Genomic DNA, 55,909 nt, shown 5'->3' with positions numbered 1-55,909 from the left:
CGCTGTTCAATCTCGCCGAAGCGCGCGGTATGGGTGCCGGCATCGCCACCCTCGCTGTCCGGGAAATGCACGGCTTCTTCCAGTGCCTTGAAGCTGGTCTGGCGCAACAGGATCGGGCAGGCACGGCGCGGCGGACCTTCGATCACCGCCTTGGCGGCCATGCCATGCTCGATCATCGCCGCCTGCGCCGCGTCGATATCCAGCGTACGCGGGGTCAGATGGTTGATGTGCGGGCCACGGAAGCTGACCACGTCGGCCACCAGGCGATGCGCGTTGTGCAGCGCGTGGTAGGTCGGCAGATCGACGGTGGCATCGCCATGCCAGCGGAAGGTTTCCAGTGCTTCATCGACGAAGCGCTCGGCATCGGCCTGCGACAGCCCGCCGTCACGCTCGGCCTGCTCGATCAGCGCCAGCGCGCCCTCGGTGAAGATGCGGCGACGTGCAAGGATCTTCGCCGATTCGGCGCGCAGCGCTTCGTCTTCGATCAGCTCCAGGCGCAGCAGCGAGGTGAACACGCGGAACGGGTTCTGCGCCAGTGCGGCACCAGTCAGCGGGCGGAACGCAGTGGAGTGCACCGGCACACCGGCCACGGACAGGTCGTAGTAGCCGACCGGGTACATGCCCATCACCGCGAACAGGCGGCGCAGCGTGGCCAGTTCCTGCACGGTGCCGACGCGAATCGCACCGTGGCGCTCTTCATCCAGGCGCGCACGCTCGTCGTTGCGCTGCAGCTGCGCAGCCAGCGCCGGGTCCTGGTCAAGCACCTGCGCGTTGATCCGCTCCACCAGTTCCACCAGCGTGCCGTACAGCGGCACTTCGGTGCGGTACATGCGGGACATGGCCTGCGCGAACAGGCGGCGGATCACATCAGGCGAAACGAAAGAGGCGCTCATCAGTCACTCGATTACGGGAACGGGGAACAGCTCGAACCCGTATTGTCGCCGGAGCGCGCGGCGGCGGCGATATGCAGAGCAACATGGCGGAAATCGGTAGTGCCGGCCGCTGGCCGGCAACCTCGGGATGCCTGGAATGATGCAGTTGCCGGCCAGCGGCCGGCACTACCGCTTGAGCTGGCGCCTCAGGGTGGCATCCAGGGTGATCGGCCGGTCCCAGTGCTGGTAACTGGCCACGATGGCATGGCGCACGGCGCGGTAGTGCAGGTTGTCCGGCTTGGTCGGCATGCGCTTCACCACCGCCTCCCAGCCGCCCGCCGGGTCCTGGCTGAAGGCGCGCACGCTGTCGCGGCAGGTCTGGCCGCTGGCCTTGGCCCAGAAGCAGGCGAAGTAGATATCCCCGGCCTGCCAGCCATGGGTGGTGAACAGCGCGCTGATGTAACCGCGCGGCACCTCGGCATAGCGCGACACTTCGTCGAGGAAGGCGTCGGGGTAGCGTTCGGCGTAGTGGTTGATGTCCTGCAGCTGGGCATCGACCCAGCTGTCACCGGTTTCCACCGTGTAGGCCGCCGAGCGCTCGGCGCTCTGCTGGGCCAGCACGGTGGCCGGCACCAGCAGCAGGGACAACAACAGCGCGCGCAGTCGGACGTTCATGCCCCGATTCTGCCGCAGCCGCCGCGCCCTGTCAGGCCGCCGCCGCGGCCTTGGCCTCGATCGCCGCCAGTGCAGCCGGCCAGTCGTGGGCGGTATCGGCGGTGACCATGCGCGGTTCATCGTCAGCCACGCCGTGCTGGGTCTCGTGGGCCCAGGTCACCGCATACGGGGTATGCACGCCCCAGCCACCGAGGGTCACCACCGGCTCGATGTCCGAACGCAGCGAGTTGCCGACCATCACGAAGCGCTGCATCGGCAGGTCAAACTCGGCCAGCACGCGGGCGTAGGTCTCCGGGTCCTTCTCGGAGACGATCTCGATGCGCGGGAACAGCTCGGCCAGGTTCGCGACCTTGATCTTCGCTTCCTGGTGGAACAGGTCGCCCTTGGTGATCAGCACCACCGGGTAGTGCTCGGCGATGGCCGCCACCGCTTCGCGCACACCGTCGATCAGCTCGACCGGGTGGCGCAGGGTGTCGTGGCCGATATCCAGGATGCGCTGGATGTCCTTGGCCTCGATGCGCTGGCCGGTGATGTCGATGGCCGCTTCGATCATCGACAGCGTCATGCTCTTCACGCCATAGCCGAAGGTGCCCAGGTGGCGCTGCTGCACTTCCAGCAGGTGGCGCGCGGTCTGCGTGTCATGCACGTCGACGTAGCGCGACAGCAGGTCAAGATAATCCTGCTCGGCCTTGCGGTAGTAGTCCTCGCTCTTCCACAGCGTATCGTCACCGTCAAAACCGACCAGGCCGATGGCGCGCGACGGCGCAGGCGTGGGGGTAGTCATCGCACAAGGATACCGCCGTCCCGGCACGTGGGACACCGGGCACGCTCAGTCGCCGTGCTGGCGCTGGTAGACCAGCAGGTCCAGTGCCGGGGCCTGGCCGGTCAGTTGGGTCAGCAGGGTATGTACCTGGCCGCGGTGATGGGTCTGGTGGTTGAACCAGTGCGCCAGCCCGGCGTCCACCCGCTGCAGCTGCGGTTCGGGCGTGGACACGCGTCGATAGGCGACACGGGTCGCCAAGGCTGCGTCGGACAGCCCGAGCACGAACGCGACGATGCCGGCATCCTCCTCGATCCGCGCCTGACGCAGCGCGGTGAAATCGGTGAACAGCAGCGTATCGAGCGCATAGCCGGTATCGCCCTGCCCGGCCAACCGGCGCAGCCAGATGCGATCCGTCACCAACAGGTGGTTGAGCGTACCTTCGACGGAGCCGAAGAACGCGCCGCACGGCCTGCGGTAGTCCTCCTCGGGCAACGCCTCCACGGCGGCGTACAGGCGCTGGTTGGCCCAGGCGTTGTAGCGTGCCATGGCCTCGAAATGGGTTTTGAGGGTTGCCATGTGCGGATGGTCGAGCCCGCTGCGGGCGCCGTCAATACAGCAAAAACCCGGGCGGCTGCAGCCGCCCGGGTCCCCATGCACCGGTCTTCCCGAATCAGGCGTGGATCAGCGGCCCTGCGCCGCCCCGGCACCTGCACCGGCCTGCTGGGCGGCCACGTAGGCCTTGTACTCGTCGGCGCTCAACTCGCCGTCCTTGTTGGTATCGGCCTGGTCGAACACCTGGGCGAGCCCGGCATTCACCTGCGCCTCGGTCTTGCTGATGGTGCCGTTGCCATCGGTATCGATGCTGGCCCAGGTCTGGCCACCGCCATTGGCCTGTGCCGAGGCCGCTGCGGCCGCATTGGTCGCCTGGTCAGCCGCCTGCCCTGCCTGTGCCGCCGACTGCTGCGCCTGCGCGGCCTCGTTCTGTGCCTGCGCGGCCTGCTGCTTGGCCGACTGGGCCATCGCCGGAATGGCCAGCACGCTGCCGGCGGCGACGATCAGGGCGATCAGGGGCTTGCGGTTGCGAATAGTCATCAGGGGTGTCTCCTACCGATTGGGTGGTGTTGCGCGGCGTGTTGTCTCCGCACGGCACCTACCCTGCCACTGCCTTTCTGAATCGATTTTGCCCCGCGACCGGCGTCAACACGCACGATTAACCACTCACCTCCACGCATGCTTTAGCGCGGTGGTTAGCAGCAAGTGAGCAGCTCATAAGATGCGCATTCAGCGCTGCCGGATTTAACCGGCAGCGAACGAAAAACCTGCGTCAGTCGACGTTCTGCGCCGATGACCGCGAACTGAACACCACCCAGCCGAGGGCAACACCAGCGAGCGCGCCGGCGATTTCCAGCACCACGCGACTGCCAAGTTCGTTCGGATCGTGGATGGTGGCGAGGAACAGGCGCGCGTACAGCGGCGACTCCAGGCGCACGATGCCCATGTAGAACAGCTTCCATGCATCGATGCCGGCGGAAATGATCACGGCGATGACACACGACCAGCCGATCGCGTGGCCGACCGTCCAGTGCAGCAACCGGCACAACTGCGACCACAGGAAGTACACCAGCAGGCCGACCAGCAGCGCGATGGCGCCGGCCTCCAGGGTGCCGAGCAGGCCGAAGTGCAGGGGAAGGTTCATCGGGTGGGCAGGGATGAAGAGGCGGCCAGTGTAAGGGATCTGCCCCGGACCCGATCTGGTGGCCACGGTAGATCCCCACCATGCGTGGATGAATCTCCATCGAAATCGAATATCGCGGGAATTGAACGAAAGGCACCCACGCGTGGCGTGGATCTACCGTGTCGACCAAGGTCGACACCTACCAGGAGCAGCGGGAAATTGTCGAGGGTGCCCCCTGCCGGTAACCCCTACCGCACCGGGACGTCGTACGCGGTGCCGGGATCCGGCTCGGGCTGCAGGGTGTAGTGCCACCACTCCTGCGGATAGTTGACGAAACCACGGCGCGCCATCGCGCGCACCAGCTGCTGGCGGTTCGCCTGCTGCGTAGCGCTCAGTCCGCTCGTCTGCGTATGCGCGCGAGGCCCAAAGAAATCAAAGTCGGTCCCCATGTCCAGTGGCGAGCAGCGGCCGCTACGGCAATCCAGCAGGCCGAGATCGACCGTGGCACCGCGACTGTGGCCGGAGCGCTCGGCGATGTAGCCGTCGGCCAGCAGCCGCGGCTTGTCCAGATCCGGGTACTGCAAAGCCTTGCGCGAGCGCTCGCGCGGGTCGTTCACCCAGGCCATGAAGGCCTGCACCGAGCGCACCGGGCGATAGCAGTCGTAGATCCGCAGGCCAAGCCCATCCGCGCGCAGGTCCTGTTCCACCTGCGCCAGCGCCTTGGCCACCGGCGCCAGCAGGAAGCACGAGGGCGCCTCGTAACCCGGTACGCGCGCGCCGGTGAAGTTGTTGGCGCTGGCGTAGCGGATGTCCATGTCGATGTGCGGTGCCAGCGACCGGATTTCGACCAGGCCGGCGCTGGCGGCATCGGTGGCCGGCGAAACGCGCGGCGGCTCAGCGGCGCTGGCGCTCGCTGCCAGCGCAGTCGCCAGTACGAGTGAAATGCAGGTCCTGGAAGTCATAGCTGAAGTCGATGTCCGGGTCGATGGCACGCAGGTCCAGTGTGGGCGGCGCACCGTTACCGGGTTGCAGCCAGGCCTGTGCGTCTTCGCCCAGCGTATCCCAGCGCAGCAGCCAACGCCCCTGCAACTGCAGCACCGTGGCCTGCAGCCGGGGCGACTTGTCCACGCTGAAGCGCAGGCCGTCCGCGCCCGGGCACAATGAGGCCGGGCCCAGCCACGGATCGCGGTAATGGCCCTGCCAGCGTGGCAGATCCGTGCGGCTCGTCTCCTGCGCCGCAACGGTGGACGGCCGCGAATGGCCGGTCGCCGCCCGCGTTGCCTGGTCAGCCCTCAGCTCGGCCAGGTACGCCATCGCCGGGCGCGCATCGTCGGGTGTGGTGAATCGCTTCAGCGTGGCCTGCATCAGGGCCGTGCGCGCGTCCTCGCCTTCGCCGTTGATCAGCATCACCACGCCCACCTTCCGGTCGGGCAGCAGCGCCAGCGACGAGTACATGCCCGACAGCGTGCCGGTGTGCGCTACTTTCCACTGCCCGTCCATGTCGGACACGCGCCAGCCATAGCCGTAGCCGTAGAAATGCGCGTTGTCCCAGCGCCGCTGGCGCTCACCCAGCGGCATCGGCATGTGCAATGTCCACAACGTGCGGCGCTGTTCACTGTCCAACCAGTCCGGCACCACGGCAGGATCCAGCAGTACCTGCATCCAGCGCGTCATGTCACGCAGCGAACAGCGGATGCCTCCGGCCGCCATCGACGGCAGGTCCGGGCTGATGGCACCGTCGGCGTTCACCACCGCATTGCGATCACCATGCCAGGCATGTGGCTGGGCGACGTTGCCCACGCGTTTCAGCGACCAGGCCCCCAGCTGGCAGCGCGTCATGCCGAGTGGTTCGAACACCTGCTCGCGCATCAGCTGGTCATAGGGTTTGCCAGCGGCCGCGGCGGCTACTTCGCCGGCCACCACGTACATCAGGTTGTCGTAGGCATAGTGGCTGCGGAAGCTGCTGACCGGCTTCAGGTGCGCCAGCCCGGCGATGATGTCGGCACGGGAGAACGTGTTCGGTTCCGGCCACAGCATCAGGTCACCGGCACCCAGGCCGAGACCGCTGTTGTGGATCAGCAGGTCGCGCACCTGCATCTGCTGCCCCACCCATGCATCGTGCATGCGGAAGCCCGGCAGATGGCGCTGCACCGGATCGTCCCAGCGCAGCCTGCCCTGCTGCACCAGCCGCGCCAGCAGTGCGGCGGTCATCGCCTTGCTGTTGGAGGCGATCTTGAACAGCGTGTCCTCGTCGATGCGGCCGCCATCACCGCGCGCGCCTTCGGCATGGCGATAGACCACCTGTCCGTTCTCGACCACCGCCATCGCCAGCCCGGGGAGATGCTCGGCCCGGACCACGGCGGCGACATCGGCATCGATGGATGCGGTATCGACCGCCGAAGCGGAGGGTGCGGCCAGTGCCGCTGCGAGGATCAGCAGGGGGTGCATGGGCGTTCCTCACGGGGTGTGACCCAGCCCCCGCGCCACCCATCGGGATGGCGCGGGAGGGTGCCTCAGTAGCTCAGGCTTACGGTCAGCTGTGCATAGCGCGGCGACTGGAAGCTGGTCGGCCACAGGAAGGTGTCGCTGATGTGCCCAATGGCGTTCTCCTTCTCCTGGTCCACCGACATCTTCTTCTGCTGGTTGGTCAGGTTGTAGATGGACAGCTTCACCTTCAGGTCGGCCTCGCCGAACTGCTTGTTCCAGGTGATGTTCGCTCCCAGTTCGTAGGTCCACGGCATGCGCCCGTAGCCTCCGCGCGGGGAATGCTCGTAGACGCGCTCGGAAGGAACACTGGAGGTGCAGTTCTGCACGCAGATGTAGTAGCTGTGGAAGGGCTTGGTATTGCCGCTGGGGTTACCCACGCCAAACCCCGTGATCGGACCGCCGGAGCGGGCGTCAAGGGTGGCGCCGACCAGCAGGTTCTCGGTAATCGCGTAGCTGCCGCGCAGCTTCAACTGATGGCGACGATCATTGGCCAGGTAGCCGTAGCCCCCGCGGTTGACCCACGGATCATCGAAGTTCTCGGTGCGGCCGGTATCGGCAAAGTCGGTATCGGAGTTGACCGGGCCTTCGGCGTTGCCGCGCCCGTAGGCCAGCGTGTACGAGGCATTCATCGCCCACGTGCCGTCCCAGCCACGGTCCAGCTGCAGTTCCAGCGCCTTGTAGTCGCGACGCGGCTTGTCCCAGCCGATCTGGCCGATGTAGTTGCCCTTGTCGTCGTACTGGGCGAAGCCCTCCTTGCTGGTGTCCACGGTCAACCAGCCATCGGAGACACCGTCACAGTTGGTATCACCCCACACGGTGACCTTCCTGCCCGGGTTGGCCATCACCCAGCCCACTTCGGCATTGCCGCACTGCGCGCTGGCCGTGATGTGCATGTCATCGATGGCGTTGTGCAGCTTGCGGTAGATGCCACGCACCCCATAGGACCAGCGCTCGTTGAGCATCTGCTGGAAGCCCAGGATCAGTTCATCCTGGTAGACCGGGTCCATGTCGCGGTCCACTTCCGAGCGCAGGTCACCGACCGTGCCATCGCCCTGCGAGTTGTCCACCGGCCCGATCTGCGCACCGGTGCGCGGCACGGCGTAGCGGCTGCCGTTGATCTCGCGGATGTCCCAGCCGTTGAAAGCGTAATAGGCGCGCTCATCAAGCAGCCCACCGGCCTGCTTGATGTTGATCACGTTGGCCACCGGCAGGTAGTAACGACCGATGTTGCCGAACAGCTTCATCGCGCCATCGCCCTTGATGTCCCAGGCGAAGCCGGCGCGCGGCGCCCACATGTTGTCCATCTTGATGTAGCTGCGGCCTTCAGCGTCCTTGTTGTCGAAGGTCTCCATGCGGATGCCGAGATTCAGCAGCAGGTTGTCGGTGACCGACCAGTTGTCTTCCAGGTAGTACGCCGCGTTGGTGCTCTCGAACTCGCCCCCCACTTCATTGCGCCGCGCGCGCACGTAGGCGGTGGTGCCCGCCGGCACCACGCCACCGTTTTCCAGGATCGAACCCGGCGTGGTCTTGTAGACGTTGTAGTAGAACGCGCCCGGGCCGGGATAGTAGCGATCATAGGTGGATACGTTCTTCTCGTGATCCACACCGAAGCGCAGCAGATGAGTACCCAGCTGCCACTCGAAATCCAGCCGCGCCTGCTCGCGATCATCCACGCGCGACTGCACGGTGGAGTTGGTGGTGCAGCCCAGTGGTACGCCTGCCGGAGCCAGTCCGCTCTCGGCCACCACGCGGTTGCACTCCAGGTCGGTCATGCTGCGCTGCGAGGCATAGCGCTGGTTCTTGCCGTACATCGCACGCACCGACAGCCCTTCGGTGAGTTGGCCGTTGTAGGAGGCGGCCCAGTTCTTGCCGCCATTGGTGGTGTAGATCTCGTTGGTCTTGGCAGTGGGCTCGCCCTTGGCCAGGTCGAAGCCGTAGACGTCGTAGGCCCAGTTGTCCTTGTCCGAGAACCCCATCAGCGACAGGCGGTGGTTGTCGTTGATCTGCCAGTCCAGCTTGCCGCCCCAGAACGGATCGTTGGTGCTGCCCTGGTTGAAGACGTTGCCATCGTTGTTGGTGTACTGGGCGCGGTTGTCACGGATCTCGTACATGCCAAAGAAGAAAAGGCGGTCCTGTACCAGTGCACCCGAACCCCACACGTTGAGCCGGTTGGTGGTGTGCTTGTCCTGGCTGCCGATGATGTACGGCGTGCCGTCAGCGGTGTAGTGATCGTTCTTGCTGGACTGCCAGGCACGCGGCTCGAAGGTGTACTCGACGCCAGCGTGGAAATCGTTGCTGCCCGAGCGCGTCGCAGCGTTGATCACGCCGCCGGTGGTACGGCCGAACTCCACCGAGTAGCCGCCGGTCTTCACCTGGAATTCCTGGAAGAACGCGAACGGCGCCGATGAGAAGCCGACGCGGTTGTAGAAGTCGGTCACGTTAAGGCCATCGATGTAGACCGCGTTCTCGGCCACCGACGAACCACCGAAGGAGATGCCCTGCGCACCCAGCGAGCCTTTGCCCGAGACCACGCCCGGGGCCAGCATCGCCACTGATTTCAGGTCCTGGTCGACCGGCAGCCGCTCGATGTCCTGGCGGCTGAGGTTCATGGACGAATCGGTGGAGGTCACGTCGACCATCGAGATGACCTGTGGCGCGCGCACCTGCACGGCACCCAGCGTGCTGATGCCAGAGACGGGCACATTGACCGTGGTGGCGTTGCCAAGCGACACCGTCACTTCACCCACCTGCGCCGGCGTACCGCCAGCCACCGCGACCTCCAGCGTGTAGGTGCCTACCGGCAACTGTGGAATGCGGTAGCTGCCGTTGGCGTCGGCCTTCACCGAACGCGAGAAACCGGTGGCCGGATTGCGCACGGTCACCGTAGCGGCGTCCAGGCGCTGGCCCGAATCGGTGACCAACCGGCCAACCACCGAACCATCCTGTGCGAATGCGCTGGGCGCGATCATGCCCAGACACGCCCCAAGGGCGACGCACAACGCCGCCCGCTTGATGCTGTAAGCCTTCATCCCCTGCTCTCTCCTGCAAGAATTGAATGGTGTGGAGTGCGATGTGTCGCGCTAGCGTTGCCCGGCTGGCAGTACCCGCCACTGGAAGTCGTAGCTCCATTGGTCGAAGTACAGGTTGCCGCCTACCCACTCGGCCTCGCCGCGCTGCGAGTCGACCGTTTCCGAGCGAAAGTGCTGCTTGGCCGGCACCAGGGCCTGGCCGAAATCGTCGTTGAAGGCGATGCGGTAGCCGTCGAGGCCACCCAGGTAGAAATCGCGCAGGGCCGGCACGTCGCTGGCCAGTGCGCCGGTGGTCACGTCCATCGGCAGCCATCCATACGGCGCCAGGTAGACCTGCCCCCAGTCATGCAGGTTGTTGTAACCGCTGCCATCGCCGGAGAACACCATGCCCGACTGCCAGCGTGCGGGAATGCCGTTCATACGCAGCAGCGCGATCAGCAGCAGGGTCTGCTGCCCACAGTCGGCATGCCCGGCATGCAGCGCGTAATCGCTGATGTTGCTGATCGTGGAGTATTCGCGCGCACCGGCCCATGGAATGCGATCCACGGCAGCAAACAGCTTGCGCACCACTTCATACGGGCGGGTTTCCCCCTGCAGCACCTGGTCGGAGAACAGCTTCAGCGCCGGCGTGAAGCGCACGTGCGGCAGCTGCTCGGCCAGGTAGGGTTTCAGTGCCGGATCGGCCGGTGTCGGCTGCACCTTGGCCGGATCGATCGCGGTATGCCGGGCCAGGATCGTGACCGCATAGCGGACCTCGAAGCGGGTCGGCTGCCCGGCCACCGCTTTGGCTTCCAGATAGGCGGTACGCTGCAGGGTGCTGGCTGGTGCCACGCGCGCCTTGCCCGGGGTGCTGCCCAGCCACTGCACTTGCTCCTGCTGGCCCGGGATCTCGCGCGGGTACGGAATCCAGGCGCGTACGGTCTCGCCGGCCGGCACCGCATCGGCTTTCACCGTGAGCGACTGGGTGAATTCAATGCGCTGCGGCAGTACCGACGCCCGGCCACTTTGTTCCGCTGCGGCAAGCACGCGTGCGTGGTGCGCGTTGAGCACCTCGTTTGGGCCCGGCGCCGGCATCGGTGCATCCGCGCGGCGGCGCGCACGTGCCTCGTCGCTGAGCAGGAACAGGTTCGACGGTGCGCGCTTGAAGTACCAGCGCGTGCCATCGATGTCGAGGTGTTCGATCAGTCCAAGCTGGTCCCAGCGTGCGAATTCCTCCTCGGTCAGGTCGGGAATCCAGCGGCGCACGGCAGACTTGGCGGCGGCTTCGTCGAGGGAAAAATCCAGGCGGATGCGGCGCATGCGCTCTTCCTGGAACGCGATGTCGTCGAAACTGACGCCAGGCTCCGCCGCGTCCGCAGCCGACCAGGTGTTCAGTTCGCTGCCGGCTTCGGAGAACCGTCCCGCGTCGATCATCTGCACGACCCGCGCAAACTGGATGGCCGAGGGTGGCGGCTCCGCTCCCGCCGACCACGCCCACAGCAGCAGCGCGGCACACAGGCCCGCAGTGGCAGGCAGACGTGGTTTGCGAACGGCAGGATCCACAGCGACACTTCCCCAGCGCGGGTGGTAACGGCTGTGTAACACGGGCCGGGATGTCGGTCAATAATTTATTCTTGCTTTCGATGCTAAAAGGAATAAATATTCCAACAGGCATTCGAGGAGGGTGTGCAGCGCATGATCCTGGCTTCCCGCGAACGGCATCGGCATTGGCCACGCCGCTTGACCCTGGCCCTGTGCCTGCTGGCCGCACCGGCCTTTGCACAGGCGGCCCCGCCGCCCGACCCGGGCGCGCCGCTGCCCTATGTGATCGGCCTGCACGAGGCCTACCTCACCCCCCAGTACTGGGCCGCGCGCCTGGACAACGCCGATGTGCCGATCCTGGACCGCAGCCAGATCGAGGCACAGAACGCACGGATGCGGTCACAGGACAGCCACATCCAGGACATCGCCGCATTGCCAGCCCAGCTGGATGCGGCGGCGGTGCGCGCCAGCATCACCGCGCTGTCGAGCTGGCCCACGCGTGCCCTCTACAATGACAAGGGCCAGGCCATCACGCCGGCACTGCGCAGCACGATCGAAGCCAACCTCGGCCTGGATGCGATTCCCACGCAGGTGGCACCGCAATACGGGCTGGTGGTAAAGCGCGCCGCACTGCGCACCTTCCCCACCCGCGAACGCGTCTTCAGCAGCGTCGGCGACACCGACATCGACCGCTTCCAGGAGTCGGCGCTGTTCCCCGGCGACAAGGTTGCCGTGGTCCATCGCAGCGCCGACGGCCGCTGGTTGTTCGTGCACAGTGAGCGCTACAGCGCATGGATCGAGGCCGATGCCATCGCCAGCGACGACAAAGCCACGGTGCTCGGCTACGGCGCGCAGGGACCTTACCGGATCATCACCGGCGCCACCGCGCAGACTGCCTACACCCCGGAAGAACCGCGCGTCTCGCGCCTGCAGCTGGACATGGGCGTGCGCTTGCCGGTGCTGGCCGACTGGCCGGCGTCAGAGCCGGTGAACGGCCAGCAGGCGCACGCATCGTGGGTGGTGCAGCTGCCGGTACGCGAGGCCGATGGTCGATTGAAGCTGATACCGGCGCTGCTGCCGCGCTCTCAGGACACCGCCGCCGACTACCTGCCGCTGACCCCACGCCTGCTGCTGCAGCAGGCCTTCAAGTTCCTCGGTGAACGCTACGGCTGGGGCCACGACTACGACACCCGCGACTGCAGCGGTTTCGTATCCGAGATCTACCGCAGCTTCGGCGTGCTGCTGCCACGCAATACCAGCGCGCAGGCGGTCAGTCCGGCGCTGGATCGCCTGCCGTTCACCGGCAAGGACGGCAAGGCCGTGCGCGACCGCGCCGTCACCGCCCTGCAGGTGGGCGACCTGGTCTACATCCCCGGCCACGTGATGATGGCCATCGGCCACGTCGACGGCCGCACCTGGGTCATCCACGATACGGCGGGCGGCAGCTGGTTCGGTGCTGACGGCAAGCGCGTGCAGGCCCACCTCAATGGTGTTTCGGTCACCCCGCTGGAGCCGATGATGGCCAGCGACAGCGTCCGCTACATCGACCGCATCACCAACATCCAACGCCTGCGTGCCAAGACCCCCTGAATGAAGATCACTGCCATCGAACTGGGCATGCTGCGCGTGCCGCTGAAAACACCGTTCAAGACTGCCCTGCGCACAGTGGAAACCGTGGAAGACGTGGTGGTGCTGATCCGCACCGACACCGGCAACACCGGCTACGGTGAAGCCCCGGCCACGGCGGTGATCACCGGCGATACGCACGGCTCGATCATCGAAGCGATCCGCCACTTCATTGCGCCGCGCCTGATCGGCCAGGACGTGGCCAACCTCAATCGCCTGTGCGGTCTGGTGCAGACCGCGATGGAGCGCAACACCAGCGCCAAGGCCGCGGTGGAGATCGCGCTGTACGACCTGTGGGCGCAGCTGCACGGTGCACCGCTGTACCAGATGCTGGGCGGCGGCGACCCGGTGATCACCACCGACATCACCATCAGCGTGGACTACATCGACAAGATGGTGGCCGATTCGCTGTCGGCGATCGAGCGCGGCTTCGAGTCGCTGAAGATCAAGGTCGGCAAGGACATCGGCCTGGACATCGAACGGGTCAAGGCGATTCATGCTGCGGTGGAGGGCCGCGCCCTGCTGCGGCTGGATGCCAACCAGGGCTGGACCGCCAAGCAGGCGGTGCATGCGATGCGCACACTGGAGGAAGCGGGCGTGGTACTGGAGCTGCTGGAGCAGCCGGTGAAGGCGGCCGACATCAGCGGCCTGAAGTACGTCACCGACCGCGTCAACACGCCGGTGATGGCCGACGAAAGCGTGTTCAGCCCGAGCCAGGTGATGGACCTGATCCAGCAGCGCGCGGCCGACATCATCAACATCAAGCTGATGAAGACCGGCGGCCTGTCCAACGCGATCCGCATTGCCGACATCGCCGGCATCTACGGCGTGCCGTGCATGATCGGCTGCATGATCGAATCCAGCATCAGCGTGGCTGCCGCCGTGCATCTGGCGGTGGCCAAGAGCGATGTGATCACCAAGGTCGACCTGGATGGCCCCTCGCTGGGCCAGTTCGACCCGGTCAGCGGGGGCGTGCATTTCAACGAATCGGAGATCAGCATCAGCGACGTACCGGGGCTGGGCATCACCGAAGTGCGTGGGCTGGAGATGCTGGGGTGACCCGCGCAGTCGAGCATGGCTCGACTCTACAAGGGCCGTCCTTACCTGATGCCTGGTCGGGCGTTACTTTTCTTTCTGCGGAAAGAAAAGTAACCAAAAGAAACGCTCCGCCGGCCGCGAGCCGACGTGCTGCGCACGTCGGTGCCCTGCGCTCCTCGGCCCGCCGAGGGACGGCGCGGAACTCGCTGCGCTCAGACACCCGCGCCTCTTCGCCCTCGCCGGACCTGCGGTGCTCGGCTCGCTACAAGGCGGACTCAACGTCCAAAGCAACAGCTGCACCCAGTAAATCCATGCCACGCGTGGATGCACCTGCTCTTGCTTCTGCCCTACCCCGTAACCCCTTCGCGGCTGGCACGCGCGCGATGTGTCCGAGGTCGGGCGGGTGGGGTTTGCAGGGGTGTCCGCCGCATGGATGCGGCGGCCAAGCCTCCATGGACGGATTCACGGCGTCCCCTGCAAACCCCACCCGCCCGACCCACTCCATGACACGCTCTACGCGACCAACCGCAATGCGCCTACACATGCCCGGACTCCCCGCATGCCGCCCCTGCTGAAGATCCGTTCCGAGCGCGGGCAGATGTCGGCCATCGAGCGCCGCATCGCCGACTTCATCCTCGACAACGCCCACCTGCTGCGCGACTACTCGTCCCAGCAGCTGGCCAGCGCGCTGGGCATCAGCCAGTCCAGCGTGGTGAAATTCAGCCAGAAGCTCGGCTTCAAGGGCTACCCGGACCTGAAGTACTCCATCGGCCAGGACGTCGCCCGCGCCGGTGCCGACCCGCAGCAGGCGCCCAGCGAACCCGACAGCGGCGATGACTACCTGCGCCTGGGCGAGGCCCTGCGCCGCAGCAAGGCACAAGCCGAAGAGGAAACCCGCCAGGCCAATCCACGCGGGGAAATCGAGCGCATCGTGCAGCTGCTCGACGGCGCGCCGAAGCTGTTCGTGTACGGCCTGGGTGACGACGGCCTGTTCGCCCGCGAGTTCGCCATGCGGCTGTCGCTGCTCGGCCTGCTGGTGGTGCCGCATACCGACCCGATCCTGATGCTGGCCAACCTGTCGGCCGCACGTCCCGGCGATGCGCTGCTGGTCTTCTCCGAATTCGGCAACCTGCCGCAGCTTTCACAGTTGTCGCGGCAGTTCCAGGACATGGGTGGCAAGGTGATTTCCATCACCCGCCACACCGCCAACCCGCTGCGCGCGCATGCTGATGCAACACTGGTGGTGTGTGCGCACGACCGCACGCCGCAGGTCGCGCAGCTGCTGTACCGTAGCGCCATGCACGCGCTGCTCGATTTCCTGTTCGTGCTGCTCTGCCACGCCAATCCGGATCGCCAGCAGCAGCTCGCGGTGAACCTGGAGCGGATCGACCACCTGCTGGATTCCTGACCGGAGCGCACGTTGATGAAATCGCTGGTCCGCCTCGCTACTGCCGTGCTGCTTTCTGCGGCGATGTCCGCCCACGCCGCGCCACTGGATGGCGCGCGCCAGCTGATCGTGGTCACCAGCGAAAGCTGGGACAGCACCGAGGGACAACTGCAGGCCTATGTGCGTGATGGCAAGGGCTGGCATGCACATGGGCAGGCGTTCCCGGTGGCGCTCGGCCGTACCGGCAGCGCCTGGGGGCTGGGCCTGCATCCGGCGCAGACCGACGGTCCGCAGAAACAGGAAGGCGATGGCCGCAGCCCGGCCGGCGTGTTCGCGCTGGGCAGCGCGTTCGGCTATGCCGTTACACGCCCCGGCACCGCCATGCCCTACCAGCCGATGCTGGACAGCAGCTACTGCATGGATGTGCCCGGCTCGCCGTTCTACAACCGCATCGTGGATGAAAAGAAGGTCGGCAGTGCAGCGGTCAAGGGCTCCACCGAGCCGATGCGGCTGGACCTGCACAACAAGGGCGACGTGCGCTATCAACAGGGCTTCGTGATTGCCCACAACCCGGGCAACCAGCCCGGCAAGGGCAGCTGCATCTTCGCCCATCTGTGGCGCCAGCCGGGTGAGGCCACAGCCGGCTGCACCGCCATGCCGCAGGCGCGCATGCAGGCCCTGCTGGACTGGCTGCGGCCGCAGGATGCGCCGCGCTTCGTGCTGCTGCCGCGCACCGAGTACAAGCGCCTGCAGGCCCAGTGGCAGCTGCCCGCACTGCGCGGAGACGCCCGTTGAGCGCGCAGGACGAACCGCAGCTGCAGCGCGCGGTCAGCCGCTGGCAGATCGTCGGCCTGTCGATCAACGATGTGATCGGCAGCGGCATCTACCTGCTGCCGGCCGCCACCGTCGCCCTGCTCGGTCCCTTCAGCCTGTGGGGCGTGGTCGCCGCCGGCATCGTCGTCGCGCTGCTGGTGCTCTGCTACGCGCAGGCCGCCAGTTACTTCGATGAACCCGGAGGCAGCTACCTGTATGCCCGCGAAGCCTTCGGCCGCTTCGCCGGTTTCGAGATCGGCTGGATGATCTGGCTGACCCGCATCAGTTCGGCGGCCGCATTGAGCAACGCGCTGGCCGATGCCGTAGCGCGCTTCTGGCCGTGGGCCGGCGCCGGCATGGGCCGCATCGCGGTGATCGTGGTGTCGCTGGGCTTCCTGACCGGCGTCAACATCATCGGCGTACGCTCGGCCGCGCGTACCGGCGTGGTGCTGGTGATCGGCAAGATGCTGCCGCTGCTGCTGTTCGTGGCCATCGGTGCGTTCTACATCGATCCGCAGCTGGCTTTCTCCGGCCAGCGCCCGGACCCGCATGACCTGCAGCGCATGGGCGAAGCCGCCTTGCTGCTGCTGTACGCCTACGCCGGCTTCGAGAACATCCCGGCCGCCGCGGGCGAGTACCGCAATCCGCGCCGCGATATTCCATTCGCCCTGATCACCATGATCATCACCGTCACCGTCATCTACGGCGCAGTGCAGGTGGTGGCGCAGGGCACGCTGGCCGGCCTGGCCAGCTCGGCCACACCGCTGGCCGATGCCGCCGCCGGCTTCGGTGGCGAGGCACTGGCGCTGATCCTGACCATCGGCGCGACCATCTCCATCCTCGGCACCAACAGCAACACGATGATGATGGGCCCGCGCTTCCTGTTCGCGCTGGCCCGCGATGGCTACGGGCCGAAGATCCTGGCGCAGGTGCATCCGCGCTTCCACACGCCGGCCGCGTCGATCCTGTGTCAGGGCCTGATCGCACTCGGCCTGGCCCTGTCCGGTTCGTTCGTGCAGCTGGCGCTGCTGTCGATGACCACGCGCCTGTTCGCCTACATCGGTACTGCCGCTGCAGTACTGGTGCTGGCCAAGCGCTACGCCGACCGCCCCGGTGCATTGAAGCTGCCCGGTGGCCCGCTGATTCCGGTGCTGGCGCTGCTGCTGTGCGTTGCGCTGTTCGCCAGTGCCAGCTGGCAGAACATCGCCGCGGCGCTGGTGGCGTTCGCCATCGGCGCGGTGATCTACAAGCTGCCGCGCAAGGATGCCGACGCCGGGTGAGCGTAGCGCCGGGCGATGCCCGGCGGATTGATCTGGCGATCACGCTGCCAGACCGGGCGGTTAACCGCCACGCGGGCACGATCAGGCTTCGTCCACAACGGAGCCTTCCATGACCGAGTACCAGATTCCCGGCCGCGTACCGGGCGACAGCACGCCGCGCGATGCGGTCAGCAACTACTGGCGCGAACGCTACACGGCCGAGCCGTACTACGACGACCAGCTGTTCTTCGAGGACTATGAGCCGGCCTACCGCATCGGCCACGCCGCACGTGCGCAGGACATGATCCGCGCCTACGAGGAAGTGGAACGCGAGCTGGAATCACGCTGGGCCAGCGAACGCGGCCGCAGCCGCCTGGACTGGGCGCAGGCACGCAATGCGGCGCGTCGTGGCTGGGAGGAAGCGCAGCGGGCGGATCCGCGTCTAACGCGGTAGCGCAAGCCCCCTGTAGAGCCGAGCCTACGCTCGGCTCTCGCACCTCGTCTGTAGAAGTCGAGCCATGCTCGACTGAGCCGGGCATGGCTCAGCTCTACACCGGATCGATCACTCCTGTTCCGGCAGCGGCGGCACGGTCGCGCTGCGCTTGCTTTCACCGCCGCCGGCGGCGATCAGGTCGCGGGTGTTCTTCTGCACCGCCACCGCACCGAACAGCGACAGCGCGTACGCCATGCCGTAGAAGCCCTTCTCGCTCGACGCCAGGGTGGCATTCCACAGCCCAACCAGCAGCAGCATCAGCGCCGACAGCAGCGCGAACCAGCACAGTGCGTAATACAGCGCGCTCACCGGAATGCCCTCGACGCGGTCACGCACGCTCTTCTGCAGCGACACCGCCGCGAACAGGCCGAACAGCAGCAGGGTCAGGTAGTAGCCCTTCTCGTTGAGCGCCATCGTGGCGGCATTGAACAGGCCGATCAGGTAGGCCGCCGCACCCAGCAGCAGGGCCACCCACGAGGCGGCGATGAAGGCGGTGGACGGCTTGTGGGGCATGGCAGTGTTCATTGCAGGTCCTTGGCAGGCAGGCGGGCACGCTTTGCCCGGGCGTGCCCACCCTAGACGATCCCACGGCCGCCGCACAGGGGGCGCAGGACCTTCGGGCCACGACGGTCACCGCTGCAGTGGTATACAAGGGACAGCCCGGCCATCCGCATCCCCGCACTGGAGATACCCATGACCCGCACGCCCCTGCTGCTCGCCCTCGGCCTGGTGCCGATCCTCGCCACCTCCGCCTGCAATGCTGCCGGTCCGGAGACGACACCGGCCGCCAAGGCCGCTCCGGCCACCGCCGCCGACCAACGTCCGTTCACCGCCACCGAAGTCAGCCGTTTCGACCAACCGTGGGCGATGACCTTCCTGCCCGACGGCAGCCTGCTGGTTACCGAGAAGCGTGGAAAGCTGCAGCATCTGGACCTGGCCACCGGCCAGAAGCACGAAATCACCGGCGTTCCCAAGGTCGCCTATGGCGGCCAGGGCGGCTTCGGTGACGTGATCCTGCATCCGCAGTTCGCCCGCAACCACGTGATCTACCTCAGCTACGCCGAGGAAGGCACGCTGGATACCCGTGGTGCCGCCGTGGCCCGGGCCACGCTGGCGCTGGACGCCAATGGTGCCGGCCAGCTGAAGGACCTGAAGGTGATCTGGCGGCAAAGCCCCAAGGTCAGCGGTGAGGGCCACTACGGCCATCGCCTCGCCTTCGGTCCGGACGGCAAGCTGTGGATCAGCTCCAGCGAGCGCCAGAAATTCGATCCGGCGCAGGACATGGGCAGCAACCTCGGCAAGATCATCCGCCTCAACGACGATGGCAGCCTGCCCGCCGACAACCCGTTCGCCTCGCAGGGCGGGGTTGCCGCGCAGGTGTGGTCGCTGGGTCACCGCAACATCCTCGGCATGGCCTTCGATGCCAACGGCAAGCTGTGGGCGCACGAGATGGGCCCGGCTGGCGGCGACGAACTGAACCTGATCGTGCGCGGCGCCAACTACGGCTACCCGATCGTCTCCAATGGCAACCACTACGACGGCCGCCCGATTCCCGATCACGATACCCGGCCGGAATTCGCCGCCCCGAAGGTGACCTGGACGCCGGTGATTTCGCCGGCCGGCTTCGTGATCTACAGCGGTACCCTGTTCCCGCAGTGGAAGGGCAGCGGCTTCATCGGCGGCCTGTCGTCCACCTCGCTGGTGCGTGTGGCCTTCGATGGTGACAGCGCGCGCGAAGCCGAGCGCTTCAACATGGGCGAGCGCATCCGCGAAGTGGAACAGGGCCCGGATGGCGCGCTGTGGCTGCTGGAAGATGGCAGCAAGGCGCGCCTGCTGAAGCTCACGCCGAAGACCTGATGCCCCGATAGTGCCGGCCGCTGGCCGGCACGTTTGCCCGCAACGGCCCCGCACGCGGGGCCGTCTGCATTCACTGGATGGTGATGACCTTCACCTCGGTCTGCGCACAGGCCTGGTCCAGGCACTGCCCGTTCAACCACACCTGCCCGTCACCGATCATCACGCCCTGCTGGTTGACGAACACCTTGCCGAAGTCCTGCCCGGACACCGCCTTGACCACCGCCGGGGTGATGATCTTCTCGTAGTTGCGCTGGAACTCACCGGGGCCGGTGATCTTCTTTCCGCCGCTGATGTTCAACGGAAAGCGCACTTCCTCCACCACCGCAGCACGATCACCGCCGACCACGGCGGTCTTGAACGCGTTGAACACCTTCTCGTACTGCGCGGCATCACCAAGCAGGGTCTCGATGCGTGCACGCGCGTCTTCCGCGGGCACATCCGCCGGTGCGGCGCCGGCCGGCTCAGCAGCAACCTTCGCCGATTCAGCCGCGGGCGTCGCCGCAGCACTGGCCTCCATCGGCGGCGGTGCATCCACCGCAGGCTCGGCCGGCGGCGCCGGCTGCGAACAGGCCGCCAACAACAGGGCGGGAATCAACACAGCGATCGTGCGCATGCGCGGGCATCCATCGGTTCAAGAACACCGATGGTAGCGCCGTGCCAGTGAGGACAACAAAAAAGGGGACGGAGGGGATTAAGTCGTTTGTGCCACTAACGACTTAATCCCCTCCGTCCCCTTTTTCTCGATCAGGCCTTCAGCAGTTCGAACTGCACGGCTTCACCTGCCGCCGACGAGGCGCAGACCCACAGGTCGAACTGGCCCGGCTCGGCACGCAGCACGCCGTCGCGGCCGGTGAACGCCAGCTGCTCGCGGGTCAGGGTGAACACCACTTCGGCCGACTCGCCCGGCTGCAGTGCCACCTTGCGGAAGTCCTTCAGTTCGCGCACCGGACGCACGCGGCTGGCCACGCGGTCGTGGATGTACAGCTGCACCACTTCTTCACCGGCCACGTCACCGCTGTTGGTCAGCGTGGTGGTGATGGTCAGGCTGTCGTCCCAGCCGAGCTGGCCCGCGCTCAGCTGCGGCACGCCGTAGGCGAAGGTGGTGTAGCCGATGCCATGCCCGAACGGGTACAGCGGCTCGTTCGGAATCTCGCGCCAGCGGGCCTTGAACTCCGACATCGTCGGCAGTTCCGGGCGGCCGGTGCGCGGGTGGTTGTAGAAATACGGCTGCTGGCCGGACACCTGCGGGAAGCTGACCGGCAGCCGCCCGGACGGGCTGTAGTCACCGAACAGCACATCGGCCACCGCGTGGCCGGTCTGCGTGCCCAGGTACCAGGTCACCGCCACCGCCTGTGCATTGCGCACGGCGCCCTGCAGCGCCAGCGCGCGGCCATTGCGCAGCAGCACCACCAGCGGCTTGCCGGTCATCGCCACCGCCTCGGCCAGCGCCTGCTGTGCCGGCGGCAGGGTGATCTCCACGCGCGACTGCGCTTCACCGCTGTAGCGCTGCGGCTCGCCCAGCGCCAGCACCACCACATCGGCGCGCAGCGCGGCGGCCACGGCCGCTTCGGTGCCGCCCGGAATCGCGGTTTCCAGTTCGCAGCCCGGCACGATCTCCAGCAACGCCTCGTCGCCGATGGCGGCACGCACGCCGGTTTCCAGGTCCACGTAGCGCTGCTTGTCGCCGAACAGGGTCCAGCAGCCTTCGATGTTCTCGCGGTCCTGCACGAACGGGCCGATCAGCGCGATCTTCTGCCCGCGCTTCTGCAGCGGCAGCACGTTGTCGCGGTTGTTCAGCAGCACGATCGAACGGCGCGCGGCATCGCGCGACAGTGCGTCATGCGCGGCGAGGTGCGACGTATCGGCTTCGCGCGCCGGGTCCAGCGAACGGTACGGGTCGTCGAACAGGCCGATGGTTTCCTTCAGCCACAGGATGCGGCGCACGCCTTCATCCAGCACCGCCATCGGCACCTCGCCGCTCTCGACCAGGCCCGGCAGGTGCTCGGCGTAGAAACCGCTCTGCATGCTCAGGTCCAGACCGGCGGTGAACGCCTTGGCGGTGGCATCGCGATCATCGGCCGCATAGCCGTGCGCGACCAGTTCCATGTCGGCGGTGTAGTCGGAGATCACCACGCCCGGGAACTTCCACTCACCGCGCAGGATGTCGGTCAGCAGCTCGGCATTGGCGCTGGCCGGCACGCCGTTGATGTCGTTGAACGAGGACATCACGGTGATCGCGCCGGCGTCGAAGGCGGCCTTGAACGGCGGCAGGTGCACGTCGCGCAGGGTCTGCGGCGAGATGTCCACCATGTTGTATTCCATGCCGGCCATCACCGCACCGTAGGCGGCGAAGTGCTTCGGCGTGGCCAGCAACGAATCGTCGGCGCGCAGGTCGCTGCCCTGGAAGCCGCGCACGCGGGCGGCGGCGAACGCACAGCCCAGCACCACGTCCTCACCGGCACCCTCGGCGCCACGGCCCCAGCGCTGGTCGCGGGCGATGTCCACCGCCGGCGCATAGGTCCAGTGCAGGCCGGCAGCGGTGGCTTCAATGGCGGTGGCGCGTGCGGTGCGCTCGGCCAGCTCCGGCTCGAAACTGGCCGCCTCGCCCAGCGGGATCGGGAACACGGTGCGCATGCCGTGGATGACGTCGGCGGCCAGGATCACCGGGATGCCCAGGCGGCTTTCTTCGGTGGCGACCTGCTGGATCCGGCGGCCCAGCTCGGCGCCCACGCCATTGAACAGGGAACCGACCTTGCCCTCGCGTACCTGCTGCAGCACCTGGTCGGCATTGCGCACGTTGGCTTCCGGGTTCACGTCCGGGGCGAACGGGCGGACCATGTCCGCGAAGACACCCAGCTGGCCGACCTTTTCCTCGACGGTCATCTGGGCAATGAGGGATTCGATGCGATCGGAGGCCACCAGCAGTCCTTGATGAAAACGTTTACAAGCCCGGCATTCTAGCGATCCCGAGCCATTTGGCGAGAGGTTTCGTCATTCAGTTTCAGGCTCCAGCCGGATCCGTACGGTCCGGCCGGAGGCATCGCAGCTTACTCCGAGCCGGCCAATTGGCGCTGCCCGGCCATCAACATGGCGTCGCTGGAGGCCTGGAACACCCGCAGGCCGAAGGCCGGCAGGATCGCCAGCAGGTGGTCGAAGATGTCCGACTGCACCGCCTCGTACTCGCCCCAGGCGGTGCTGCGGGTGAAGCAGTACAGCTCCAGCGGCAGGCCCTCGGTGGTCGGCTGCAGCTGTCGCACCAGCAGGGTCATGTCGGTATGGATGCCCGGGTGACTGCGCAGATAGCGCTCCACATACGCACGGAAGGTGCCCAGGTTGGTCACCCGGCGGCTGTTGACCTCGGCCACGCCCTGCTCGCGCAGGCGCCCGTTCCACTGGCCGAGCTCCTGCTCCTTCTCCTGCAGGTAGTCACGCAGCAATGCGAATTCGCCGAGGAAGGCCAGGTCGCCCTTGTCCAGGAATCCCACGCTGTGCTGGTCCAGGTACAGCGCGCGCTTGATGCGGCGGCCACCGGCCTCCTGCATGCCGCGCCAGTTCTTGAACGACTCGGTCACCAGCTTCTTGGTCGGGATGGTGGTGATGGTCTTGTCGAAGTTCTGCACCGTGACGGTATGCAGCGCGATATCGATGACGTCACCGTCGGCATTCTGGCTGGGCATCTCGATCCAGTCGCCGATGCGCACGCGGCCATCGCCACTGATCTGCACACTGGCCACCAGCGACAGGATGGTGTCCTGGAAGATCAGCATCAGCACCGCTGTGGCCGCGCCCAGGCCGGTCACCAGCGGGCCCAGCTTCACCCCCAGCAGGGTGGCGATGATGGACAGGCCGGCGGCCACGAACACCACGATCTTGACCACCTGCAGGTAGCCCTTGATCGGCTTGTTGCGCGCATCGGGCTTGCGTTCGTACAGGCTGTTGGCCGCGTCCAGCGCATGCGAGAACGCCATCGACACCGTCAGTACGGCCCATACGATGCACAGCTTGATGATGACGTTGACCAGGCCTGGCGGCAGATCGGGAATGAGGGTGATGCCCGAGGCGATCACCTGGCTGGGCACCACGTTGGACAGGCGCGAGATCACCCGCATCAGGTGGCTGCCGCGCCCGGACTCGGCGCCGGGCAGGCGCTGCAGCAGGCGCCGCAGGCCGCGCACGAGAATGCGCTTGGTCACCCAGTTGGCCAGGCCCGCGGCGATCAGCAGGGCTGAGATCATCAACGCCAGGTAGGCGCCGGGATAGGGTTCCAGTGTGTTCTGCAGCCGTTCCAGCCACTGTACCGCCACCACCGCGTCCACCATCAGTTGTCTCCTTGCGTTGTCGTTGTTGTTGGGGGTGCCGGCCAGCGGCCGGCACTACCGGATCAGTCCCGCGAGCGCTCGATGATCACGCCCACCGCGCGCGCGCCACGCACCGCGCCGGGCTTGCTCAGTTTCAGGCGCAGCCACTTCACGTCGAATTCGTCCAGCACGATCCGTGCGCAGCGCTCGGCCAGGGTTTCCACCAGGCCGAATTCCGACTCGCGCACGAACTGCTCCAGGCGCTTGCTCACCGCCTTGTAGTTCAGGGTGTGGGCGATGTCGTCGGAGGCCGCGGGACGACGGTTGTCGAAGCCCATTTCCAGGTCGAACACCAGGTCCTGGCGGATCCGTCGTTCCCAATCGTAGATACCGATCAGGGCGTCGATCGTCAGCCCCTCGATGAAAACCTTGTCCATTGCGCTTACCAGCCCGAGTACAGGGGGCCATGGTAACGGCACGGCGGTGAGCCTGCCCGGAACGGGCGATGAGCAGCCGGCAGGGACACGGCTTCAGAAAAGACAAAGGGCCCTGCTAGCGGGGCCCTTTGCTACCTCTCAACGTCCCCAGGGGAAGCTGGAATCCAGCCGCGAGTCCCGGAGCACACGCCGCAAGGTTAGGAGTGCCTCCCAGACCAGTCAATTGGCAAATGCGTCACGGCAGACTACCGGGTGAAAAACCGAGCCGATCCACGAAAAAACACCGACGATCATGATGCCGTTTTCTGATGTTCCTGCCTCGTTCCCAGGGTCAAGGTGAAACCACGTTCCCTGGGAGTGAGTTGATGAAGGAAAGCAGGATCCTGCAGGCAGCGCTATCCCGGCAGAGATGGTCGACCTACGAGCGCATCGCTTCTCGTTGCGCAGCCGATCCAGCCACGCTCTATGCCTGGAACATGCAGATGTGTGCTGCTCTCCTGCCACCGTTGCATATCTGTGAAGTCGTGATCCGCAATGCAGCCGCTACGGCGCTGGTGCATCGCTATGGTCGATGCTGGCCCTGGCATCCAGCGCTGCTGCGCAGCCTTCCTGCCGAAGGCGCCCTTGCCTCGCTATGCGATGTCCGCGGCAGCGCCGGAGCTCCGCGGGATGTACCGGAGGTCATCGCCAAACTGCGATTCGGCTTCTGGCAGCAATTGTTCGCTCGACGGTTCGAGCATTCGATCTGGGCCGGGACCATGGGCCTGGCGCTGCCACACGCACCCTCGGTGCCGCTGTCCGTCCTGCGTCGGTCCATCCATGCCGACCTCGACCGCATCCGCCTCCTGCGCAATCGGATCGCCCACCACGAACCCATCCTGGAACGCGACATCGGTGCCGACCTGGCGGCGATCGGACGGCTGATCCACGCCCGCTGCCCGCATACGCTGGGCTGGCTGCAACGCCATGAGCGGGCGACGAGCGTGTTGGCGGCGTCACCGTTGGGAGTGCGTGCGTAGCGTCGATCACGCGCAGGCGAGCATGGCTCGACGCTACAGGGAGCGGCCGTTGGAACTCAGACCGCCGGCAGGGTCGCCATATCCCAGCGGGGGGTGACGTCCACCTTCGGCGGGCTGTGCTGGCCGGCCTGCAGCCGCAGCGCGCCGGCGAAGGCGATCATCGCGCCGTTGTCGGTGCACAACGCCGGCCGCGGGAAACAGGCCCGTCCGCCGAGGCGCTCGGCCATCTGCTGCAGGCGGGCGCGCAGGCGCTTGTTGGCACCGACACCGCCGGCCACCACGATCACATTGGTCCCGGCCGCTTCCAGCGCGCGCTCGCACTTGATCGACAGGGTCTCGACCACGGCGTCTTCGAAGCCCCGGGCGATGTCGGCGCGGGTCTGCTCGCTCTGGTCGCTGTCGCGCCAGGCCATCAGGACCTGGGTCTTCAGGCCGGAGAAGCTGAAATCCAGCCCCGGGCGGTCGGTCATCGGCCGCGCGAAGCGGTAGACCCCCGGCGTGCCCTGCTCGGCCAGCCTGGCCAGCTGCGGGCCGCCCGGGTACGGCAGGCCCATCAGCTTGGCGGTCTTGTCGAAGGCCTCGCCGGCCGCATCGTCCAGGGTCTCGCCCAGCAGGCGGTACTGGCCGATCGCGTCCACCGCCACCAGCTGGGTATGCCCACCGGACACCAGCAGCGCCACGAACGGCGCTTCCGGCGGGTCGTCTTCCATCAACGGCGCCAGCAGGTGGCCTTCCATATGGTGTACGCCCACTGCCGGCACCTCCAGCGCCCAGGCCAGCGAACGCGCCACGCCCGCGCCGACCAGCAGTGCCCCGACCAGGCCGGGCCCGGCCGTATAGGCCACGCCGTCGATGTCGTCCACGCCAAGGCCGGCTTCGGCCAGGGTCTGTCGCACCAGCGGCAGCAGCTTGCGGACATGGTCGCGGCTGGCCAGTTCGGGCACCACACCACCGTATTCGGCGTGCAGGGCGATCTGGCTGTAGACCGCATGGGCGCGCAGGGCCGCGCTGCCGGCCAGGTCGGTGTCATACACCGCCACGCCGGTCTCATCACAGGAAGATTCGATGCCAAGGACTCGCATGCCTGCTATTATGACGCCCCTGCCGCCCCCTCGGGGGACGTGCAGATCTCACTGCTTTCGAACCCCCGGCCCGTATTCAGGGTTGGCCGCTTGCAGTTTGTTGATTCGCCGCTATAATGTGCGGCTCGCCGGGCGTGACCCGGTTCTACTGTGTCCCGGAGATTCCATGCCCAGCGTCAAAGTCCGCGAGAACGAGCCCTTCGAGTTTGCTCTTCGCCGCTTCAAGCGCACTTGCGAAAAGGCCGGTGTGCTGGCCGAAACCCGCAAGCGCGAGTTCTACGAAAAGCCGACCCAGGAGCGCAAGCGCAAGGCCGCCGCTGCTGTGAAGCGTCAGCTGCGCCGCTCGTCGCGCGACGTCACCAAGCGTCAGCGCCTGTACTGATCGGACGCATCTTCATTGCGGCGGGCCTTCCCGTCGCGATGGAGCCGAAGCCGGCACGCGCGAGCGTCGCCGGCTTTTTGCGTTTCCGGGTTCGGGCATCCGCCCCGCCCCACCTACCACCACGAGGTTCCTCATGAGCATGAAGCAGCAGCTCACCGAAGACATGAAGGCCGCCATGAAGGCGGGCGAGAAGCACAAGCTGGGCGTGATCCGCCTGATCAACGCCGCCATCAAGCAGCGCGAAGTGGACGAGCGCATCGAGCTGGATGACACCGCCGTGATCGCCGTGCTCGACAAGATGGTCAAGCAGCGCAAGGACTCGGTCAGCCAGTTCGAAGCCGCCAACCGCGAAGACCTGGCCGGGATCGAGCGCGCCGAGATCGTGGTCATCGAAGCCTACCTGCCGGCCAAGATGGGCGAAGCCGAGATCGTCGCCGCCATCCAGGCCGCCATCGCCGAGACCGGCGCCTCCGGCCCGGCCGATATGGGCAAGCTGATGGGCGCCCTGAAGCCCAAGCTGGCCGGCCAGGCCGACATGGGCCTGGTGTCCAAGCTGGTCAAGCAGCAGCTGGCCGGCTGAACCTCGCCGCACCTGCCGGATACGACAAGGCCCGCAAATGCGGGCCTTGTCATGACGGCACGTGGTGGCGCTGCCGCTTACACCTGGCGGCAGTTGCGCAGGGTCATCGAGCTGCCCTCGAGCGAGCTCACCTCGCCTTCCAGCTTTGCCCAGTCACGCTCGCGCAGCATGCTGAAGTTGGCAGCCTGGTCCGGCGCGAACTCGCAGCGGATGGTGTAGTTGTTGTTGTTGAACGAGTCGTTCTGGCGGATCCGCAGCAGGCCGCGTTCCGGCGTCACCAGGTAGTTGATCGACCCCACTTCACCCGGGCGGGTGGAGTAGCTGTTCCGATTGACCGTATATACCTGCCCGTCGATGCGGTATCGGCGGCCGATGTACTTCGCGTACAGCGGCAGGAAGGTGGCCGAACGATCGCCCAGGTCTTCCTTGTTGGTGGTGGTTCCCAGCATCAGGTCCTTGAAGCTGCCGGCGGCATTGTAGGCCGCCATCGTGCTGCGCACTTCCTTGCCCATCTTCTTGGACAGGTCCGGCGCGGCCACCTCTTCCGGCGCAGGCATGGGCTGCTTCGAGCGCGCCGCCGCGGCAAGCGCTTCGCCCTGGCTGCCCCCCTTCAGCTTGTCCAGCATGGCGCACATCGACTGCCGCGCCTCTTCCTGGCCGATCGTCTGGCCACGCGCCAGCTTCGTCGCAAGGGTGACCCGGCCGGTGTGGTCGGCGGTGCCGATCAGCACCAGCGGCGTACGCAGCCCCTTGGTCTGGATCAGGTACTGGTTGCCGGTATTGCCTTCCACCAGCTGCCCGCCCACTTCGAATTCATCCTCCGCACCGATCTGCCGCAGCTGGTCCAGCGCGCTCTGCACCTTCAGCCCCGGCACGGTGATGTCGGCCATGTACATCGCGCCGTTGCGCGGATCCCCTACCGTCTTGAATGCCTTCTCACAGGCGGCCGATGCTGCGGCAGCCGAGCCGCTCACGGTCGCCAGCAACACCATCGTGGTGTAGACCATCCCTTTCATAACGCGTCCTTCTGTAGAGAAATTGGAATGTCGTGGCCCTGCGCTGCGGCAGCCGGCCCCGGATACCGCGACGGCAACCCCCTTGCGCGCCTTCGGTCCAGCAAAAGGATAGCGCGGACGCTCACGGAACGAGGTGCTGAATAGGCGCTTCACCCCGCATGACGTCGTGATTTGCTAGAAAAACACTCTCCCGTCCCTCACCGTTGTCCGCTGATGCCCCATCCCCGCGCCTTCCTGCCTGCCGTCCGATCCCGCCTGGGAAAGCTGCAGGACAGCTTCCCGATGGCGGTGGCCAAGCGCTTCGTCGAAATCGACGTGCTGACCCAGGCCGCCTCGGTTTCCTTCTACGCCCTGCTGTCGATGGCACCGCTGCTGGTGCTGCTGCTGTGGCTGACCGCCTCGCTGTACCCACCGGCGCAGCAGACGCTGATCAGCCAGATCGGTTCGGTCGCTGGCAGCAGCGTGGCCAGCGTCGCCGACACCGTGCTGCACAACGCCAACAGCCAGCCCAGCGTCGGTTCACTGGCCGGCCTGTGGAGCACGCTGCTGCTGTTCGTGGGCGCCACGGCGGTGTTCGCCCAGCTGCAGAACGCGCTGAACCGGATCTTCCACACCAGCGGCCAACGCCTGGAAGGCGTCAAGGCCTGGTTGCGCAAGCGCGTGTTCTCGTTCGGCGTGGTGCTGGCGCTGGGCTTCCTGCTGATCCTGTCGATGACCGCCACTACCGCCTTGCAGGTGGTGTTCGCGCAGCTGCCCTCGGTACTGCCGGCGATCGGGTACCTGACCTCGCTGCTGCTGTACACGCTGGCCTTCGCCTTCCTCTACCACTACCTGCCCGACCGCCGCGTGGCCTGGCGCCAGGCCTTCATCGGCGGTGCCATCACCTCGATCCTGTTCACCCTCGGCCGCTACGGGATTGGCGTCTACATCGCCACCGTGGCTCCGGGCAGCGCCTACGGTTCAATGGGCGCACTGGTGATCTCGCTGGTCTGGATCTACTACGCCACCGCCGTCTTCTTCGTCGGCGCGCTGATGACCGCAGTGATCGACGAGCGTCAGCATGCACGGGCGCAGCTGGCCAAGGCCGGGGTCGAAGCCGAACAGGCCGGTCCCGGCGGCGCCAGCGGGTAAACTAGGGGAATCCGCCGCCCCCCGCTGCGCGCCCTGGCGGCCGCGCCCTGCCCTGTTGCCCATGGCCCGTATCCCCGACGCTTTCATCGACGACCTGCTGGCCCGCTCCGACATCGTCGAGGTGGTGGGCAGCCGCGTGCCGTTGAAGCGCCAGGGCAAGGAATACGCGGCGCGCTGTCCGTTCCATGACGAGCGATCGGCGTCGTTCACGGTCTCCCCCACCAAGCAGTTCTATCACTGCTTCGGCTGTGGTGCGCACGGTACCGCGATCAGCTTCCTGATGAACTACGACCGCCTCGAGTTCCTCGATGCGGTGGATGAGCTGGCCAAGCGCGCGGGCATGGAAGTGCCGCGCAGCGAGAACCCGCGCAGCCCGCAGCAGCAGGACGACAGCCGCGAGCTGTACTCGGCGCTGGATGCCGCGACCAAGTTCTTCCAGAACAACCTGCAAGGCAGCGACAAGGCCCGCAGCTACCTGGATGGCCGTGGCGTGGACGAAGAGAACCGCGCGCGCTTCCTGATCGGCTACGCACCGGATGGCTACAGCGGCCTGCGCGATGCGCTGGGCAAGGACGAGCGGCGCATGAAGCTGCTCGACCGCGCCGGCCTGTTCTCCAAGAACGATCGCGGCCACGTCTACGACAAGTTCCGCGACCGGGTGATGTTCCCGATCTTCGACCGCCGTGGCCGGGTGATCGCGTTCGGTGGCCGCGTGTTCGAGAAGGACGACGGCCCCAAGTACCTCAACTCGCCCGAGACCGCGCTGTTCCACAAGGGCCGCGAGCTGTACGGCCTGTGGCAGGTGCGCCAGGCCAACCAGAAGATCGAGCGGCTGATCGTGGTCGAGGGCTACATGGACGTGGTCTCGCTGTTCCAGTTCGGCGTCACCCAGGCGGTGGCAACACTGGGTACCGCGACCACGCCGGACCATGCCGAGCTGCTGTTCCGCAACGCACCGGATGTGTTCTTCTGCTTCGACGGCGACGCCGCCGGCCGCCGCGCCGGCTGGAAGGCGCTGGAGTCGGTGTTGCCGCGCATGAAGGATGGCCGCCAGGCCTTCTTCCTGTTCCTGCCCGATGGCGAGGACCCGGACACCATCGTGCGCAAGGAAGGCGCCGAGGCCTTCAACGAACGCCTGAAGCAGGCCACCCCGCTGTCGCAGTTCTTCTTCGATGAACTGACCCGCGAGATCAACCTGGGCACGCTCGATGGCAAGGCACGCCTGGCCGAGCGGGCCAAGCCGATGCTGGCGCAGATTCCCGACGGCGCCTTCGGCGATCTGATGAAGCAGCAGCTGGCGCAGCTGACCGGCCTTGGCGGCAACGCCCAGGCCGCACGCGCGCCGATGCCGCAGCGCCAGCCCTCGCGAACGATCCAGCCCGTGGCCAAGCGCAGCCTGGTACGCGGCGCGATCGCCGTACTGCTGCAGCAGCCGTCGCTGGCACTGACGCTGGGCGGCAAGCACCACTTCCAGGGCCTGCGCCTGCCCGGCGTGGAGCTGCTGCTGGAGCTGCTGGGCCTGGTCGAACAGCGCCCGGACATCAGCACCGGCGCCCTGCTGGAGCACTTCGACGGGCGTGAGGAGCAAGCGTCGCTGCATACCCTGGCCGCGCAGACAATGCCGGGCGACGATGCGAGCTGGACCCAGGAACTGCACGATGCCGTCGCCCAGCTGGAGAAACAGCTGCTGGTGCAACGTCTGGAAGAGCTGTTGGCAAAGCAGCGGCAGCAGGGTCTGGACGATACTGACAAGTACGAACTGCGCGAGCTGCTGAAGGCCCGCGCCGGACTGCGCCTGTAGCGGCAGAACGTTTTCCCGGAGAGGACCATGCTGCTGCGCCTGACCTGCCTGCTGTTGTTGTCGCTCTGCCTGCCGCTGACGGCCCTGGCCGAAGACGCGCCCCTCAACGAAGTCCGCCCCGGCCTGTATGCCGGTGGCCAGCCCAGCGCTGTACAGCTGCAGGCCCTGGCCGCACAGGGCGTGCGCACCGTGATCGACCTGCGCCAGCCCGGCGAGGACCGGGGTTTCGATGAAACCCGCGTCGCCGAATCACTGGGCCTGCGCTACGTGCGCATTCCCGTGGCCGGCGCCGAGGGGCTCGATGCCGCCAACGTACGCGCGGTGCACCAGGTCCTGCAGCAGAGCCAGGGGCCGGTGCTGCTGCACTGCGCCTCCGGCAACCGCGCCGGTGCCGTGCTCGGCCTGGTCAATGCACGCTACGAACACGCCAGCCCGGAACAGGCCCTGCAGCTCGGCCAGCGTGCCGGCCTGAAGTCGCTGGAAGCCGCCACCCGCCAGCGCCTGGCCACACCGGTCACCTCGCCCTGAACCCTCCGCACCAAGGACTCTGCCCACCATGACCCGCTGGTGGTCGCGCCTGCGACCGGACAATTTCACCCTCGCCCTGCTGTGCACCGTCGGCCTGGCCTCGCTGCTACCGATGAAGGGCGCCGCCGCCATCGTCCTCGACGATGTCACCACCGTCGCCATTGCCGCGCTGTTCTTCCTGCATGGCGCACGCCTGCCGCGCGAATCGATCATCGGCGGCATGCTGCACTGGCGGCTGCACCTGACCATCCTGGCCTGCACCTTCATCCTGTTCCCGCTGCTGGGGCTGATGTTCAAGCCACTGTCGGGCTGGCTGCTGACCCCGGAGCTGTACCTGGGTGTGCTGTTCCTGTGCACCCTGCCCTCCACCGTGCAGTCGTCCATCGCGTTCACCTCGATGGCCCGCGGCAACGTGCCTGCAGCGGTATGCAGCGCGTCGTTGTCGAGCATCCTCGGCGTGTTCCTGACGCCGCTGCTGCTGACCGCGCTGGCCGGTACCTCCGGCGGCGTGCATGACCCGCTGCACGCGATCGGCGGCATCATGCTGCAGCTGCTGGTGCCGTTCGTGGCCGGCCATCTGCTGCGGCCGTGGATTGCCGGCTGGGTAGAGAGGCAGCGCGCGCTGCTGCGCTATACCGACCAGGCCACCATCCTGCTGGTGGTGTACTCCGCGTTCGGCGAAGCCGTCACCGAGGGCCTGTGGAGCAAGACACCGCTGCTGTCGCTGCTGGCCGTGGCGGTCGTGGCCGCCGTGCTGCTGGGCATCGCGATGCCGCTGATCACCTTCATCGCGCGTCGCCTGCGCTTCAACCGTGAGGACGAGATCGCCATCGTCTTCTGCGGCTCGAAGAAGAGCCTGGCCACCGGCGTGCCGATCGCCAAGGTGCTGTTCGCCGGTGGCAGTCTCGGTGCGATCGTGCTGCCGGTGATGATCTACCACCAGATCCAGCTGATCGTCTGCGGTGTGATCGCGCAGCGGTATGCCAGGCGCAAGCCCTGACCCGACCGGGAAATCATCCACGCATGGCGTGGATCTACCGTAGAGCCGAGCCCAAGCTCGGCTGATGGTTGGCCACGCGTGGATTCACGGTTCTGCCAGCGTGCCGACGCTCAGCTGCGGCATCCACACCCACAGGTCGTATTGCCGGCCCGCATGAGTATCCACCCGCGGCCCTCGCGCCGCCTGTTCCGGCAATGGCCTGGCCGAGCATCGGTCAAGGCACGCCCAAGTCTCACCACGCTGTGCTCCCAGCCGCACACTGTAGATGTCCAGATCACGCAACGCCGATGCCATCGGCCGGGTCTGCATTTCCGGCGGCGCACCGCCCGGCCGCTGCAGCAGGGCGTGCACGTTACCGGTCAGCACGACCATGCGTGCGCCATCGGGCAGGCGCCGGTACAGGCGCCGTAGTTCGGCGGCCATGTGGTCATCGCGGGCCTGGTTGCCGCCCTTGCTGGCATTGACGTCATAGCCAACGACTTCGATCACACGCCCCTGCGACTTCAGCACGCGCAGGCTTTCGATCATCGCCAGCATGTCGCGGCTGCGACGGCCATCGTGCTGGTCGTCGCGCACGCTCCAGAAGGCACGCCCGCGCAGCTGCTGGCGTGCCTTCTCGCCGCAGTCGGAAGCCAGGTAATCGTGTAGCGTGGGGGTTTCGCCGCGTGGCAGTTCCAGCGCCAGCACGACCGGGCCGGTGCGGCTGTAGTCGTCCACCAGCTGGCGCACCAGCAGCGGGGTCTCGCGGGTGCCGTGGAATTCGCCCAGTACCAGCAGGCGATGGTCACCGGCATGCTGGCGGATCTGCGCGGCGGTGTCATCGGCATGCGCACCAAGGGCCATGCCCAGCGTCAGCAGCAGCGCCGCGGTCCAGCGGAAGATCGAATGCATCCCTGCGCCGTCCTTTCCTTGGGGTCAGGAACAGCAATGGCGACGCAGCTGGCGCAGATCAAGTGTAGAGCCGAGCCCGTGCTCGGCTGCTTCTCCGATCAACCCTCAGCCGAGCATGGGCTCGGCTCTACAGGAGATCCACGCCATGCGTGGATGCACCCGCCCGTCACAACCAGGGCAGGATCCAGTGGTCCACCAGCAGGAAGGCGAACAGCGCCATCAGGTAGACGATGGAGTAATAGAACATCTTCATCGAGAACAGCTCGTCCGGCGGGTCCAGCATGCGCCAGGCGTACCAGAGGAACACGGCGTTGAGCACGATCGCGCCGCCCAGGTAGAACGCACCGCTCATGCCCACCAGGTACGGCAGCAGGCAGACCAGCGCCAGCACCACCGAATACACCATGATCTGCTTGCGGGTGTGCACCACGCCGTGGGTCACGGGCAGCATCGGGATCTCCGCCTTGGCGTAGTCCTCGCGGCGGAAGATTGCCAGCGCCCAGAAGTGCGGCGGGGTCCAGATGAAGATGATCAGCACCAGCAGCGACGAGTACGCCCAGTCCGACGAGCCCTGCATGCCGGTCACCGCGGCCCAGCCCAGCATCGGCGGCATCGCGCCGGCCAGGCCACCGATGACGATGTTCTGCGAGGTCGCACGCTTGAGGTACACGGTGTAGATCACCGCGTAGCCGATCAACGAGGCGAAGGTCAGCACCGCGGTGATCAGGTTCACCCACAGCACCAGGATGGTCATCGACAGCACGATCAGCACGCCGGCGAACACCAGCACCTGCCACGGCTTGACCTTGCCCACCACCAGCGGACGCCACGAGGTGCGGGCCATCTGCGCATCGATGTGCGCATCCAGCAGCTGGTTGATCGCGGCGGCGGCCGAGGCCGCCAGCCAGATACCGAGGAAGCCGAGCACGCCGGCGCGCACCTGCTCCCAGCTGGGCACGCCGGGGATGGCCAGGACCATGCCGACCAGGGCGGTGAAGACAATGAGGGCGACGACCTTGGGCTTGGTCAGGTCCCAGTACTGGCGGTAATTGGAAAACATGGAATCAGTCCGGGGCACGCAGGCGGGCCAGCAGGCTGACCAGCACGAACAACAGGGCAACGGCCACGCCGTTGTGGGCCACCGCCACTTCCAGCGGCAGCGCCAGCTTCACATTGAGGATGCCGAGGGTGACCTGCAGCACCAGCAGCGCGATCAGCGCGCTGGCCCAGCCACGCATGCTCGGCAACCGGAACAGGCGCACGCCCAGCCACAGCAGGTAGACGGCCACCACCACCGCGAACAGGCGGTGTGCCATCTGGATGGCGATGCGCGAGGCGCCATCCAGCACGCCCCCTTCGTAGTCCACGCCGATGCCACGCCACAGAGTGAAGCCTTCGACGAAGTTGTGCTGCGGCCACCACTGGTTGGCGCAGCGCGGGAAGTTGTCCAGCGAGGCGCTGCCACCGCCGCAGGCCAGCGCCGCGTAATTGGCGCTGACCCAGCCACCCAGTGCGATCTGGGTGACCAGCACCGCTACGCCGATGCGCAGCAGCCACTTCAGCTTCGGCGCTTCGGCCAGGGTGATCGGCATGTGCGTCGCGCGCCACGCCATCCACACCAGCAGGCCGAACATCAGCATGCCGCCGAGCAGGTGGCCCATCACCACGATGGGCTTGAGCAGCAGGGTTACCGTCCACATGCCCAGCAGGGCCTGGAAGATCACCACGGCCAGGGTCAGCAGGGCCGCACGCGCCAGGTCGATGTTGCTCCAGCGCAGCGCGGCGATCAGCAGGATCGCCTCACCGATCAACGCCAGCACGCTGGCTGTGCCATGCCAGCCCATCATGTACAGCGGTATGCCGGCGGCCACCAGCACGCAGGCGGTCACCACCGCCGTGCTTCCGAATCGCCGCTTGCGCGTGGCCAGCAGTGCCAGAGTCAGGATCTCGATGCCCAGCGCGCCGGCCAGGAAGCGGTGCACCTGCTCACGCCAGGCCTTGTGGGTCTCCAGCGGGCGGATCTCCGCCGCCGGGTGGCCGATGGTCTCTTCCACGTGCTGCGGCCAGGTGGCCTGGCCATAGCAGGTCGGCCAGTCCGGGCAGCTCAGGCCGGCATCGGACAGGCGCACGAACGCGCCGAACATGATCGTGCTCGCGGTCATGATCATGGCGAACCACGCCAGGCGGTGGAAATTGCGGTGCAGCGCCGGACGCGCGGAAAGGCTCATCAAACGGGACTCACTTCAGTTTCAGCAACGTGGCCATGTCCTTGCGCAGGCCACCGAGGTCGGAGCCCGGGGCATGGCGCATGATCACGAAGCCGTTCGGATCGATCACGTAGACCGGCAGTCCCGCCGGATCATCGACGCCCGGCAACGCCGCGCGCAGGGCTGGCGACGGAGCCAGCGGCCGCAGCGCGGGCAGCGAGGCGATCGACGCCGGTGGCGTACCCAGCCACAGGATTTCGACATTATCGGCGTTATGGCCGAACAGCTGCCACACCTTGCCCAGCCCCTGCGACAAAGTGACGCACTGCGCGTCGCAGGCGCCGGATGGGGCCACCAGCAGGCGCCAGGTGCGGGCCTCGGGATTCCAGGCATAGGGCTGGCCACTGGCCAGGGTCGGCGCCTGCTGGCGCAGGTCCACCGGCGGCTTCAGCAGCTGGCCGGCGTTGCGGTGCCCGGTCGGCTGCCAGCCGGAGAAGCGCAGTACCGCGGCCAGCGCCACCGCCCCGAAGAACACGGCAAACAGCAGCACCAGGGTCCGGCGGCCGGAGCCGCGCGCCTGCGGGGACGTAGCAGTGTTCATGCGGGGCATTTTCTCATGGTTGGGCAAGGGATGCGGGTGGGGTGCCCCGGTAGTGCCGGCCGCTGGCCGGCATCCAGGAATCCGAGGGGATGCCGGCCAGCGCCCGGCACTACCGGGCCATGGGGCGTCTCCTGCGCCGCTCCAGCACCAGCGCAACGACCAGCACGGTCAGGGCCAGGCCGAACCACTGCACGGCGTAGCCCAGGTGACGCTGCGGCGGCAGCGTGTTCGGCAGCAGGTCCAGGTCACGCTCATCGCCGAATGGCAGTGCCGGATCCAGGCGCAGGACGCGTTCGGGTAACGCCTGCAGCCCCAGCGCGCGCGCCAGGCCTTCGGCGGGCAAGCGACTGGCCAGCCAACGCCCGGCCTCGCCAGTGGCGGAGAACGCCGGGCCCAGTGCCAGTCCCGCCGACGGCGGCGGTGCCAGCAACCCACGCACGGCCACCGGTGAAGGCGGCGCCGGCACATCCGGCAACGTGCGATCCGGCGGCAGCGCACGCCAGCCGAGATCGACCAGCAGCACGCTGCCATCGTCACTGCGGAACGGGCGATAGATCTTCACCCCGGCGCGGCCATGCCGGGTCTGGTTGTCGAGCAGCACCACGCCGGGCAGGAAGCGGCCGTGGTCGGCCACGCCGTGCAAGGCGCCGGGCGCCGCCAGGGCCTGCGACAACGGAAGCGCTTGCGCCACAGCTGGACCCTGCGCATCCAACATTGCCTGTTTGGCATGCATGCGCTGCAGTTGCCACAGCCCCAATGCGCTGAAACCGGCCATCGCCAGCACCGCCAGCAGCCATCCGATCACGCGCGTGTGCTGGCGCATCATGACAAGTCCGCGCAAACGCGGTCAGATAGGCGCATCCACCCTGCCCTCGAGCCGCGCATGAGTGATTCGCTGAAGACCCTGCTGGTAATCGCGTTTCTGATCGTCATCGTCTGGAATCTGGGCGCCGGCCTGTATTACCTGCTGGTCGACCGCGGCCAGACCAAGCGCACGGTCAACGCACTGACCCGCCGCATCGCGGTGTCGGTGGCGTTGATCCTGCTGGTGATCGTGAGCATCTACATGGGCTGGATCAAACCGCACGGCATCGGCGGCTGACACCACCGATGCGCGCCTGATCAAAGCACGTAGACGAACAGGAACAGCATCAGCCACACCACGTCGACGAAGTGCCAGTACCACGCGGCGGCTTCGAAACCGAAATGGTTGTCGCGGGTGAAGTGCCCCTTGGCCGAACGCAGCCACATCACGATCAGCATGATCGTGCCCAGCAGCACGTGCCCGCCGTGGAAGCCGGTCAGCATGAAGAACGTTGAACCGTAGATGCCCGAGCCCAGCGTCAGGTTCAGTTCCTTGTAGGCGTGGATGTACTCCTCCGCCTGCAGGGTCAGGAAGCCCAGGCCAAGCACCACGGTCAGGCCCAGCCAGATCAGCAGCTGGCGACGGTTGCCCGCCTTCAGCGCGTGATGGGCGATGGTCAGGGTCACGCCGGAGGTCAGCAGGATCAGCGTATTGATCAGCGGCAGGCCCCAGGCCGGGATGGTCTGGAACGCGCCACCGATCGCTGCCGGGCCATTGGTCGGCCATCCGGCGGAATAGCCCTGCCAGAGCAGCTCGTTGGTCATCACCCCGCGGCCTTCGCCGCTGAGCCACGACAGGCCCAGGTTGCGGGTGTAGAACAGCGCACCGAAGAAGGCACCGAAGAACATCACCTCGGAGAAGATGAACCAGATCATCCCCATCCGGAACGAGCCATCGACCTGGTGGTTGTAGTTGCCCGCCTGCGACTCACGCACCACGTCGCTGAACCACCAGAACAGGGTCAGCACCAGCATCGCGATGCCGATGTAGAACGTCCAGCGTCCCCAGCTGGCATCGTTGAGCCAGCTGGCCACGCCCACCATGGTCACCATCATCGCGATGGACCCCACGAACGGCCATTTGCTCTGGGCCGGGACGAAGTACACGTTGGCATCGGTCGGTGTCTGGGCCATGTCGGTATCCGGGTCAGGGTGCGGCGTGCGCGCCTTCCGAGGTGGCGGCCGGAGCCAGCCGATCGGACAGCGCGTCGTTGCGGTAGAAGGTGTAGGACAAGGTGATCGTCTTGATCTCCGGCGGCAGGTCCGGATCGACGATGAAGCGCACCGGCATGTCGCGCTTCTCGCCGGCCTGCAGCGTCTGCGCGGTGAAACAGAAGCACTCGGTCTTGCTGAAGAAGCCCGACGCACGCGCCGGCGCCACCGACGGTACCGCGCTGCCGACCACCGCCTGCTGGCTGTCGTTGCGGGCGAAGTACAGCGCCTCGTTGAGCTCGCCCGGCACCACGTCCATGGTCAACTGTTCGGGATGGAACGACCAGGGCAGGCGCGAGTTGACGCCGCCATCGAACTCCACGCGCACGGTGCGCTTGCCGGCCGCCGCGCCGGCACTCGCTTCGCCACCGGGACCGCGTTCCAGGCGCACGCCGAACACCTTTTCGCAGGCGATGCGGTACAGCGGTACCAGCGAGAACGTGAGCAGGAACACCGCCACCGCCACGCCGATCAGGCGCGGCAGCCCGGCGCTGGGTGACGGCGTGCTGGCCGGTGCCTCGCTCATCGGCCGATCACCCCGCTGAGGATGAAGCCGACGTAGACCAGCACGGCGATGGCGCCGACCCACATCGCCGTGCGCTTCGCACGCTGGCGCTGCTGTTCGATGCTTCCGCCCTGGTAGAGCCGACCGCCGGTCGGCTGCGCTTCGTTGTTGTAGAGCCGAGCCATGCTCGGCTGCTTTTCGTCAGTCGAGCCTGGCTCGACGCTACCGATCGGGAGCGGGCTCTCGTTATGCATGCCCCACCTCAATGCGTGATGTCGTCATGCGCCAGATCCCCCGGGCGGATGGTCGGCGGCGTGGTGAAGGTATGCGCCGGTGCCGGCGACGGCAGCGTCCATTCCAGGCCGCGCGCACCTTCCCACGATCGGGCCTCGGCCTTCTCGCCGTTGCGCAGCGAGGACAGCAGGATCGCGGCCATCATGAACGGGGTGACGAACATGCCGAACGCACCGATCGAGCTGATCAGGTTCCAGTCGGCGAAGGCCACGCTGTAATCGGGAATGCGGCGCGGCATGCCGGCCAGGCCGAGGAAATGCTGCGGGAAGAACAGCAGGTTGACGAATACGATCGACCACCAGAAGTGCACCTTGGCCCACTTCTCGCTGTACATCCGCCCGGTCCACTTCGGCCACCAGTAGTACACCGCCGCGATCAGCGCGAACACCGCGCCGGTCACCAGCACGTAGTGGAAGTGCGCGACCACGAAGTAGGTGTCGTGGTACTGGAAGTCGGCGGCCACGATGGCCAGCATCAGGCCGGAGAAGCCACCGATGGTGAACAGGATGACGAAGGCCACCGACCACAGCATCGGCGCCTCGAACGTCAGCGAGCCACGCCACATCGTGCTGACCCAGTTGAACACCTTCACGCCAGTCGGGATCGAGATCAGCATGGTGGCGAACATGAAGTAGATCTCGCCGCCCAGCGGCATGCCCACGGTGAACATGTGGTGGGCCCAGACGATGAACGACAGGAACGCGATCGCGGCGGTGGCGTACACCATCGCCTGGTAGCCGAACAGCGGCTTGCGGCTGAAGGTCGGGATGATCTCGCTGACCACGCCGAAGGCGGGCAGGATCATGATGTAGACCTCGGGGTGGCCGAAGAACCAGAAGATGTGCTGGTACATCACCGGGTCACCGCCACCGGCGGCGTTGAAGAAGCTGGTGCCGAAGAACTTGTCGGTCAGCAGCATGGTGACGGCACCGGCCAGCACCGGCATCACCGCGATCAGCAGGAAGGCCGTGATCAGCCAGGCCCAGCAGAAGATCGGCATCTTCAGCAGGTCGATGCCCGGCGCGCGCATGTTGAGCACGGTGGCGATGATGTTGATCGCACCCATGATCGAGCTGATGCCGGCCACGTGGATGGCGAACACGCTGAAGGCCACGTTGTAGCCGCCCTGCAGCGACAGCGGCGGGTACAGCGTCCAGCCGCCGGCCGGCGCACCACCGGGCAGGAACAGGGTCAGCAGCAGCAGGCTGAAGGCCACCGGCAACAGCCAGAACGACCAGTTGTTCATGCGCGGCAGCGCCATGTCCGGCGCGCCGATCTGCAGCGGAATCATCCAGTTGGCCAGTCCGACGAAGGCCGGCATCACGCCACCGAAGATCATCACCAGCGCGTGCACGGTGGTCATCTGGTTGAAGAATTCGGGCTTGACGAACTGCAGGCCCGGCTGTGCCAGCTCGGCGCGGATCACCACGCTCATCGCCGCACCGATGATGAACATGATGAAGCTGAAACCCAGGTACAGCGTGCCGATGTCCTTGTGGTTGGTCGAGAAGAACCAACGCTCGAAGAAACTCTGCTGGTGATGGTGATCGTCGTGCCCAACTGCCGAGTGCGCCATTGCAAAACACCTCTCAGAATCGGTTGTCACCACGGCCGCGAACGGCCGCGGGCTTTACATCACGCTCCGCTGGCCGCGGTGGCTGGCGCGCTGCCGGCTTCAGCAGCGGCAGGCGCAGCAGGTGCCTCTCCCGTCGGTGCAGTCGGCTCGGCAGGTGCCGCAGGCGTTGCCGGCTCGGCGGGCGGCGCCGGCTTGCGCTGCGCCAGCCACTGCTTGAACTCTTCCTTGGACACCGCCTCGACCACGATCGGCATGAAGCCATGGTCCTTGCCGCACAGCTCGGCGCACTGGCCCCGGTATACGCCGGGCTGCTCGATGCTGGTCCAGGCTTCATTGATGAAGCCGGGAATGGCGTCCTGCTTCCAGCCCAGCGCCGGCACCCACCAGGCGTGGATCACGTCATCGGAGGTGATGACGAAGCGCACCTTGGTATCGACCGGCAGCACCAGGCGGTTGTCGACATCCAGCAGGTAGTGCGGATGGCTTTCGCGGGTCGGCACGATGCCGCTCTGCCGCACGCGGTCGGACTCGCGGTCCAGGCGGCTGGTGAAGGTGACGTTCTCGCCGAGGTATTCGTACTTCCACATCCACTGGTAGCCGGTGACCTTCACCGTCATCTCGGCATCGCGGGTGTCGTACATCTTGATCAGGTTGGCCGTGGCCGGCCAGGCCATCACGATCAGGATGATCACCGGGATCACCGTCCAGATCACCTCGGCCTTGGTGTTGTGGCTGAAGGTGGCGGCGACCGCGCCCTTGGATTTGCGGAACTTGAAGATGGCGTAGGCCATCGCACCGAACACGATGACGCCGATCACCGTGCAGATGATCAACGAGAGATTGTTCGATTCCCAGGCCAGGCGCGAGGTCTGGGTCACCCCCTTGCCCATGTTCAGCTGCCACGGCTTGGGATCGGCCGCCTGGGCCCAGGCCAACGCCGGCATCAGTCCCCCGGCCACCATGGCGGTGACCGCTGCAACGCACTTCGTGCCCCACCTGCTGCTTTGCTTCATTGCCTAGACCCTTAGCGTCGTCGGTTGCCGCCATCGCTGGCGGCGAGCAAGCTTTCAAGTGTCTCTGCAAGCGTCTGACGTTCGGCCGGCGCGAGGAAACTCCCCACCTCCACCTGCCGGCCGCTGGATGCCAGCCGGACCCTCTCATCGTCGGTGAGCAGGCGCACCCAGTGGGGGTGGGCCCGGAACACCGGCGATCCACCGGGTACGGGGATGACCTCCACGTACGCCGGCACTACCCGGATCTCCTCCTGCCGTTCACCACTGCGCCACAAGGCACGCAGTGCCGCCGCCAGCACCAGGCTGTACAGCAGCGCGAACAGGGGGGCGAATGCATTGCCGGCCAACCACCCGAGGGCGGACACCAGCCACATCGCACCCGACAACACGGTGAACAACAGGACGAACTGCCGGGCATCGAGCGCCCGTGGGGGACGCAGCCGCAGCTGCGTACCTGACCCATCCGGAGCTGGAAGCACCTCGATCATGTCGCAACCGCGTTCCTGCCGCGGGAAACGTCTCGATGGTAGCCCCGCCCTCTCGCCGGTAGCAAGGGTGCATTCACACTTTTTCCCATGCTGCAACACAGCATGAGGCCGGCGGCACGAATGACGAATTCAGCACAAATTCTGCCGAGCTTGCTGAACACGCTGAATCCACCGCAGCTAGGGGCTATCAGCGCTTCACGAAGGTGGCTGAGGGGCACTTCCGCAACCCGCAAAAATGATTAAAATCGCCAAGTTTTCCACTGGCCGGACCGGCATGAACGCACCTTCCTCCTCCCCTGCCGCCAGCGACGCCCTGCGTCCCGGCGCGCTGCTGTCGCCGGAACTGCCGGCGCCCCCCAACCCGTTCCGCCAGGCCATCACCGATGGCTGGTTGAAGGACGAGGCCAGCCACGTGCGCGAGCTGCTGGCGCAGGCCCGCCTGCCCGCCGAGGAGCAGGCCAAGGTACAGGCGCTGGCCGCCGACCTGGTCGGCCGCGTGCGCGTGCGGGCCAAGGACCAGGGCGCGATCGAAGCCTTCATGCGCCAGTACGACCTGGGCAGCGAGGAAGGCGTGCTGCTGATGTGCGTGGCCGAGGCGCTGCTGCGCATTCCGGACCAGGACACCGCCGACAAGCTGATCCGCGACAAGCTGGCCGATGCCGACTGGGAAAAGCACCTGGGCGGCAGCGACTCGGTGCTGGTCAACGCCTCCACCTGGGGCCTGATGCTGACCGGCAAGCTGGTGCAGATGAACGACGCCACCCGCGCCGATGCGCCCAGCGCGTTCAAGCGCCTGGTCGGCCGCGTTGGTGAGCCGGTGGTGCGCCTGGCCGTGCGCCAGGCGATGAAGATCATGGGCCACCAGTTCGTCATGGGCCGCACCATCAGCGAAGCGCTGTCGCGCTCGCACAAGGGCGACAACGCGAACTACCGCTACTCCTTCGACATGCTGGGCGAAGGCGCGCTGACCATGAAGGACGCGCTGCGCTACCTGGAAGACTATCGTCGTGCGATCCACGCCATCGGCGGCGACCACAAGGCACGCGGCGGCCGTCCGGATGGCGACGTCAACAACGCCCCGGGCATCTCGATCAAGCTGTCGGCGCTGTACCCGCGCTACGAGCACGCCAAGCGCGAGCGCGTGCTGAAGGACCTGGTGCCGGGCGTGCTGGAACTGGCACAGCTGGCCAAGAGCTACGGCATCGGCTGCACCGTCGACGCCGAAGAGTCCGACCGCCTGGAACTGTCGCTGGACATCATCGAGCAGGTGTTCTCCGATGCGTCGCTGGCCGGCTGGGATGGCTTCGGTGTGGTCGTGCAGGCCTACCAGAAGCGCACGCCGTACACGATCGACCACCTGGCCGACATGGCGCGCCGCGCCGGTCGCCGCCTGCAGGTGCGCCTGGTCAAGGGCGCCTACTGGGACGCCGAGATCAAGCGCGCGCAGATCGAAGGCTATCCGGGCTACCCGGTGTTCACCCGCAAGCAGAACACCGACGTCTCCTACCTGGCCTGCGCCAAGCGCCTGTTCACCCATGCCGACGCGATCTACCCGATGTTCGCCACGCACAACGCACACACCATCGCGGCCGTGCGCAGCATCGCCAATGGCGGCGTGTACGAGCACCAGAAGCTGCACGGCATGGGCGACGACCTGTACGCCGAAGTGGTGCCGGCCGACCGCTTGAACCTGCCCTGCCGCGTGTATGCGCCGGTCGGTTCGCATGAAGACCTGCTGCCGTACCTGGTGCGTCGCCTGCTGGAAAACGGCGCCAACTCCAGCTTCGTCAACCGCATCACCGACGAGCGCGTGCCGATCGCCGACCTGATCCGCGATCCGGTCGAGATGGTCGCTTCGTTCGAATCGATTCCGCATCCCAAGATCCCGCTGCCGGTTGACCTGCTGCGCAGCCAGAACCACGACAGGAAGAACTCCATGGGCGCCAACCTCGCCAACGACAACGAACTGCGCGCCCTGGCCGAGCAGCTCAACGCAGCCGTCAAGCCATGGCAGGCCGCCCCGCTGGTACCGGGTGCCAACCCGACCGGCGCCTCGCTGCCGGTGACCAACCCGGCCGACACCCGCGAGGTGGTCGGCCAGTGGCAGGCCGCCGATGCCGCCACCGTGCAGAAGGCCCTGGCCAATGCCGTGGCCGCGCAGCCGGCCTGGAACCGCACCCCGGCCGCCAGCCGCGCCGCCATCCTCGAGCACGCCGCCGACCAGCTGGAAGCGCGCATGCCGGAGTTCATGGCGCTGTGCGTGAAGGAAGCCGGCAAGAGCCTGCCCGACGGCATCGCCGAAGTGCGCGAAGCGGTGGACTTCCTGCGCTACTACGCCAAGCAGGCGCGCGAGCAGTTCAGCCACGCCGAGAAGCTGCCGAGCCCGACCGGTGAGTCCAACGAGCTGCAGCTGCATGGCCGCGGCGTGTTCGTCTGCATCAGCCCGTGGAACTTCCCGCTGGCGATCTTCCTGGGCCAGGTCGCTGCCGCACTGGCTGCCGGCAACAGCGTCATCGCCAAGCCGGCCGAGCAGACCAACCTGATCGGCTACTACGCGGTGAAGCTGCTGCATGACGCCGGCGTGCCGGCCGAGGTGGTGCAGTACCTGCCGGGCGACGGTGCCACCGTCGGCGCCGCGCTGACCGCCGACCCGCGCGTGGCTGGCGTGGCCTTCACCGGCTCCACCGACACCGCACGTGCGATCAACCGCGCCATGGCTGCGCGTGACGCCGCCATCGGTGTGCTGATCGCCGAGACCGGTGGCCAGAACGCCTTCATCGCCGACTCCTCGGCGCTGCCGGAACAGCTGGTCAAGGACGCGATCGGTTCGGCCTTCACCTCCGCCGGCCAGCGCTGCTCGGCCGCGCGCGTGCTGTTCGTGCAGGACGACATCGCCGACAAGGTGATGACCATGCTGGCCGGCGCGATGAAGGAACTGAAGGTCGGCAATCCGGGCCTGCTGTCCACCGACGTCGGCCCGGTGATCGACGCCGATGCACTGAAGATCCTGCAGGACCACGCCGAACGCATGGACCGCGAAGCGCGCCTGATCGCCGCCGCCGAGCTGTCCGCCGAAGCGGCCAACGGCACCTTCTTCGCACCGCGCGCGTATGAGCTGAAGGACCTGGGCCAGCTGCACAAGGAAATCTTCGGGCCGGTCCTGCACGTGATCCGCTGGAAGGGCGACCAGCTCGACGCGGTGATCGACCAGATCAACGCCACCGGTTACGGCCTGACCCTGGGCGTGCATTCGCGCATTGACGAGACCGTCGACCGCATCAGCAACGGCGTCCACGTCGGCAACGTCTACGTCAACCGCAACCAGATCGGTGCGGTGGTCGGCGTGCAGCCGTTCGGCGGCCAGGGCCTGTCCGGCACCGGCCCGAAGGCCGGCGGCCCGCACTACCTGCTGCGCTTCGCCACCGAAAAGACGGTGACGGTGAACACCACCGCCGCCGGCGGCAACGCCTCGCTGCTGACCCTGGGCGACTGATCGCCCAGTAGTTGCAGTGAACGAAAAACCCCGCGAAAGCGGGGTTTTTTGTGTGCGCTTTTTTTCCTGTAGCGCCGAGCATGGGCTCGGCTACAGAGGCGAGGCGACACTGAACCGGTTGTCCGCCCGCTTCGCCAGCTCGCCCTGCACCCGTGCGATGCGCATCTCCAGATCGCCTTCCAGCAGCACGTACTCGACACCCTCTGCCTGCAGCTGCGCCAGGTACCACGCATGCTGCTGCGCCCTGAAGGCTTCGCCCACACGCGTACCGTCCTGGTCGAACGGAATATCCGGTGCGCACAGGAACAGCAGGTCGTAGCGTCGTCGTGCCGCCTGCCGCAGCGGCTCCGGTGCCGTGCCGAACATCCAGCCGCTGTACCCCAGCGTCACCCACGGCGTGGTATCGCAGAACAGCCAGCGATGCGCGCGCCGCGCGGCCTCGTCTTCGTGCTGTGGCTGTGTCATTGCAATGCGTAGCAGATCGTCCGGCGTCAGTTCTCCGCCCTGCTGCTCCCACAGGGTGCGGCCGTACTCCGGCACCCAGGCGGTCTGCAGGCACTCGGCCAGCACGCGCGCCAGCGTGGTCTTGCCGCTGGACTCGCCACCGATGAACGCCACGCGCTGCACATGGCCGGCATACACCTGCGGTGCGAGGCCATGGCGATGCGCATGCGGATCGGCGCGCAGCTGGGTGCCACTGGCCTGGCCGACATCGAGCCAGCGTTCCAGCCGTTCATGCCGCACCGGTGCGTTGAAGCAGGCTGCCAGCGCATCGGCAAAACCGTCGCCGTAGTCCTCACCGGTGTACACCGCCTGCACCGGCCCACCGAACAGGTTCAGGCACAACCAGGCGGTGAAGTCGCGCTGCACCTGTTCGTCATCACTGTCCTGCGGCAGCGTGCGCACGGGCAAACCGTGCTGCGTGCACAATGCCGCCAGTCGCGTGTCATCCAGCACCGCCACCGTCGCCTGCGGGAAGCGCGCACGCAGCCAGCGCTCGCGGCGCTCGGCGCTGTAGCCGGCAAAGCCCGGCTGCGACCAGCCGATCACCAGCAGCTGCTGGCAGCGCGTGGCGGCGAAGTCGATCAGGCGTTCGTGGCCGAGATGCAGCGGGCAGAACTTGCCCACTACCAGGCCGCGCGCAACGCGCTCAGGCAGCGGCATCGGCCGCCCTGGCCTCGTCGCGCATCAGGTGCCGCCAATGGCGCAGGGCCACCAGCGCATTGATCCAGAAGCCCACGTACAGGATCGAGGTCAGGTGCAGGCCACGGCTGTAGTACAGCGGCACCGCAACGGTGTTCACCAGCAGCCACACCCACCACGATTCCAGCTTGCGCCGCATCATCAGGATCTGCGCGATCACACTCAACACCAGCACCGCCGAATCGATGTAGGGCGCATAGGCGTTGGTCAGCCGGGTCAGCATCCAGCCGTAGCCGAACGTGGCCACCACCGCCAGCGGCGCCAGCCAGGCCCATGCCCGCGGCCGCAGCGCGGTGATCGGCAGCGGCGCGCCATGGTCGCCACGCAGCCACTGCCACCAGCCCAGCACGCTGATGGCGATGAAGAAGAACTGCAGCACCATGTCCGCGTACAGGTGCGATCGTTCGAACACGGCGGCAAACAAGGCGCAGCCAACGATGCCCAGCCACCAGGTGTGCACGTTGTTGCGGCCGGCCAGCAGGATCGAGCCGGCGACGGCGATGTTGGCAGCCAGCTCCAGCTGGAAGTTCGGATCGGACAGGTTCATCGCCCTATTGTCATGGATCCGCGCGCTGCGTGGACAATCCGGTAGATCCACGCCATGCGTGGATGCCCCGAGCCGCCCCACAAAAAGAAAGCCCCGCTTGCGCGGGGCCTCCTTCGTCCTGCGTCAGGCAATCGCCTGGATCAGAACTTGTACTGCATCGAAGCCGCCAGCACGTCGCCGCTGACCTTGTACTTGCCGGTCACGGTGTTGGCCGTGGCCGAGGTCGAGGTGATGTTCGGATCCTTGGTGAACAGGTGGGTGTAGCCCACGCTGTATTCCATCTTTTCCGAAGCCGCGTAGGTCAGGCCCAGCGACAGCCACTTGCGGGTGGTGTCCGGCACGCGCACGTCGCGGTGGGCGTCGGTGGTCGGGGTCTGGTCGTAGGCGAGACCGCCGCGCAGGGTCAGCTTCTCGTTCATGCGGTACTCGGTACCGATCGACGCGAAGGTGGTGTCGCGGTAGTGGAACGGCAGCACGCTGTCCGGCTGGTTGGAGTCATACTGCACGGCCACCTGGTCGAACTTGCTCCAGGCGGTACGCGAGACGTCGGCCATGATCTTCCACTGGTCGTTCACGCGGTGGGTGAAGCTGACGGTGGCGCTGGCCGGCAGGGTGATCGAGGCACGACCCTTGCTGTCGATGAAGGTGCCCGGAGCGGCAGCGGCCAGGAAGGCTGCGGCGTTGCCCGGAATGGTGAAGTCGGCCTTGCCGTCGTTGATCTTGTGCTTGACCTGCGAGCGGTAGCTGAAGGCGATGTTGGTGCCTTCCACCGGGCTGACGGTCATGCCCAGGGTGTAGCCCATGGACACTTCGTCACCCTTGATGCGCAGGAAGCCATCGGCGGTGCCCGGAGCGAAGCCCTGCTGGGCCATGGCGACAGCGGCCTGACGCGAGGCGGCAGCAGCCTGGGCGGCGGTGCCACCGGCAGCCAGAACGGCAGCGGCAGCCTTCTGCTGGGCGCTGGCGTTGATCGCGGTGCCGGTATCGACGGCGCTGGTCAGGTCGACGTTCAGACGCTCGGCGAACACCGAAGCACCGAACGACAGGTACGGGTTGACGTCGTAGGAGAACGCCACGCCCAGGTCGATCGCCTGCAGCTCGGTCTTGACGCCGTTGTAGCGGCCGACCCAGTCACGGTCGTATTCGGTCTTGAAGCCGAACGGCACGGTCAGCGAGGCGCCGAAGTGCATGTTCTCCTTCTCGCCGAACGGCAGGTGGAAGTAGGCCGCCGGGACCGGGGCGATCATGCCGGCGTCGCCGCCGTTGCCGCCGGAAATCGGAGCGCCGTTGGCGTACTTGCCCTGGCCACGGAACTTGGCACCGAAGCTGATGGCGCTGACGTCGCCCTGCAGCATGGTGCCGTCGAGCAGGCGCATGGAGGCCGGGTTGGTGGCGATGACCGAAGCGTCGCCCTCGGCCGAGGTGGAGCCGGCGAACGCGCGGCCCAGGCCCTTGGCACTGTTTTCCTTCAGCTGGAAGGCGGCAGCGTTGGCGTCGGCGGCGGCCAGCGCACCGGCAACGCCGACGGCCAGCAGGGTCAGACGGGCAATGGTGGAAGCGGTTTGCATCGTAGTTCTCTCTCCGGTAAGCGGTGATGTTGCTCTGAGTGCGCCTGCGCCCGGCAGGTCCTGGGACCCATCGGAGCGCGCCGGATTCCCCTCCCGACATACGACGCCGTATGCGAGTATTACCCAGAGCTGTTAATGAAACAATAACAGCAGTGGCGGTTTTTTCGTCCCAAAAGCTGAACAGGACAATCCCCGCCGCAAGCGCCCGCACGCTAGGCTAGTGCCCATGTTCGTCTCCCTCCCGTCGCGCAAGAAGGCGGCCCTGCGCTGGGCCACGCCCGTGCTGTTTGCGGCACTGTGGCTGGCGTTCCTGTGGTCGATCTCGCGTCCGGACGATGCCCGCGGCAGCCTCTGGCTGGACTGGGGTGCCCTGTCCACCGGCCTGACCCACCCGCTGGACTGGTGGGCGACCCTGCAGGACGGCAGCGTGCTGCGCCTGTTCACCGCCTTGTTCCTGCATGCCGACTGGTCGCACCTGCTGGGCAACCTGGTGTTCCTGCTGATCTTCGGCCTGCCCGCCGAGCGGGTGCTGGGCCCGTGGCGGCTGCTGCTGCTGTTCCTGGTGGGCGGCGCGGTGTCCAACCTGGTGGCGATCTACACCATGGGCAGCCCGGACCAGATCATCATCGGTGCCAGCGGTGCGGTGTCCGCACTGATCGGCGCCTACCTGGCCCTGTTCCCGGGCGCACGGCTGGGCGTGGTGATCCCGCTCGGCCTGTTCCTGGAGTTCGTGCGCGCCCCGGCCTACCTGCTGATCGGCGTCTGGGCCGCGTTGCAGGTCGTATTCGCCCATATCGGCCCCAGCTTCGGCATGGTGGCCTGGTGGGCGCACATCGGCGGCTTCGTGTTCGGCGTGGTGTACGGGGTCTACGTGCGGGCGGCCATCGCCCGCCGCCTGCGCAAGCGCCACGGATTCTGACACCGGGTCATGCCGGCCGCTGGCCAGCTCCACGCTCACCCGCTCGTTCGTAGATCAGCCGAGCATGGCTCGACTCTGCAGAATCAGGGCTTGGCCGGAACCGGGGCGGGCTTGGCTTCCGGCGTGCTGTCCGCCTTCGGTTCGACCTTCGGCTCCGGCTTGGCTTCGGGCTTCGCCGCTGCAGCCTTCGCGGCCTTGGCAGCCTCCGCCTTGGCCGCTTCGGCCTTCAACCGCGCGGCCACCGAACCCGGGTTCTTCAGCTCGGCCAGCGCGTCGTTGATCGGGCCATCGCCCGGCAGCACCGCACCGGCGTGGTAGCCCTCGGTGCCTTCGTCGTCGCCGCGCAGGTGGCCCGGCAGGGTCGCTTCGCTGTAGTCGCTCAGGCTGGCCGGCAGTGCATCCTCGGCCGGCGTAGCGGCCGGCTTCAGTTCAACGTCCGGCACGATGCCGGTGGCCTGGATCGACTTGCCGCTGGGCGTGTAATAGCGCGCGGTGGTCAGCTTCACCGAATCGCCGTTGTCCAGCGGCAGCACGGTCTGCACCGAGCCCTTGCCGAAGGTGCGGCTGCCGACCACGCGCGCGCGCTTGTTGTCGCGCAGCGCACCGGCCAGCACTTCCGATGCACTGGCCGAACCGGCATCGGCCAGCACCACCACCGGTGCGCCCTTCAGCAGATCACCCGGGGTCGCGTCGAAACGGGCATCGCTGATGCTGATGCGACCGCGGGTGCTGACGATGTTGCCCTTGTCGAGCAGATCATCGGCCACCTGCACCGCAGCAGTCAGCAGGCCACCCGGGTTGCTGCGCAGGTCCAGCACCAGACCCTTGAGCTGGCCACCGGACTGCTTCTGCAGCTGCTGCACGTGCTTCTGGAAGTCCGAACCGGTATCGGCCTGGAAGGTGCTCAGGCGGATGTAGCCATAACCCGGCTCCAGCAGGCGGCTGCGCACGCTGGTCACGCGGATGGTCTGGCGGGTGAGGCTGACATCGAACGGCTTCGGCTTGCCCTCGCGCACGATGGTCAGCACTACCTTGCTGCCGGCCGGGCCGCGCAGCGGTTCGCTGGCATCGATCGCACTGATCGGCTTGCCGTCGATGGCGATGATCAGGTCACCAGCGAGGATGCCGGCCTTGGCCGCCGGCGTGTCGTCGATCGGCGAGATCACCTTCATGCTGGCGTTGTCCGGCTGCTGCTGCAGCTCCACGCCGATGCCTTCGTAGGCACCATTGGCCTGCTCGTCGAAGGCCTGCGCGTCTTCCTTGTTGAAGTAGGTGCTGTGCGGATCGAGGTCAAGCAGCAGGCCACGCACCGCCGCCTGCATCAGCTTCTTGTCATCGACCGGGTCGACATAGGCGGCACGCACCGCGTTGTACACGGCCACGAAGCGGCGGATTTCCTCCAGCGGCACCTTCGAGGTCACCGCCTCCTCGCTGTTCGCTGCCTGCCCACTGGTTTCCTGGCTCGGAGCGGGCGCGGTCTGCTGCGCCCAGGACAGCGCTGGCAACAGGGCCAGCAAGAGGGTGGCGGTACGGGCTGCGCGCATGGATCACTCCTGTCGACGTTGGCATCGTGCCCAAGGCACATGCGTCGATTATGCGCGAAGCACAGCTAAATTCCCGTTGAATCCGCCCGCCACGCGGCAGCGCCGGATTCAGCGCCGCTGCAGCCAGCTGTCGGGGTTGACCGGCTGCCCGCCCCGGCGCAGCTCGAAGTACAGCGCGGTCACGCCCTGGCCACCGGAATTGCCGACCTTGGCCACCGCATCGCCGCGGCTGACCCGCGCGCCGGCATCCTTCAGCAGGGTGTCGTTGTGGGCGTACAGGCTCATGTAGCCGTTGCCGTGGTCCACGATCAGGATCATGCCGTAGCCGGTCATCCAGTCGGAGAACACCACGGTGCCGTCGGCCACGGCGGTGACGGCGCTGCCGGCCGGCGCACCGATCAGTACGCCGCTGCTGGTGCGGCCATCGGGCAGCTTGCCGCCATAGCGCGCCAACAGGTTGCCGGACAACGGCCAGCCCAGGCCACCGACCTTCGGGGCCGGTGCGGACGCCACCGCCGGCGGAACCTTGGTGGGCGGTGGCGGCCGTCCCTGTGCCGCTGCCTGGCGTGCGGCACGTTCGGCGGCCGCCTTCTCCGCGGCCGCACGGCGTGCAGCCGCGCGACGCTCGGCCTCGGCACGGGCGGCGGCCGCACGCAGATTGGCCAGCAGTGTTTCCAGCGCCTTGGCATCCTGGCCCAGCGCCTGTTCCTTCTCGCGCTGGTCCTTGAAGCGCTCGTCCAGCGAGGCAACCGTCTTTGCGCGATCGCGGCGATCGACTTCCAGGGCCGCTGCCTGCTGCTTCTGGTCCTGCTGCGCGCCCTGCAGCTTCTGCTTGCGCTCGGCGATCTGCGCCTGCAGCGCTTCCAGTTCCTTCAGGTCAGCCGTCAGCGTGGTGATGCGCTGTGCCCGCTCGCGCTGCAGGTAGCGGTGGTAGGCCAGGGCACGGTTGGCATCGGCCACCGTGTCCTGCGACAACAGCAGTTTCAACGGTGCATGGTTGCCCAGCTGGTAGGCCGCGCGCAGCAGGCCGGCCAGCTCGCGGTGCTGCTGGGCGAGGTTGGCCTGCAACGTGCTGCGGCGCTGTTCGGCCTCGGCCAGGGCCCTTCCCTGCTCGCGCAGCGCGGTTTCGGTCTGCGCCAACGCACGGCCGGTGCGGGCCACCTTTTCATCTGCCTCACGCAGCTGCCGTGAGGCCTGGCCGCGCTGGCCCTCGATCTGCCGACGCTCCTGCGCCACGCCCTTCAGCTCACTGCGCAGCTTCTGCAGCTTGCGCTCGGTCTCGCGCGTGGTCTGCGCGGCGCCCGGCAGCGGCAGCGCCAGGGCGATCGCCAGCCCCAACAGCAGGCAGCGCCCGCCGCGCAAGGCGGCGATGTGATGTCGGCGTGATGGCAAGGCGTTGTCGCGCAAGGGCTTTCCAGTGACTTCAGGCAGTTGCAGGGGCTACCGGGGAATGGTGACATCTCCGCACGCGGCCTGCCAGCCGCACATCCATCGAGGTCCCCATGAAAGCTCTTTCCATTCCGCTGCTGTTGGGCGTACTACTGGCCACCGGGCCAGTCTGTGCCCAGGAGAACATCAGCAAGGTCAACGGCAGCATCAGCGCCGAAGCCGGCCAACGCTACGGCAAGCTGGATACCGTCAACGGCGGTATCCGCGTCGGTGAAGGCGTCGAGACCGGCAGCATCGATACCGTCAACGGCGGAGTGAAGGTCGCCGACCGCGCACGCACCGGCAAGATCGAAACAGTCAACGGCGGTGTGCGCCTGGGCCGCGAAGTCATCGCGCGCGGCAGCGTCAGCACTGTCAACGGCAGCATCTTCACCGACCGCGGCAGCGAGGTCGAAGGCGGCGTTGAAACCGTGAACGGCGGCATCGGTCTGGTCGAAAGCCGCGTCGGCAAGGACGTCGAGACCGTCAACGGTGACATCACCGTGGGCATCGGCTCGCAGGTCAACGGCGGCGTGCACGTGCGCAAACCGAACTTCAGCGTCTCGCTGACCGCCAGCCGCAAGCCGCGCGTGATCATCGGACCGAATGCGGTGGTCAACGGCTCCCTGCAGTTCGAACGCGAAGTGGTGCTGTACGTGCATCGCACCGCCCGCATCGGGCCGGTCACCGGCGCCGAGCCGATCCCGTTCGATACCGAAACCGCCCCCGCGGACTGAGCGCACCGGCCTTCGGGTTCGGTGATACTCGCTGATACCGGTCGTACAAGACGTGCGGCCGCCCTTTGTTTCCCAGGAATCGATGATGCCCCGCAAACTCCTCCTGTGCCTGGCCGCTGCGGCCGCGCTCAGTGCCTGCAAAGGCGAAGACACGCCGGCCGCCGCGCCGGCCACCGACACCGCCGCTGCGAAGCCGGCCGCCCATCAGTTCTCCCCGGAGATCAACGCCGGCGATTTCGCCGAGATGGTCAAGACCCTGGCTTCGGATGAGTTCGAAGGCCGCGCCCCGGGCAGCAAGGGCGAGGAACTGACGGTCAACTACATCCGCGACCAGATGCAGCGCATCGGCCTGCAGCCCGGCAACGGCGACAGCTGGTTCCAGGATGTGCCGATGACCGAGACCACGGCCGACGAATCGACCGTGTTGAAGATCACCCAGGGCGGCAAGACCACCGAGCTGAAGTTCGGCACCGACATGGTGGTCGGCACCCGTACCGGCCAGGCCGAGGTGAAGGTCGATGCCAGCGACCTGGTGTTCGTCGGCTACGGCGTTGACGCGCCGGAGCAGAAGTGGAACGACTACGCCGGCCAGGACTGGAAGGGCAAGACGGTCGTCATGTTCGTCAACGATCCGGGCTTCCATGTCGATGACGCGAAGCTGTTCGACGGCAAGCGCATGACCTACTACGGCCGCTGGACCTACAAGTTCGAGGAGGCCGCGCGCAAGGGTGCCGCTGCTGCACTGATCGTGCACGACACCGCCGGCGCTTCCTATGGTTGGGACGTGGTGAAGAACTCCTGGGCCGGCCCGCAGTACGACCTGCCGGCCAAGGATGACCCGGAAGCACGTATCCCGGTGCAGGGCTGGCTGAGTGCCGACGCCGCCAAGGCGCTGTTCGCCGGTGCCGGCCTGGACCTGGCACAGGCTTACAAGGACGCCAGCAAGCGTGGCTTCAAGCCGGTGCCGCTGAAGGCGACCGCTGCGGTCGACCTGAAGAGCCAGATCGCGCAGAAGCAGTCGCGCAACGTGGTGGGCGTGCTGCCGGGCAGCAAGCGCGCTGACGAGGCCGTGCTGTACATGGCGCACTGGGACCACCTGGGCAAGCATGAGGGTGAGACCGGCGACAACATCTACAACGGCGCAGTCGACAATGCGACCGGCGTGGCCGGCATTCTCGAAGTGGCCGAAGCCATGGCCCACCAGGAGCCGAAGCCGGAGCGTTCGGTGGTGTTCCTGGCGGTGACCCTGGAAGAGTCCGGCCTGCTGGGTTCGAAGTACTACGTCGCCCACCCGACCTTCCCGCTGGACAAGATCGCGGGCGTGATCAACATCGATGCGATGTCGGTGGCAGGCCGTGCCAAGGACGTGACCGTCACCGGCTTCGGCAGCTCGGAGCTGGAGGACATCCTCAAGCCGCTGGCTGCCGCCCAGGACCGTACCCTGCACGGCGAGACCTCGGTGCAGAGCGGCTTCTACTTCCGTTCCGATCACTTCAACTTCGCCAAGGCAGGCGTTCCGGCCCTGTACGCCGATGGCGGCGAAGACCTGCGCGAGGGTGGCGTGGACGCGGGCCGCAAGGCTGCAGCCGACTACGGCGCCAACCGCTACCACGGCCCGAAGGACGAGTTCGATGCGGCCACCTGGAAGCTGGACGGCAGCGTGGAAGACCTGCAGCTGATGTACGGCGTGGGCAAGGAACTGGCCGGTGGTGATCGTTGGCCGAACTGGTACGAAGGCAACCCGTTCAAGGCTGCCCGCGACGCGATGATGAAGGACAAGGTCCCGGCCAAGTAAGTCGAGCCATGCTCGACTGACCATGGTTCAAGCCTGAGCGGCGCCCGACAGGGCGCCGCTTTTTTTTGCGCTCCAACATTGGTGGATACCAACCTTGGTTGGCACTCTGCCATCGATAGTCGCCAACCTTGGTTGGCGCCGCCGCTCGCGGCGGTTTCATCAACGCGCCTGCCGGCCAGCGGCCGGCACTACCGGTATTTCCTGAGCACAAAGAAAAACCCCGCTGCGTGAGCAGCGGGGTTTTGGGTGTAAACC

The 55,909-nt window shown here is 66.8% G+C and carries 52 protein-coding genes (1 of these 52 cut by a window edge); 19 read left to right on the top strand and 33 right to left on the bottom strand.

Annotated elements, in window-relative coordinates; translation table 11 throughout:
- From D5301_RS23180 to D5301_RS23135, 10 genes are all read right to left on the bottom strand, one after another.
- On the bottom strand, positions 1-893 hold the 5' portion of the coding sequence (locus tag D5301_RS23180) for a VOC family protein (protein ID WP_107432968.1). It extends 472 nt beyond the left edge of the window; the window shows 893 of its 1,365 coding nt (coding positions 1-893); it begins with the start codon at positions 891-893; its stop codon lies beyond the left edge, outside the window.
- Between the two features lie 165 nt (positions 894-1,058).
- Positions 1,059-1,547: a hypothetical protein gene (locus D5301_RS23175; protein ID WP_110710854.1), complete on the bottom strand. Its 489-nt coding sequence runs from the start codon at positions 1,545-1,547 to the stop codon at positions 1,059-1,061.
- A 31-nt stretch (positions 1,548-1,578) separates the two neighbouring features.
- Positions 1,579-2,331, bottom strand: a complete 753-nt coding sequence (locus D5301_RS23170; RefSeq protein ID WP_135968180.1) for an HAD family hydrolase — start codon at positions 2,329-2,331, stop codon at positions 1,579-1,581.
- Positions 2,332-2,376: 45 nt separating this feature from the next.
- Complete coding sequence (locus tag D5301_RS23165) at positions 2,377-2,886, bottom strand: DinB family protein (RefSeq protein ID WP_049400072.1); 510 nt, start codon at positions 2,884-2,886, stop codon at positions 2,377-2,379.
- Between the two features lie 105 nt (positions 2,887-2,991).
- Positions 2,992-3,402: an EF-hand domain-containing protein gene (locus D5301_RS23160; protein WP_004139214.1), complete on the bottom strand. Its 411-nt coding sequence runs from the start codon at positions 3,400-3,402 to the stop codon at positions 2,992-2,994.
- Positions 3,403-3,634: 232 nt separating this feature from the next.
- Positions 3,635-4,006 (bottom strand): hypothetical protein, encoded by a 372-nt coding sequence (locus tag D5301_RS23155; protein WP_032968343.1) that lies wholly within the window; start codon positions 4,004-4,006, stop codon positions 3,635-3,637.
- A gap of 227 nt (positions 4,007-4,233) precedes the next feature.
- Complete coding sequence (locus D5301_RS23150) at positions 4,234-4,947, bottom strand: M15 family metallopeptidase (protein WP_153857014.1); 714 nt, start codon at positions 4,945-4,947, stop codon at positions 4,234-4,236.
- Positions 4,880-6,433, bottom strand: a complete 1,554-nt coding sequence (locus D5301_RS23145; RefSeq protein WP_153857013.1) for a serine hydrolase domain-containing protein — start codon at positions 6,431-6,433, stop codon at positions 4,880-4,882. Before D5301_RS23145 ends, D5301_RS23150 begins: the two co-directional genes overlap by 68 nt.
- A 65-nt stretch (positions 6,434-6,498) precedes the next feature.
- Positions 6,499-9,501, bottom strand: coding sequence for a TonB-dependent receptor (locus tag D5301_RS23140; protein ID WP_153857012.1), 3,003 nt, complete (start codon positions 9,499-9,501; stop codon positions 6,499-6,501).
- A gap of 51 nt (positions 9,502-9,552) precedes the next feature.
- Positions 9,553-11,043 (bottom strand): transglutaminase domain-containing protein, encoded by a 1,491-nt coding sequence (locus D5301_RS23135; RefSeq protein ID WP_324187384.1) that lies wholly within the window; start codon positions 11,041-11,043, stop codon positions 9,553-9,555.
- A 132-nt stretch (positions 11,044-11,175) separates the two neighbouring features.
- On the opposite strand from D5301_RS23135, the gene D5301_RS23130 reads away from it, so the two are divergent.
- From D5301_RS23130 to D5301_RS23105, 6 genes are all read left to right on the top strand, one after another.
- Complete coding sequence (locus tag D5301_RS23130) at positions 11,176-12,612, top strand: SH3 domain-containing protein (RefSeq protein WP_153857011.1); 1,437 nt, start codon at positions 11,176-11,178, stop codon at positions 12,610-12,612.
- Complete coding sequence (locus D5301_RS23125) at positions 12,613-13,707, top strand: dipeptide epimerase (protein ID WP_110710846.1); 1,095 nt, start codon at positions 12,613-12,615, stop codon at positions 13,705-13,707. It begins immediately after the preceding gene.
- A gap of 538 nt (positions 13,708-14,245) precedes the next feature.
- On the top strand, positions 14,246-15,094 hold the full coding sequence (locus D5301_RS23120; RefSeq protein ID WP_094000606.1) for a MurR/RpiR family transcriptional regulator: 849 nt from the start codon (positions 14,246-14,248) through the stop codon (positions 15,092-15,094).
- A 15-nt stretch (positions 15,095-15,109) separates the two neighbouring features.
- On the top strand, positions 15,110-15,868 hold the full coding sequence (locus D5301_RS23115) for a L,D-transpeptidase family protein (RefSeq protein ID WP_153857010.1): 759 nt from the start codon (positions 15,110-15,112) through the stop codon (positions 15,866-15,868).
- Positions 15,865-17,166, top strand: coding sequence for an amino acid permease (locus D5301_RS23110; protein WP_121504728.1), 1,302 nt, complete (start codon positions 15,865-15,867; stop codon positions 17,164-17,166). Before D5301_RS23115 ends, D5301_RS23110 begins: the two co-directional genes overlap by 4 nt.
- Positions 17,167-17,275: 109 nt before the next feature.
- Positions 17,276-17,599 (top strand): hypothetical protein, encoded by a 324-nt coding sequence (locus D5301_RS23105; RefSeq protein WP_153857009.1) that lies wholly within the window; start codon positions 17,276-17,278, stop codon positions 17,597-17,599.
- A gap of 108 nt (positions 17,600-17,707) precedes the next feature.
- On the opposite strand, the gene yiaA is transcribed toward D5301_RS23105, so the two are convergent.
- Positions 17,708-18,163: an inner membrane protein YiaA gene (yiaA, locus tag D5301_RS23100; RefSeq protein ID WP_110710841.1), complete on the bottom strand. Its 456-nt coding sequence runs from the start codon at positions 18,161-18,163 to the stop codon at positions 17,708-17,710.
- Between the two features lie 168 nt (positions 18,164-18,331).
- Here yiaA and D5301_RS23095 point away from each other — a divergent pair, with 168 nt between their 5' ends.
- Positions 18,332-19,495, top strand: coding sequence for a PQQ-dependent sugar dehydrogenase (locus D5301_RS23095; protein WP_153857008.1), 1,164 nt, complete (start codon positions 18,332-18,334; stop codon positions 19,493-19,495).
- Positions 19,496-19,565: 70 nt separating this feature from the next.
- Here the strand turns inward: D5301_RS23095 and D5301_RS23090 are convergent, their stop codons facing one another.
- From D5301_RS23090 to folB, 4 genes are all read right to left on the bottom strand, one after another.
- A complete protein-coding gene (locus D5301_RS23090; RefSeq protein WP_153857007.1) occupies positions 19,566-20,108 on the bottom strand; it encodes a hypothetical protein in 543 nt (180 codons plus the stop codon).
- Between the two features lie 131 nt (positions 20,109-20,239).
- Complete coding sequence (locus D5301_RS23085; protein WP_197612561.1) at positions 20,240-22,414, bottom strand: glycoside hydrolase family 3 N-terminal domain-containing protein; 2,175 nt, start codon at positions 22,412-22,414, stop codon at positions 20,240-20,242.
- Between the two features lie 128 nt (positions 22,415-22,542).
- Positions 22,543-23,814, bottom strand: a complete 1,272-nt coding sequence (locus D5301_RS23080) for a mechanosensitive ion channel domain-containing protein (RefSeq protein ID WP_110710837.1) — start codon at positions 23,812-23,814, stop codon at positions 22,543-22,545.
- Positions 23,815-23,876: 62 nt separating this feature from the next.
- The gene (gene folB, locus D5301_RS23075; RefSeq protein ID WP_110710836.1) at positions 23,877-24,230 is read right to left on the bottom strand and encodes a dihydroneopterin aldolase; all 354 of its coding nucleotides are present in this window, start codon (positions 24,228-24,230) and stop codon (positions 23,877-23,879) included.
- A gap of 308 nt (positions 24,231-24,538) precedes the next feature.
- Here folB and D5301_RS23070 point away from each other — a divergent pair, with 308 nt between their 5' ends.
- Positions 24,539-25,249 (top strand): hypothetical protein, encoded by a 711-nt coding sequence (locus tag D5301_RS23070; protein ID WP_324187383.1) that lies wholly within the window; start codon positions 24,539-24,541, stop codon positions 25,247-25,249.
- A gap of 56 nt (positions 25,250-25,305) precedes the next feature.
- Here D5301_RS23070 and tsaD read toward each other — a convergent pair whose 3' ends face one another.
- Complete coding sequence (gene tsaD, locus D5301_RS23065; protein ID WP_153857006.1) at positions 25,306-26,331, bottom strand: tRNA (adenosine(37)-N6)-threonylcarbamoyltransferase complex transferase subunit TsaD; 1,026 nt, start codon at positions 26,329-26,331, stop codon at positions 25,306-25,308.
- 166 nt (positions 26,332-26,497) lie between these two features.
- Between tsaD and rpsU the strand changes: the two genes are divergently transcribed.
- Positions 26,498-26,713 carry a 30S ribosomal protein S21 gene (rpsU, locus tag D5301_RS23060; RefSeq protein WP_002808376.1) on the top strand — a complete coding sequence of 72 codons (216 nt, stop codon included), beginning with the start codon at positions 26,498-26,500 and terminating at the stop codon, positions 26,711-26,713.
- A 133-nt stretch (positions 26,714-26,846) separates the two neighbouring features.
- Entirely contained in the window at positions 26,847-27,293 is a 447-nt protein-coding gene (locus D5301_RS23055) for a GatB/YqeY domain-containing protein (protein ID WP_110710833.1), read from the top strand.
- Positions 27,294-27,370: 77 nt separating this feature from the next.
- Here the strand turns inward: D5301_RS23055 and D5301_RS23050 are convergent, their stop codons facing one another.
- Entirely contained in the window at positions 27,371-28,309 is a 939-nt protein-coding gene (locus D5301_RS23050) for a hypothetical protein (protein ID WP_228756498.1), read from the bottom strand.
- A 213-nt stretch (positions 28,310-28,522) separates the two neighbouring features.
- Here D5301_RS23050 and D5301_RS23045 point away from each other — a divergent pair, with 213 nt between their 5' ends.
- From D5301_RS23045 to D5301_RS23030, 4 genes are all read left to right on the top strand, one after another.
- Positions 28,523-29,440, top strand: coding sequence for a YihY/virulence factor BrkB family protein (locus tag D5301_RS23045; protein WP_153857005.1), 918 nt, complete (start codon positions 28,523-28,525; stop codon positions 29,438-29,440).
- A gap of 61 nt (positions 29,441-29,501) precedes the next feature.
- Positions 29,502-31,241: a DNA primase gene (dnaG, locus tag D5301_RS23040; protein ID WP_153857004.1), complete on the top strand. Its 1,740-nt coding sequence runs from the start codon at positions 29,502-29,504 to the stop codon at positions 31,239-31,241.
- 27 nt (positions 31,242-31,268) lie between these two features.
- Positions 31,269-31,769, top strand: a complete 501-nt coding sequence (locus D5301_RS23035; RefSeq protein WP_153857003.1) for a protein tyrosine phosphatase family protein — start codon at positions 31,269-31,271, stop codon at positions 31,767-31,769.
- 28 nt (positions 31,770-31,797) lie between these two features.
- Positions 31,798-32,769 (top strand): bile acid:sodium symporter family protein, encoded by a 972-nt coding sequence (locus D5301_RS23030; protein WP_100439850.1) that lies wholly within the window; start codon positions 31,798-31,800, stop codon positions 32,767-32,769.
- 84 nt (positions 32,770-32,853) lie between these two features.
- On the opposite strand, the gene D5301_RS23025 is transcribed toward D5301_RS23030, so the two are convergent.
- The 5 genes from D5301_RS23025 to D5301_RS23005 all read right to left on the bottom strand — a co-directional run bounded on the left by D5301_RS23025 (position 32,854) and on the right by D5301_RS23005 (position 37,294).
- Complete coding sequence (locus tag D5301_RS23025) at positions 32,854-33,660, bottom strand: calcium-binding protein (protein ID WP_153857002.1); 807 nt, start codon at positions 33,658-33,660, stop codon at positions 32,854-32,856.
- 166 nt (positions 33,661-33,826) lie between these two features.
- Positions 33,827-34,720: a heme o synthase gene (gene cyoE / locus D5301_RS23020; protein WP_014035731.1), complete on the bottom strand. Its 894-nt coding sequence runs from the start codon at positions 34,718-34,720 to the stop codon at positions 33,827-33,829.
- Positions 34,721-34,724: 4 nt separating this feature from the next.
- Positions 34,725-35,888 carry a COX15/CtaA family protein gene (locus D5301_RS23015; protein WP_032129725.1) on the bottom strand — a complete coding sequence of 388 codons (1,164 nt, stop codon included), beginning with the start codon at positions 35,886-35,888 and terminating at the stop codon, positions 34,725-34,727.
- Positions 35,889-35,898: 10 nt separating this feature from the next.
- Positions 35,899-36,468 carry a hypothetical protein gene (locus tag D5301_RS23010; RefSeq protein ID WP_110710826.1) on the bottom strand — a complete coding sequence of 190 codons (570 nt, stop codon included), beginning with the start codon at positions 36,466-36,468 and terminating at the stop codon, positions 35,899-35,901.
- A gap of 109 nt (positions 36,469-36,577) precedes the next feature.
- Positions 36,578-37,294, bottom strand: a complete 717-nt coding sequence (locus D5301_RS23005) for an SURF1 family protein (protein ID WP_153857001.1) — start codon at positions 37,292-37,294, stop codon at positions 36,578-36,580.
- Positions 37,295-37,351: 57 nt separating this feature from the next.
- On the opposite strand from D5301_RS23005, the gene D5301_RS23000 reads away from it, so the two are divergent.
- Complete coding sequence (locus tag D5301_RS23000; protein WP_005412025.1) at positions 37,352-37,570, top strand: twin transmembrane helix small protein; 219 nt, start codon at positions 37,352-37,354, stop codon at positions 37,568-37,570.
- 20 nt (positions 37,571-37,590) lie between these two features.
- Here the strand turns inward: D5301_RS23000 and D5301_RS22995 are convergent, their stop codons facing one another.
- From D5301_RS22995 to D5301_RS22970, 6 genes are read right to left on the bottom strand one after another with little or no spacing between them, the layout of a single operon-like run.
- Positions 37,591-38,466 (bottom strand): cytochrome c oxidase subunit 3, encoded by an 876-nt coding sequence (locus tag D5301_RS22995; protein WP_153857000.1) that lies wholly within the window; start codon positions 38,464-38,466, stop codon positions 37,591-37,593.
- A 13-nt stretch (positions 38,467-38,479) separates the two neighbouring features.
- The gene (locus tag D5301_RS22990) at positions 38,480-39,070 is read right to left on the bottom strand and encodes a cytochrome c oxidase assembly protein (RefSeq protein WP_149909064.1); all 591 of its coding nucleotides are present in this window, start codon (positions 39,068-39,070) and stop codon (positions 38,480-38,482) included.
- The gene (locus tag D5301_RS22985) at positions 39,067-39,303 is read right to left on the bottom strand and encodes a hypothetical protein (RefSeq protein WP_153856999.1); all 237 of its coding nucleotides are present in this window, start codon (positions 39,301-39,303) and stop codon (positions 39,067-39,069) included. Before D5301_RS22985 ends, D5301_RS22990 begins: the two co-directional genes overlap by 4 nt.
- 8 nt (positions 39,304-39,311) lie before the next feature.
- A complete protein-coding gene (gene ctaD / locus D5301_RS22980; RefSeq protein ID WP_004153896.1) occupies positions 39,312-40,919 on the bottom strand; it encodes a cytochrome c oxidase subunit I in 1,608 nt (535 codons plus the stop codon).
- A gap of 59 nt (positions 40,920-40,978) precedes the next feature.
- Positions 40,979-41,932, bottom strand: coding sequence for a cytochrome c oxidase subunit II (gene coxB / locus D5301_RS22975; protein ID WP_153856998.1), 954 nt, complete (start codon positions 41,930-41,932; stop codon positions 40,979-40,981).
- 11 nt (positions 41,933-41,943) lie between these two features.
- Complete coding sequence (locus tag D5301_RS22970; RefSeq protein ID WP_004153894.1) at positions 41,944-42,420, bottom strand: DUF2244 domain-containing protein; 477 nt, start codon at positions 42,418-42,420, stop codon at positions 41,944-41,946.
- Positions 42,421-42,694: 274 nt separating this feature from the next.
- Here D5301_RS22970 and putA point away from each other — a divergent pair, with 274 nt between their 5' ends.
- Positions 42,695-45,913, top strand: a complete 3,219-nt coding sequence (gene putA / locus D5301_RS22965) for a bifunctional proline dehydrogenase/L-glutamate gamma-semialdehyde dehydrogenase PutA (protein WP_153856997.1) — start codon at positions 42,695-42,697, stop codon at positions 45,911-45,913.
- Between the two features lie 90 nt (positions 45,914-46,003).
- On the opposite strand, the gene D5301_RS22960 is transcribed toward putA, so the two are convergent.
- From D5301_RS22960 to D5301_RS22950, 3 genes are all read right to left on the bottom strand, one after another.
- Positions 46,004-47,077 carry an AAA family ATPase gene (locus tag D5301_RS22960; RefSeq protein WP_153856996.1) on the bottom strand — a complete coding sequence of 358 codons (1,074 nt, stop codon included), beginning with the start codon at positions 47,075-47,077 and terminating at the stop codon, positions 46,004-46,006.
- Positions 47,064-47,663 carry a nicotinamide riboside transporter PnuC gene (gene pnuC / locus D5301_RS22955; RefSeq protein ID WP_153856995.1) on the bottom strand — a complete coding sequence of 200 codons (600 nt, stop codon included), beginning with the start codon at positions 47,661-47,663 and terminating at the stop codon, positions 47,064-47,066. The genes D5301_RS22960 and pnuC overlap by 14 nt, the downstream gene beginning before the upstream one ends.
- A gap of 140 nt (positions 47,664-47,803) precedes the next feature.
- Complete coding sequence (locus D5301_RS22950; RefSeq protein ID WP_153856994.1) at positions 47,804-49,231, bottom strand: outer membrane protein transport protein; 1,428 nt, start codon at positions 49,229-49,231, stop codon at positions 47,804-47,806.
- A 226-nt stretch (positions 49,232-49,457) separates the two neighbouring features.
- On the opposite strand from D5301_RS22950, the gene D5301_RS22945 reads away from it, so the two are divergent.
- The gene (locus tag D5301_RS22945) at positions 49,458-50,150 is read left to right on the top strand and encodes a rhomboid family intramembrane serine protease (protein ID WP_019662230.1); all 693 of its coding nucleotides are present in this window, start codon (positions 49,458-49,460) and stop codon (positions 50,148-50,150) included.
- A gap of 83 nt (positions 50,151-50,233) precedes the next feature.
- On the opposite strand, the gene D5301_RS22940 is transcribed toward D5301_RS22945, so the two are convergent.
- Both D5301_RS22940 and D5301_RS22935 read right to left on the bottom strand, forming a co-directional pair.
- Positions 50,234-51,694, bottom strand: coding sequence for a S41 family peptidase (locus D5301_RS22940; protein ID WP_153856993.1), 1,461 nt, complete (start codon positions 51,692-51,694; stop codon positions 50,234-50,236).
- Between the two features lie 108 nt (positions 51,695-51,802).
- Positions 51,803-53,101, bottom strand: coding sequence for a peptidoglycan DD-metalloendopeptidase family protein (locus D5301_RS22935; RefSeq protein ID WP_153856992.1), 1,299 nt, complete (start codon positions 53,099-53,101; stop codon positions 51,803-51,805).
- A gap of 95 nt (positions 53,102-53,196) precedes the next feature.
- On the opposite strand from D5301_RS22935, the gene D5301_RS22930 reads away from it, so the two are divergent.
- Positions 53,197-53,859 carry a hypothetical protein gene (locus D5301_RS22930; RefSeq protein ID WP_110710815.1) on the top strand — a complete coding sequence of 221 codons (663 nt, stop codon included), beginning with the start codon at positions 53,197-53,199 and terminating at the stop codon, positions 53,857-53,859.
- Positions 53,860-53,944: 85 nt separating this feature from the next.
- Complete coding sequence (locus D5301_RS22925; protein WP_153856991.1) at positions 53,945-55,654, top strand: M28 family metallopeptidase; 1,710 nt, start codon at positions 53,945-53,947, stop codon at positions 55,652-55,654.
- The last annotated feature ends 255 nt before the right edge of the window (positions 55,655-55,909 follow it).

The sequence above is a fragment of the Stenotrophomonas sp. MH181796 genome (genome assembly GCF_009659995.1).
In the GTDB taxonomy this organism is placed as follows: Bacteria; Pseudomonadota; Gammaproteobacteria; order Xanthomonadales; family Xanthomonadaceae; genus Stenotrophomonas; species Stenotrophomonas riyadhensis.
This window is presented reverse-complemented; position numbering and strand designations above follow the sequence as displayed.

What these genes read in the sequence shown, in the direction of transcription:
- D5301_RS23175 (WP_110710854.1), bottom strand. Translation starts at nt 1,547, where the DNA reads ATGAACGTCCGACTGCGCGCGCTGTTGTTGTCCCTGCTGCTGGTGCCG.
- D5301_RS23170 (WP_135968180.1), bottom strand. Translation starts at nt 2,331, where the DNA reads ATGACTACCCCCACGCCTGCGCCGTCGCGCGCCATCGGCCTGGTCGGT.
- D5301_RS23165 (WP_049400072.1), bottom strand. Translation starts at nt 2,886, where the DNA reads ATGGCAACCCTCAAAACCCATTTCGAGGCCATGGCACGCTACAACGCC.
- D5301_RS23160 (WP_004139214.1), bottom strand. Translation starts at nt 3,402, where the DNA reads ATGACTATTCGCAACCGCAAGCCCCTGATCGCCCTGATCGTCGCCGCC.
- D5301_RS23155 (WP_032968343.1), bottom strand. Translation starts at nt 4,006, where the DNA reads ATGAACCTTCCCCTGCACTTCGGCCTGCTCGGCACCCTGGAGGCCGGC.
- D5301_RS23150 (WP_153857014.1), bottom strand. Translation starts at nt 4,947, where the DNA reads ATGACTTCCAGGACCTGCATTTCACTCGTACTGGCGACTGCGCTGGCA.
- D5301_RS23145 (WP_153857013.1), bottom strand. Translation starts at nt 6,433, where the DNA reads ATGCACCCCCTGCTGATCCTCGCAGCGGCACTGGCCGCACCCTCCGCT.
- D5301_RS23140 (WP_153857012.1), bottom strand. Translation starts at nt 9,501, where the DNA reads ATGAAGGCTTACAGCATCAAGCGGGCGGCGTTGTGCGTCGCCCTTGGG.
- D5301_RS23130 (WP_153857011.1), top strand. Translation starts at nt 11,176, where the DNA reads ATGATCCTGGCTTCCCGCGAACGGCATCGGCATTGGCCACGCCGCTTG.
- D5301_RS23125 (WP_110710846.1), top strand. Translation starts at nt 12,613, where the DNA reads ATGAAGATCACTGCCATCGAACTGGGCATGCTGCGCGTGCCGCTGAAA.
- D5301_RS23120 (WP_094000606.1), top strand. Translation starts at nt 14,246, where the DNA reads ATGCCGCCCCTGCTGAAGATCCGTTCCGAGCGCGGGCAGATGTCGGCC.
- D5301_RS23115 (WP_153857010.1), top strand. Translation starts at nt 15,110, where the DNA reads ATGAAATCGCTGGTCCGCCTCGCTACTGCCGTGCTGCTTTCTGCGGCG.
- D5301_RS23105 (WP_153857009.1), top strand. Translation starts at nt 17,276, where the DNA reads ATGACCGAGTACCAGATTCCCGGCCGCGTACCGGGCGACAGCACGCCG.
- yiaA (WP_110710841.1), bottom strand. Translation starts at nt 18,163, where the DNA reads ATGAACACTGCCATGCCCCACAAGCCGTCCACCGCCTTCATCGCCGCC.
- D5301_RS23095 (WP_153857008.1), top strand. Translation starts at nt 18,332, where the DNA reads ATGACCCGCACGCCCCTGCTGCTCGCCCTCGGCCTGGTGCCGATCCTC.
- D5301_RS23090 (WP_153857007.1), bottom strand. Translation starts at nt 20,108, where the DNA reads ATGCGCACGATCGCTGTGTTGATTCCCGCCCTGTTGTTGGCGGCCTGT.
- D5301_RS23080 (WP_110710837.1), bottom strand. Translation starts at nt 23,814, where the DNA reads ATGGTGGACGCGGTGGTGGCGGTACAGTGGCTGGAACGGCTGCAGAAC.
- folB (WP_110710836.1), bottom strand. Translation starts at nt 24,230, where the DNA reads ATGGACAAGGTTTTCATCGAGGGGCTGACGATCGACGCCCTGATCGGT.
- D5301_RS23070 (WP_324187383.1), top strand. Translation starts at nt 24,539, where the DNA reads ATGTTCCTGCCTCGTTCCCAGGGTCAAGGTGAAACCACGTTCCCTGGG.
- tsaD (WP_153857006.1), bottom strand. Translation starts at nt 26,331, where the DNA reads ATGCGAGTCCTTGGCATCGAATCTTCCTGTGATGAGACCGGCGTGGCG.
- rpsU (WP_002808376.1), top strand. Translation starts at nt 26,498, where the DNA reads ATGCCCAGCGTCAAAGTCCGCGAGAACGAGCCCTTCGAGTTTGCTCTT.
- D5301_RS23055 (WP_110710833.1), top strand. Translation starts at nt 26,847, where the DNA reads ATGAGCATGAAGCAGCAGCTCACCGAAGACATGAAGGCCGCCATGAAG.
- D5301_RS23050 (WP_228756498.1), bottom strand. Translation starts at nt 28,309, where the DNA reads ATGAAAGGGATGGTCTACACCACGATGGTGTTGCTGGCGACCGTGAGC.
- D5301_RS23045 (WP_153857005.1), top strand. Translation starts at nt 28,523, where the DNA reads ATGCCCCATCCCCGCGCCTTCCTGCCTGCCGTCCGATCCCGCCTGGGA.
- dnaG (WP_153857004.1), top strand. Translation starts at nt 29,502, where the DNA reads ATGGCCCGTATCCCCGACGCTTTCATCGACGACCTGCTGGCCCGCTCC.
- D5301_RS23035 (WP_153857003.1), top strand. Translation starts at nt 31,269, where the DNA reads ATGCTGCTGCGCCTGACCTGCCTGCTGTTGTTGTCGCTCTGCCTGCCG.
- D5301_RS23030 (WP_100439850.1), top strand. Translation starts at nt 31,798, where the DNA reads ATGACCCGCTGGTGGTCGCGCCTGCGACCGGACAATTTCACCCTCGCC.
- D5301_RS23025 (WP_153857002.1), bottom strand. Translation starts at nt 33,660, where the DNA reads ATGCATTCGATCTTCCGCTGGACCGCGGCGCTGCTGCTGACGCTGGGC.
- cyoE (WP_014035731.1), bottom strand. Translation starts at nt 34,720, where the DNA reads ATGTTTTCCAATTACCGCCAGTACTGGGACCTGACCAAGCCCAAGGTC.
- D5301_RS23015 (WP_032129725.1), bottom strand. Translation starts at nt 35,888, where the DNA reads ATGAGCCTTTCCGCGCGTCCGGCGCTGCACCGCAATTTCCACCGCCTG.
- D5301_RS23010 (WP_110710826.1), bottom strand. Translation starts at nt 36,468, where the DNA reads ATGAACACTGCTACGTCCCCGCAGGCGCGCGGCTCCGGCCGCCGGACC.
- D5301_RS23005 (WP_153857001.1), bottom strand. Translation starts at nt 37,294, where the DNA reads ATGATGCGCCAGCACACGCGCGTGATCGGATGGCTGCTGGCGGTGCTG.
- D5301_RS23000 (WP_005412025.1), top strand. Translation starts at nt 37,352, where the DNA reads ATGAGTGATTCGCTGAAGACCCTGCTGGTAATCGCGTTTCTGATCGTC.
- D5301_RS22995 (WP_153857000.1), bottom strand. Translation starts at nt 38,466, where the DNA reads ATGGCCCAGACACCGACCGATGCCAACGTGTACTTCGTCCCGGCCCAG.
- D5301_RS22990 (WP_149909064.1), bottom strand. Translation starts at nt 39,070, where the DNA reads ATGAGCGAGGCACCGGCCAGCACGCCGTCACCCAGCGCCGGGCTGCCG.
- D5301_RS22985 (WP_153856999.1), bottom strand. Translation starts at nt 39,303, where the DNA reads ATGCATAACGAGAGCCCGCTCCCGATCGGTAGCGTCGAGCCAGGCTCG.
- ctaD (WP_004153896.1), bottom strand. Translation starts at nt 40,919, where the DNA reads ATGGCGCACTCGGCAGTTGGGCACGACGATCACCATCACCAGCAGAGT.
- coxB (WP_153856998.1), bottom strand. Translation starts at nt 41,932, where the DNA reads ATGAAGCAAAGCAGCAGGTGGGGCACGAAGTGCGTTGCAGCGGTCACC.
- D5301_RS22970 (WP_004153894.1), bottom strand. Translation starts at nt 42,420, where the DNA reads ATGATCGAGGTGCTTCCAGCTCCGGATGGGTCAGGTACGCAGCTGCGG.
- putA (WP_153856997.1), top strand. Translation starts at nt 42,695, where the DNA reads ATGAACGCACCTTCCTCCTCCCCTGCCGCCAGCGACGCCCTGCGTCCC.
- D5301_RS22960 (WP_153856996.1), bottom strand. Translation starts at nt 47,077, where the DNA reads ATGCCGCTGCCTGAGCGCGTTGCGCGCGGCCTGGTAGTGGGCAAGTTC.
- pnuC (WP_153856995.1), bottom strand. Translation starts at nt 47,663, where the DNA reads ATGAACCTGTCCGATCCGAACTTCCAGCTGGAGCTGGCTGCCAACATC.
- D5301_RS22950 (WP_153856994.1), bottom strand. Translation starts at nt 49,231, where the DNA reads ATGCAAACCGCTTCCACCATTGCCCGTCTGACCCTGCTGGCCGTCGGC.
- D5301_RS22945 (WP_019662230.1), top strand. Translation starts at nt 49,458, where the DNA reads ATGTTCGTCTCCCTCCCGTCGCGCAAGAAGGCGGCCCTGCGCTGGGCC.
- D5301_RS22940 (WP_153856993.1), bottom strand. Translation starts at nt 51,694, where the DNA reads ATGCGCGCAGCCCGTACCGCCACCCTCTTGCTGGCCCTGTTGCCAGCG.
- D5301_RS22930 (WP_110710815.1), top strand. Translation starts at nt 53,197, where the DNA reads ATGAAAGCTCTTTCCATTCCGCTGCTGTTGGGCGTACTACTGGCCACC.
- D5301_RS22925 (WP_153856991.1), top strand. Translation starts at nt 53,945, where the DNA reads ATGCCCCGCAAACTCCTCCTGTGCCTGGCCGCTGCGGCCGCGCTCAGT.